The organism is Geodermatophilus sp. CPCC 206100, assembly GCF_048569675.1.
Lineage (GTDB): Bacteria > Actinomycetota > Actinomycetes > Mycobacteriales > Geodermatophilaceae > Geodermatophilus.
This window is the reverse complement of sequence record NZ_JAQISV010000001.1, coordinates 1-56,380: the sequence shown is the minus strand read 5'-3', so window position 1 is coordinate 56,380 and position 56,380 is coordinate 1. Positions and strand designations below refer to the sequence as shown.

53 protein-coding genes (1 of these 53 cut by a window edge) are annotated in these 56,380 nt (G+C 74.6%); 13 read left to right on the top strand and 40 right to left on the bottom strand.

Going from position 1 to position 56,380, the window contains the following annotated elements:
• The 7 genes in view from sufU to PGN05_RS00235 are tightly spaced (at most 10 nt apart) and all read right to left on the bottom strand, a layout consistent with a single transcriptional unit that may run on beyond the window.
• A protein-coding gene (gene sufU / locus PGN05_RS00265; RefSeq protein WP_419750141.1) for a Fe-S cluster assembly sulfur transfer protein SufU crosses the window boundary here: on the bottom strand, positions 1-244 show its 5' portion. The gene continues 230 nt to the left of window position 1, outside the view; only the first 244 of its 474 coding nucleotides appear in the window; the start codon lies at positions 242-244; its stop codon lies beyond the left edge, outside the window.
• Positions 244-1,575 (bottom strand): cysteine desulfurase, encoded by a 1,332-nt coding sequence (locus tag PGN05_RS00260; protein ID WP_419750140.1) that lies wholly within the window; start codon positions 1,573-1,575, stop codon positions 244-246. Before PGN05_RS00260 ends, sufU begins: the two co-directional genes overlap by 1 nt.
• On the bottom strand, positions 1,572-2,393 hold the full coding sequence (sufC, locus tag PGN05_RS00255) for a Fe-S cluster assembly ATPase SufC (RefSeq protein ID WP_419750139.1): 822 nt from the start codon (positions 2,391-2,393) through the stop codon (positions 1,572-1,574). The genes PGN05_RS00260 and sufC overlap by 4 nt, the downstream gene beginning before the upstream one ends.
• Before the next feature lie 10 nt (positions 2,394-2,403).
• Positions 2,404-2,748, bottom strand: coding sequence for a non-heme iron oxygenase ferredoxin subunit (locus tag PGN05_RS00250; RefSeq protein ID WP_419750137.1), 345 nt, complete (start codon positions 2,746-2,748; stop codon positions 2,404-2,406).
• Between the two features lie 2 nt (positions 2,749-2,750).
• Positions 2,751-4,073 (bottom strand): Fe-S cluster assembly protein SufD, encoded by a 1,323-nt coding sequence (gene sufD, locus PGN05_RS00245; protein ID WP_419750135.1) that lies wholly within the window; start codon positions 4,071-4,073, stop codon positions 2,751-2,753.
• Positions 4,073-5,515 (bottom strand): Fe-S cluster assembly protein SufB, encoded by a 1,443-nt coding sequence (gene sufB, locus PGN05_RS00240; RefSeq protein ID WP_419750134.1) that lies wholly within the window; start codon positions 5,513-5,515, stop codon positions 4,073-4,075. The genes sufD and sufB overlap by 1 nt, the downstream gene beginning before the upstream one ends.
• Positions 5,512-6,369: a helix-turn-helix transcriptional regulator gene (locus PGN05_RS00235; protein ID WP_419750133.1), complete on the bottom strand. Its 858-nt coding sequence runs from the start codon at positions 6,367-6,369 to the stop codon at positions 5,512-5,514. The genes sufB and PGN05_RS00235 overlap by 4 nt, the downstream gene beginning before the upstream one ends.
• A gap of 185 nt (positions 6,370-6,554) precedes the next feature.
• Here PGN05_RS00235 and PGN05_RS00230 point away from each other — a divergent pair, with 185 nt between their 5' ends.
• The gene (locus PGN05_RS00230) at positions 6,555-7,466 is read left to right on the top strand and encodes a COX15/CtaA family protein (RefSeq protein WP_419750131.1); all 912 of its coding nucleotides are present in this window, start codon (positions 6,555-6,557) and stop codon (positions 7,464-7,466) included.
• A gap of 101 nt (positions 7,467-7,567) precedes the next feature.
• Here PGN05_RS00230 and PGN05_RS00225 read toward each other — a convergent pair whose 3' ends face one another.
• Both PGN05_RS00225 and PGN05_RS00220 read right to left on the bottom strand, forming a co-directional pair.
• Positions 7,568-7,897 carry a hypothetical protein gene (locus PGN05_RS00225; RefSeq protein WP_419750129.1) on the bottom strand — a complete coding sequence of 110 codons (330 nt, stop codon included), beginning with the start codon at positions 7,895-7,897 and terminating at the stop codon, positions 7,568-7,570.
• A 281-nt stretch (positions 7,898-8,178) separates the two neighbouring features.
• Entirely contained in the window at positions 8,179-9,150 is a 972-nt protein-coding gene (locus PGN05_RS00220) for a heme o synthase (protein WP_419750127.1), read from the bottom strand.
• 311 nt (positions 9,151-9,461) lie between these two features.
• On the opposite strand from PGN05_RS00220, the gene tkt reads away from it, so the two are divergent.
• From tkt to PGN05_RS00185, 7 genes are all read left to right on the top strand, one after another.
• Positions 9,462-11,675: a transketolase gene (gene tkt / locus PGN05_RS00215; protein WP_419750126.1), complete on the top strand. Its 2,214-nt coding sequence runs from the start codon at positions 9,462-9,464 to the stop codon at positions 11,673-11,675.
• Between the two features lie 93 nt (positions 11,676-11,768).
• Positions 11,769-12,875: a transaldolase gene (tal, locus tag PGN05_RS00210; RefSeq protein ID WP_419750124.1), complete on the top strand. Its 1,107-nt coding sequence runs from the start codon at positions 11,769-11,771 to the stop codon at positions 12,873-12,875.
• A 10-nt stretch (positions 12,876-12,885) separates the two neighbouring features.
• Positions 12,886-14,478, top strand: a complete 1,593-nt coding sequence (locus tag PGN05_RS00205) for a glucose-6-phosphate isomerase (protein ID WP_419750123.1) — start codon at positions 12,886-12,888, stop codon at positions 14,476-14,478.
• A 107-nt stretch (positions 14,479-14,585) separates the two neighbouring features.
• Entirely contained in the window at positions 14,586-16,103 is a 1,518-nt protein-coding gene (gene zwf / locus PGN05_RS00200) for a glucose-6-phosphate dehydrogenase (RefSeq protein ID WP_419750121.1), read from the top strand.
• 97 nt (positions 16,104-16,200) lie between these two features.
• The gene (locus PGN05_RS00195; RefSeq protein WP_419750119.1) at positions 16,201-17,298 is read left to right on the top strand and encodes a glucose-6-phosphate dehydrogenase assembly protein OpcA; all 1,098 of its coding nucleotides are present in this window, start codon (positions 16,201-16,203) and stop codon (positions 17,296-17,298) included.
• Complete coding sequence (gene pgl, locus PGN05_RS00190; protein WP_419750118.1) at positions 17,295-18,110, top strand: 6-phosphogluconolactonase; 816 nt, start codon at positions 17,295-17,297, stop codon at positions 18,108-18,110. Before PGN05_RS00195 ends, pgl begins: the two co-directional genes overlap by 4 nt.
• 180 nt (positions 18,111-18,290) lie before the next feature.
• A complete protein-coding gene (locus PGN05_RS00185) occupies positions 18,291-18,455 on the top strand; it encodes a hypothetical protein (protein WP_419750116.1) in 165 nt (54 codons plus the stop codon).
• Between the two features lie 51 nt (positions 18,456-18,506).
• On the opposite strand, the gene PGN05_RS00180 is transcribed toward PGN05_RS00185, so the two are convergent.
• From PGN05_RS00180 to uvrC, 10 genes are all read right to left on the bottom strand, one after another.
• Positions 18,507-18,848 (bottom strand): RNA polymerase-binding protein RbpA, encoded by a 342-nt coding sequence (locus tag PGN05_RS00180; RefSeq protein WP_419750115.1) that lies wholly within the window; start codon positions 18,846-18,848, stop codon positions 18,507-18,509.
• Between the two features lie 129 nt (positions 18,849-18,977).
• On the bottom strand, positions 18,978-19,211 hold the full coding sequence (gene secG / locus PGN05_RS00175; RefSeq protein WP_419750113.1) for a preprotein translocase subunit SecG: 234 nt from the start codon (positions 19,209-19,211) through the stop codon (positions 18,978-18,980).
• 52 nt (positions 19,212-19,263) lie between these two features.
• A complete protein-coding gene (locus PGN05_RS00170; protein ID WP_419750112.1) occupies positions 19,264-21,045 on the bottom strand; it encodes an ABC transporter substrate-binding protein in 1,782 nt (593 codons plus the stop codon).
• A gap of 32 nt (positions 21,046-21,077) precedes the next feature.
• Positions 21,078-21,911, bottom strand: a complete 834-nt coding sequence (tpiA, locus tag PGN05_RS00165) for a triose-phosphate isomerase (RefSeq protein ID WP_419750111.1) — start codon at positions 21,909-21,911, stop codon at positions 21,078-21,080.
• Entirely contained in the window at positions 21,911-23,116 is a 1,206-nt protein-coding gene (locus PGN05_RS00160) for a phosphoglycerate kinase (protein ID WP_419750109.1), read from the bottom strand. Before PGN05_RS00160 ends, tpiA begins: the two co-directional genes overlap by 1 nt.
• A gap of 2 nt (positions 23,117-23,118) precedes the next feature.
• On the bottom strand, positions 23,119-24,123 hold the full coding sequence (gene gap / locus PGN05_RS00155; protein ID WP_419750107.1) for a type I glyceraldehyde-3-phosphate dehydrogenase: 1,005 nt from the start codon (positions 24,121-24,123) through the stop codon (positions 23,119-23,121).
• A 259-nt stretch (positions 24,124-24,382) separates the two neighbouring features.
• The gene (gene whiA, locus PGN05_RS00150; protein ID WP_419750106.1) at positions 24,383-25,363 is read right to left on the bottom strand and encodes a DNA-binding protein WhiA; all 981 of its coding nucleotides are present in this window, start codon (positions 25,361-25,363) and stop codon (positions 24,383-24,385) included.
• 119 nt (positions 25,364-25,482) lie between these two features.
• On the bottom strand, positions 25,483-26,415 hold the full coding sequence (locus PGN05_RS00145; RefSeq protein ID WP_419750104.1) for a gluconeogenesis factor YvcK family protein: 933 nt from the start codon (positions 26,413-26,415) through the stop codon (positions 25,483-25,485).
• A 53-nt stretch (positions 26,416-26,468) separates the two neighbouring features.
• On the bottom strand, positions 26,469-27,488 hold the full coding sequence (rapZ, locus tag PGN05_RS00140; protein ID WP_419750102.1) for an RNase adapter RapZ: 1,020 nt from the start codon (positions 27,486-27,488) through the stop codon (positions 26,469-26,471).
• Positions 27,485-29,530 (bottom strand): excinuclease ABC subunit UvrC, encoded by a 2,046-nt coding sequence (gene uvrC, locus PGN05_RS00135; protein ID WP_419750100.1) that lies wholly within the window; start codon positions 29,528-29,530, stop codon positions 27,485-27,487. The genes rapZ and uvrC overlap by 4 nt, the downstream gene beginning before the upstream one ends.
• Positions 29,531-29,672: 142 nt before the next feature.
• On the opposite strand from uvrC, the gene PGN05_RS00130 reads away from it, so the two are divergent.
• A complete protein-coding gene (locus PGN05_RS00130) occupies positions 29,673-30,548 on the top strand; it encodes an alpha/beta fold hydrolase (RefSeq protein WP_419750099.1) in 876 nt (291 codons plus the stop codon).
• A 70-nt stretch (positions 30,549-30,618) separates the two neighbouring features.
• Here PGN05_RS00130 and PGN05_RS00125 read toward each other — a convergent pair whose 3' ends face one another.
• The 7 genes from PGN05_RS00125 to PGN05_RS00095 all read right to left on the bottom strand — a co-directional run bounded on the left by PGN05_RS00125 (position 30,619) and on the right by PGN05_RS00095 (position 39,649).
• Positions 30,619-31,539 (bottom strand): alpha/beta fold hydrolase, encoded by a 921-nt coding sequence (locus PGN05_RS00125; RefSeq protein WP_419750097.1) that lies wholly within the window; start codon positions 31,537-31,539, stop codon positions 30,619-30,621.
• Positions 31,536-31,949 (bottom strand): universal stress protein, encoded by a 414-nt coding sequence (locus PGN05_RS00120; protein WP_419750096.1) that lies wholly within the window; start codon positions 31,947-31,949, stop codon positions 31,536-31,538. Before PGN05_RS00120 ends, PGN05_RS00125 begins: the two co-directional genes overlap by 4 nt.
• Positions 31,946-33,511, bottom strand: a complete 1,566-nt coding sequence (locus tag PGN05_RS00115; RefSeq protein WP_419750094.1) for a tripartite tricarboxylate transporter permease — start codon at positions 33,509-33,511, stop codon at positions 31,946-31,948. The genes PGN05_RS00120 and PGN05_RS00115 overlap by 4 nt, the downstream gene beginning before the upstream one ends.
• Positions 33,512-34,081 (bottom strand): tripartite tricarboxylate transporter TctB family protein, encoded by a 570-nt coding sequence (locus tag PGN05_RS00110; RefSeq protein ID WP_419750093.1) that lies wholly within the window; start codon positions 34,079-34,081, stop codon positions 33,512-33,514.
• Positions 34,078-35,058, bottom strand: a complete 981-nt coding sequence (locus tag PGN05_RS00105) for a Bug family tripartite tricarboxylate transporter substrate binding protein (protein WP_419750092.1) — start codon at positions 35,056-35,058, stop codon at positions 34,078-34,080. The genes PGN05_RS00110 and PGN05_RS00105 overlap by 4 nt, the downstream gene beginning before the upstream one ends.
• Before the next feature lie 114 nt (positions 35,059-35,172).
• Positions 35,173-38,064 carry an excinuclease ABC subunit UvrA gene (gene uvrA / locus PGN05_RS00100; protein WP_419750090.1) on the bottom strand — a complete coding sequence of 964 codons (2,892 nt, stop codon included), beginning with the start codon at positions 38,062-38,064 and terminating at the stop codon, positions 35,173-35,175.
• 166 nt (positions 38,065-38,230) lie between these two features.
• A complete protein-coding gene (locus PGN05_RS00095; RefSeq protein ID WP_419750088.1) occupies positions 38,231-39,649 on the bottom strand; it encodes an amidase in 1,419 nt (472 codons plus the stop codon).
• Positions 39,650-39,698: 49 nt separating this feature from the next.
• Between PGN05_RS00095 and PGN05_RS00090 the strand changes: the two genes are divergently transcribed.
• A complete protein-coding gene (locus tag PGN05_RS00090) occupies positions 39,699-40,367 on the top strand; it encodes an MBL fold metallo-hydrolase (protein WP_419750086.1) in 669 nt (222 codons plus the stop codon).
• Between the two features lie 54 nt (positions 40,368-40,421).
• Here PGN05_RS00090 and PGN05_RS00085 read toward each other — a convergent pair whose 3' ends face one another.
• The 5 genes from PGN05_RS00085 to PGN05_RS00065 form a co-directional block, all read right to left on the bottom strand.
• Complete coding sequence (locus PGN05_RS00085; protein ID WP_419750084.1) at positions 40,422-41,651, bottom strand: epoxide hydrolase family protein; 1,230 nt, start codon at positions 41,649-41,651, stop codon at positions 40,422-40,424.
• A 196-nt stretch (positions 41,652-41,847) separates the two neighbouring features.
• Positions 41,848-42,138, bottom strand: coding sequence for a hypothetical protein (locus PGN05_RS00080; protein WP_419750083.1), 291 nt, complete (start codon positions 42,136-42,138; stop codon positions 41,848-41,850).
• A gap of 11 nt (positions 42,139-42,149) precedes the next feature.
• Positions 42,150-42,911: an SDR family NAD(P)-dependent oxidoreductase gene (locus PGN05_RS00075; protein ID WP_419750082.1), complete on the bottom strand. Its 762-nt coding sequence runs from the start codon at positions 42,909-42,911 to the stop codon at positions 42,150-42,152.
• Positions 42,912-42,927: 16 nt separating this feature from the next.
• The gene (locus PGN05_RS00070) at positions 42,928-43,929 is read right to left on the bottom strand and encodes an acetamidase/formamidase family protein (protein WP_419750080.1); all 1,002 of its coding nucleotides are present in this window, start codon (positions 43,927-43,929) and stop codon (positions 42,928-42,930) included.
• Positions 43,930-43,952: 23 nt separating this feature from the next.
• A complete protein-coding gene (locus PGN05_RS00065; RefSeq protein WP_419750078.1) occupies positions 43,953-45,188 on the bottom strand; it encodes an alpha-hydroxy acid oxidase in 1,236 nt (411 codons plus the stop codon).
• A 166-nt stretch (positions 45,189-45,354) separates the two neighbouring features.
• On the opposite strand from PGN05_RS00065, the gene phaZ reads away from it, so the two are divergent.
• Positions 45,355-46,593, top strand: coding sequence for a polyhydroxyalkanoate depolymerase (gene phaZ, locus PGN05_RS00060; RefSeq protein WP_419750076.1), 1,239 nt, complete (start codon positions 45,355-45,357; stop codon positions 46,591-46,593).
• A gap of 88 nt (positions 46,594-46,681) precedes the next feature.
• On the top strand, positions 46,682-47,005 hold the full coding sequence (locus tag PGN05_RS00055; RefSeq protein ID WP_419750074.1) for a PspC domain-containing protein: 324 nt from the start codon (positions 46,682-46,684) through the stop codon (positions 47,003-47,005).
• Positions 47,006-47,044: 39 nt separating this feature from the next.
• Here PGN05_RS00055 and PGN05_RS00050 read toward each other — a convergent pair whose 3' ends face one another.
• The 9 genes from PGN05_RS00050 to PGN05_RS00010 all read right to left on the bottom strand — a co-directional run bounded on the left by PGN05_RS00050 (position 47,045) and on the right by PGN05_RS00010 (position 55,541).
• Entirely contained in the window at positions 47,045-47,197 is a 153-nt protein-coding gene (locus PGN05_RS00050; RefSeq protein ID WP_419750072.1) for a hypothetical protein, read from the bottom strand.
• A 3-nt stretch (positions 47,198-47,200) separates the two neighbouring features.
• Positions 47,201-48,133 carry a winged helix DNA-binding domain-containing protein gene (locus PGN05_RS00045; RefSeq protein ID WP_419750070.1) on the bottom strand — a complete coding sequence of 311 codons (933 nt, stop codon included), beginning with the start codon at positions 48,131-48,133 and terminating at the stop codon, positions 47,201-47,203.
• Positions 48,134-48,146: 13 nt separating this feature from the next.
• Complete coding sequence (locus PGN05_RS00040) at positions 48,147-48,917, bottom strand: TerD family protein (protein ID WP_419750068.1); 771 nt, start codon at positions 48,915-48,917, stop codon at positions 48,147-48,149.
• A 152-nt stretch (positions 48,918-49,069) separates the two neighbouring features.
• Positions 49,070-51,076 carry a prolyl oligopeptidase family serine peptidase gene (locus tag PGN05_RS00035; RefSeq protein WP_419750066.1) on the bottom strand — a complete coding sequence of 669 codons (2,007 nt, stop codon included), beginning with the start codon at positions 51,074-51,076 and terminating at the stop codon, positions 49,070-49,072.
• A 42-nt stretch (positions 51,077-51,118) separates the two neighbouring features.
• Entirely contained in the window at positions 51,119-52,108 is a 990-nt protein-coding gene (locus tag PGN05_RS00030) for a TerC family protein (protein WP_419750065.1), read from the bottom strand.
• A gap of 81 nt (positions 52,109-52,189) precedes the next feature.
• Positions 52,190-52,933 carry an AIM24 family protein gene (locus PGN05_RS00025; RefSeq protein ID WP_419750063.1) on the bottom strand — a complete coding sequence of 248 codons (744 nt, stop codon included), beginning with the start codon at positions 52,931-52,933 and terminating at the stop codon, positions 52,190-52,192.
• A 10-nt stretch (positions 52,934-52,943) separates the two neighbouring features.
• Positions 52,944-53,588 carry an AIM24 family protein gene (locus PGN05_RS00020; RefSeq protein WP_419750061.1) on the bottom strand — a complete coding sequence of 215 codons (645 nt, stop codon included), beginning with the start codon at positions 53,586-53,588 and terminating at the stop codon, positions 52,944-52,946.
• A gap of 3 nt (positions 53,589-53,591) precedes the next feature.
• Positions 53,592-54,209: an AIM24 family protein gene (locus PGN05_RS00015; RefSeq protein ID WP_419750060.1), complete on the bottom strand. Its 618-nt coding sequence runs from the start codon at positions 54,207-54,209 to the stop codon at positions 53,592-53,594.
• A 204-nt stretch (positions 54,210-54,413) separates the two neighbouring features.
• Complete coding sequence (locus PGN05_RS00010; protein WP_419750058.1) at positions 54,414-55,541, bottom strand: DUF475 domain-containing protein; 1,128 nt, start codon at positions 55,539-55,541, stop codon at positions 54,414-54,416.
• A 207-nt stretch (positions 55,542-55,748) separates the two neighbouring features.
• Here PGN05_RS00010 and PGN05_RS00005 point away from each other — a divergent pair.
• On the top strand, positions 55,749-56,380 hold a 632-nt coding region (locus tag PGN05_RS00005; protein ID WP_419750056.1), incomplete at its 3' end, for a hypothetical protein.

The following is a 56,380-nucleotide window of genomic DNA, read 5'->3' as shown; positions in this document are numbered from 1 at the left end:
CGCTCTTCCCGATGACCAGGTCGTACATCGCCGACACCGACGCCTGGCTGATCGAGCAGCCCATCCCCTCGTAGGAGACGTCGGCCAGGGTGTCGCCGTCCAGGTGCACCCGGAGGGTCACCTCGTCCCCGCAGGTGGGGTTGACGTGGTGCACCTCGGCCTCGAACGGCTCGCGCAGACCGCGGCCGTGCGGGTTCCGGTAGTGGTCCAGGATGATCTCCTGGTACATCGACTGCAGTTGCATCAGGCACCGACCTCCGACGGGAGAACGCCGAAGAACTCCTGGGCCTTCCGGATCGCGTCGGCCAGCGCGTCGATGTCGTCGTACCCGGTGTGCACGTAGAACGTCGCGCGGGTGGTGGCCGGGACGCCGTAGCGCCGCACCACCGGCCAGGCGCAGTGGTGGCCCACCCGGACCTCGACGCCGAGGTCGTCGAGGACCTGGCCGACGTCGTGCGGGTGGATGCCCTCGACGGTGAAGGAGATCGCGCCGCCGCGGGCCACGGTGTCGGGCGGGCCGATCACGGTGACGCCTGGGATCTCGGCCAGCTTCGCCAGCGCGTACCCGGTGAGCGCCTCCTCGTGCGCCTGCACCCGGTCCATGCCCAGCGCCTGCAGGTACTCGACGGCCGCGGCCAGCCCGATCACCTGCGCGGTCATCGGCACGCCGGCCTCGAACCGCTGCGGCGGCGGCATGAAGGTGCTGCCCTCCATGCGGACGACCTCGATCATCGAGCCGCCGGTGAGGAACGGCGGGAGGGCGTCGAGCACCTCGTACCGCCCCCACAGGACGCCGACGCCGGTGGGCCCGAGCATCTTGTGGCCGGAGAACACCAGGAAGTCCGCACCGAGCGTGGCGACGTCGACCGGCTGGTGCGGCACCGACTGCGCGCCGTCGACCAGCACCAGCGCGCCCACCTCGCGCGCGCGGGCGACGACGTCCTCCAGCGGGTTGATCGTGCCGAGGATGTTCGACTGCTGGGTGACCGCGACCAGCTTGGTGCGTTCGTTGACCACGGTCGACAGGTCCGAGAGGTCCAGCCGGCCGTCGTCGGTCAGCCCGAGCCAGCGCAGCGTGGCGCCGGTGCGCTCGCACAGCTGCTGCCAGGGCACCAGGTTGGCGTGGTGCTCCATCTCGGTCACGACGATCTCGTCGCCCTGGCCGACGGCGTACCGGCGGAACCCCGGCTCCTTGGCGGTGGCCGCGTTGGACAGCGCGTAGGCGACGAGGTTGATCCCCTCGGTGCTGTTGCGCGTGAAGACGATCTCCTCGGCCGGCGCGCCGATCAACGCACCGATGGTGGCGCGGGCCGCCTCGTAGCGGCCGGTGGCCTCCTCGGCCAGCTGGTGCGCGCCCCGGTGGGGCGCCGCGTTGCAGGTCTCGTAGAAGTCCCGCTCGGCGTCGAGGACGCTGCGCGGCTTCTGCGAGGTGGCCCCGGAGTCGAGGTAGACCAGCCGCTGCCCGTCGCGCACGGTGCGCGACAGGATCGGGAAGTCCGCCCGGATCGCCTCGACGTCCAGCGGCAGGGGCGGCTTGTGCGCCCCGGCAGCGGGACGCGAGGCGGTCTGGGTCATGACTGGAGGACCTCCGCAGCGGCCGACTCGGCGCTGGCCTGCTCGTTCGAGTCCTTGACGTAGGCGGCGTAGCCCTCGTTCTCGAGCTTCTCCGCCAGCTCCGGACCGCCCTCCTCGACGATCCTGCCGTTGACGAAGACGTGCACGAAGTCGGGCTGGATGTAGCGCAGGATCCGCGTGTAGTGGGTGATCAGCAGGACGCCGATCTCGCCCTCGGCGCGGGTGCGGTTGACGCCCTCGGAGACGATCCGCAGCGCGTCGACGTCGAGGCCGGAGTCGGTCTCGTCGAGGACGGCGATGCGCGGCTTGAGCAGGCGCATCTGCAGGATCTCGTGGCGCTTCTTCTCACCGCCGGAGAAGCCCTCGTTGACGTTGCGCTCGGCGAACGCCGGGTCCATCTCCAGGGCCGCCATCTCGGACTTGACGTCCTTGACCCAGGTGCGCAGCTTCGGCGCCTCGCCCTTGACCGCGGTCGCGGCGGTGCGCAGGAAGTTCGACACCGAGACCCCGGGGACCTCCACCGGGTACTGCATGGCGAGGAACAGCCCGGCGCGGGCCCGCTCGTCGACGCTCATCGCGAGGACGTCCTCGCCGTCGAGGGTCACCGTGCCGCCGGTGATCGTGTACTTCGGGTGCCCGGCGATGGAGTAGGCCAGGGTCGACTTGCCCGACCCGTTCGGGCCCATGATCGCGTGGGTCTCGCCCGCGCGGACGGTCAGGTCGACGCCGCGGAGGATCTCCTTGGCGTCGTCGCCCTCGCCCACGGTGACGTGCAGGTCGCGGATCTCCAGCACGCTGCCGTTCTGGGGGGTGGTCACTGCTCGCTCCTCAGTTGCTGGCCGCGGGGACCTCGGCGTCGACGTCGACCAGGACGTCGTCGCCGTCGACCCGGACCGGGTAGACGGACACCGGCTCGGTGGCCGGCAGGTTGGTGGGCTCGCCGGTGCGCAGGTCGAAGCACGACCCGTGCAGCCAGCACTCGATGGTCGGGGCGCCGCCGAACTCCTCGACGTCGCCCTCGCTCAGCGGGACCTCGGCGTGCGAGCAGAGGTCCTCGATGGCGTAGACCTCGCCCTCGAAGCGGACGACCGCGACGTCGACGTCCGCGAGCTCGACCCGGAGCGAGCCGTTGTCGGGGACCTCGCTCAGGCCGCAGACGCGCTCGAACGACATGCTCAGGCCTCCACCGGCTGCTCGTCGAGGCTGGGCAGCGCGCCCAGGCGGGCCTCGACGGAGCCCATGAGGCGGTCCTGCAGCTCGGGCAGCCCGATGTGCTGGACGACGTCGGCGAAGAAGCCGCGGACGACCAGGCGGCGGGCGGTCTCGGCGTCGATGCCGCGCGAGCAGAGGTAGAACAGCTGCTCGTCGTCGAACCGGCCGGTGGCGCTGGCGTGGCCGGCGCCGACGATCTCGCCGGTCTCGATCTCCAGGTTGGGCACCGAGTCGGCGCGGGCGCCGTCGGTGAGCACCAGGTTGCGGTTGAGCTCGTAGGTGTCGGTGCCGGTCGCCGCCGGGCGGATCCGGACGTCGCCGACCCACACGGTGCGCGCCTTCTCGCCCTGCAGCGCGCCCTTGTAGAGCACGTTGCTGGTGCAGTTGGGCACCGCGTGGTCGACCCACAGCCGGTGCTCCTGGTGCTGGGTCTCGTCGGCGAAGTACACGCCGAACAGCTCCGCCGTCCCGCCGGGGCCGGCGTACTGCACGTTGCTGACCAGCCGGACCAGGTCACCGCCGAGGGTGACCACCACCTGCTTGACCGTGGCGTCGCGGCCCACGACGGTGTCGAACTGGCCGCCGTGCACCGCGCCCGGCGCCCACTCCTGCACGGAGACGAGCGTGACCTGCGCGCCGTCCCCGGCGAGGACGGCGACGCCGCCGGAGTACCGCGCCAGGCCGTCGTGGTCGAGGACGACGGTCACCTCGGCGAACGCGCCCACCTCGACGACCAGCTGGCCCCACACGACCTCGTCCGACCCGGTGCCGGACAGCCGCAGGGTGACCGGGCGGTCCGGCTGCGCCTCGGCCGGCACGCGGACGACGGCCGCGCCGCCGCTGCGCTGGCGGGTGAGCGCGGCCAGCCGGTCGACCGGCTCGGGCAGCCCCTTGAGCAGCGGGTCGTCGGCCGGGACGCTGGTCAGCTCGACGCCCTCGGGGAGGTCGGTCTCCCACTGCAGGTGCGCGTCGGAGGGCGCGCCCTGCAGCAGCGGACGGATGCGGCGCATCGGGGTGAAGCGCCACTCCTCCTCGCGGCCGGTCGGCTCGCCGAAGGCCTCGGGGTCGGTCGAGGTGAAGCGCTCGGCCGGCGACCCGGTCGGGGCCGGACCCCCGTGCGAGTGCGCGCCGGGGGTGGCGCCGCCCGCCGTGGCGGTCGCCGACGCCGGGGTGGTCGGCGGCCCGGCCTGCGCACCCACGCCGGGCGCGAACAGCTCGCCGGCGAGGGTGGCCGGCGCGACCGCGACGTCCTCGGGAGTGGTGCTGGGGGTGTTCTGGTCCGGCATCAGCCGACGGCACCTTCCATCTGCAGCTCGATCAGGCGGTTCAGCTCGAGGGCGTACTCCATCGGCAGCTCCCGGGCGATCGGCTCGACGAAGCCGCGCACCACCATCGCCATGGCCTCGTCCTCGGACAGGCCGCGGCTCATCAGGTAGAAGAGCTGGTCGTCGCTGACGCGGGAGACGGTCGCCTCGTGCCCCATCGCGACGTCGTCCTCTCGGACGTCGACGTAGGGGTAGGTGTCCGACCGGCTGATCGTGTCGACCAGCAGCGCGTCGCACTTCACCGTCGACTTCGACCCGTAAGCGCCCTCGTCGATCTGGACCAGGCCGCGGTAGGAGGTCCGGCCGCCGCCGCGGGCCACCGACTTCGACACGATGGTCGAGGAGGTGTTCGGCGCCGCGTGCACCATCTTGGCGCCGGCGTCCTGGTGCTGGCCCTCACCGGCGAAGGCGATGGAGAGCACCTCGCCCTTGGCGTGCTCCCCGGTCATCCAGACCGCCGGGTACTTCATGGTGACCTTGGAGCCCAGGTTGCCGTCGACCCACTCCATGGTCGCGCCCTCGTGGGCGATCGCCCGCTTGGTGACCAGGTTGTAGACGTTGTTCGACCAGTTCTGGATGGTCGTGTACCGGCAGCGGGCGTTCTTCTTGACGATGATCTCGACGACCGCGGAGTGCAGCGAGTCCGACTTGTAGATCGGCGCGGTGCAGCCCTCGACGTAGTGCACGTAGGCGCCCTCGTCGACGATGATCAGCGTCCGCTCGAACTGGCCCATGTTCTCGGTGTTGATCCGGAAGTAGGCCTGCAGCGGGATCTCGACGTGCACGCCCTTCGGCACGTAGATGAAGGAGCCACCGGACCACACCGCGGTGTTCAGCGCGGCGAACTTGTTGTCCCCGGACGGGATCACCGAGCCGAAGTACTCCCGAAAGATGTCCTCGTGCTCCTTGAGGGCCGTGTCGGTGTCCAGGAAGACGACGCCCTGGTCCTCCAGCTCCTTCTGGATCTGGTGGTAGACGACCTCGGACTCGTACTGCGCGGCGACGCCCGCGACCAGCCGCTGCTTCTCGGCCTCCGGGATGCCCAGCCGGTCGTAGGTGTTCTTGATGTCGTCGGGCAGGTCCTCCCACGAGGCGGCCTGGGCCTCGGTGGAGCGGACGAAGTACTTGATGTTCTGGAAGTCGATGCCGGACAGGTCCGAGCCCCAGTCGGGCATCGGCTTCCGGTCGAAGAGCTTGAGGGCCTTGAGCCGCCGCTCGAGCATCCACTCGGGCTCGTTCTTGCGGGCCGAGATGTCCCGGACGACGTCCTCGCCCAGACCACGCTTGGCCGATGCTCCGGCGACGTCGGCGTCAGCCCAGCCGTACTGGTAGCGGCCGAGCTGGTCGATCTGCTCGTCCTGCGTCAGCGGCGTGCTGGTCACCGGCTGCTGGGTGCTGGTCATGCGGGCGTCCTCTCCCGGTTCTTCGTGGGGGTGGTGCTGGTGGACGGTGCGGTGCGCGGGCCTGGCCGCGCCGCTCGCTCACCTGGTACAGGGTGCGCGGGGGTCGATCTGTTCCCCCCGCGGGTGTGAGCAACGACCGGTCCGTCCCCGCCCCGGAACGGTCCGGGGATGTGGGTGGTGCAGACGCCGTCGCCGTGGGCGATCGTGGCCAGCCGCTGCACGTGGGTACCCACCAGCCGGCCGATCACCGCGGTCTCGGCCTCGCACAGCTGCGGGAACTCCGCCGCCACGTGCGCCACCGGGCAGTGGTGCTGGCAGAGCTGCCCGCCGCTGGAGATCGCCGAGGCCGAGGCAGCGTAGCCCTCGGCCGTCAGGGCCGCGGCGAGCACCTGGGCCCGGTCGACGGTGCCGGTGCCGGCCGCCTGCTCCACGGCCGTGGAGCAGCGCCGCTCGAGGCCGGCCAGCTGCGCCTCGGCCACGGCGCGGACCGCGTCCGGCCCGGCGGAGTCGGCGACGAACCGCAGCGCGGTCAGCGCCAGGTCGTCGTAGGCGTGCGGGAAGGCCTGGCGGCCGACGTCGGTGAGGTGGAACAGCCGCGCCGGCCGGCCGCGGCCCCGGGGGGTGCCGGGCGACCGGCGCTCCTCGACCCGGCCGGCGGCGACCAGGGCGTCGAGGTGCCGGCGGACGGCGGTCGACGAGACCCCGAGCCGGCCGGCGAGCTCGGTGGCCGTCTGCGGGCCGTGCTCGAGCAGCAGGGCGGTGACGCGGTGCCGCGTGCGGCCGTCGTCCGCGGTGGCCGACGACCGGACGGCGGGCGTCCCACCCCCGGCGACCTGCGTGCTCCGGCTTTCCACAACACAAGTGTTGCCTATTTCGGCGCGCTCGCAACCAAGGCTGGCCTTACCTCCCGACGAGGCCCACGGTGGAGCAGGCGATCCCCGCCGGCCGGTGTGGCGAAGGCCACTCCGCCCGGTCCACCGGCCCCCTCGCGCCGCCGTGCGCGCCGGGGGCCCGCTGCCCGACCGCCTAGCATCGGAGCGTGCCGGTCTCCCCTGCCGTCGTGTCCCGCTTCGCCCTGGCCAACGTCGTCGCCAACGGCGCCATCGTCGTCACCGGCGGCGCCGTCCGGCTGACCGGCTCGGGACTCGGCTGCCCCACCTGGCCGCGGTGCACCGACGACAGCTTCGTCGCCACCCCGGAGCTCGCCGGCCACGGCGTCATCGAGTTCGGCAACCGGCTGCTCACCTTCGTCCTCGCCGCGGTGGCCATCGCCACGGTCGTGGCGGTGTTCCGCTCCACCCGGCGCGACCTGCGGACCCTGGCCGTCGTCGCCTTCCTCGGCATCCCCGCGCAGGCGCTGCTCGGCGGCGTCACCGTGCTCACCGGCCTCAACCCGTGGACGGTGGCGGCGCACTTCCTGGTGTCCTCGGCGCTGGTCGCGGTCACGACCGTCCTCTGGCTGCGGTCCCGCGAACCGGGCGTCGGCCAGCTGCTGGTCCGCCGTCCGTTCGCGCTGCTGGTCACCGGGATCGCCGCGGCCACCGCCGCCGTCCTCGTGCTCGGCACCGTGGTCACCGGCAGCGGGCCGCACAGCGGGGACCCGGAGGCCGGCCGCACCGGCTTCGACCCCGAGCTGGTCAGCCAGTTGCACGCCGACTCGGTGTTCCTGCTCCTCGGGCTGACGGTCGCCCTGCTCGTCGCCCTGCACGCGACCGACTCCCCCGGCCGCGTCCGCCGGGCCGCCCGTGACCTGCTGGTCGCCCAGGTCGCGCAGGGCGTCGTCGGCTACGTGCAGTACTTCACCGATCTGCCGGTCGCGCTCGTGCTGCTGCACATGCTGGGCGCGGTGGTCATCACCGCGTTCACCGCCCGACTGGTGTGGTCGGTGCGCGGTCCGGCGTCCGAGCTGCCGCTGGACGCGCCCTCGGTCCCGGCCCCCGCCACCCGCTGACGCCGCCGTCCGGCACCGCCGGACCCGAGTGGCGAGCGGCCGTGGTCAAGCGGGTCCGGACAGGACGGCTGCTCGCCACTCGGTCCGGAGCTCTGACCGGTTCAGTGGTGCCAGAGCAGGACGACGAGGAGCGACCCGTCGACGCACTCCCACCTGCCGGCCGTCACCGATCCCTCTCGCCGCGGGTCCGGCGCCTCCGTCGTGAGCGACGTGCGGGCGTCCGCCCAGGCCGGCCATGCGTCGTCCTCGTCGTGCCAGACGAGCTGCCCGCCCGGGTGGTAGGTCACGACGGGACAGCCGGACTCGACCAGCGCGGCGACCTCGCGGCGCTCCATCCGCGTCGTCCGACGGGAGTACGACCTCGTGTCCGGACCGACCAGCCGCCCCATGCCGAGGGCGTCGAACTCCCCGTTCGACAGCTCACGGCGCACGCCCGGCACCGTAGCGGCCGGTGGCCCCGTCCCGGGTCCCGCCCTGAGCCTGCGAAGGGTGGGGAGAACGGGGTCCCGCCTCGGCTCCTGGCCCCGTCCAGGGGCCCGCCCTGAGCGTGCGAAGGGTGGGGAGGACGGGGTCCCGCCTCGGCTCCTGGCCCCGTCCAGGGGCCCGCCCTGAGCGTGCGAAGGGTGGGGAGGACGGGGTCCCGCCTCGGCTCCTGGCCCCGTCCAGGGGCCCGCCCTGAGCGTGCGAAGGGTGGGGAGGACGGGGTCCTTTCTCAGACCAGGACGTCGACGATGATCGCGACCGACAGCAGCGTCATGTACGTGATCGAGATGTGGAACAGCTGCATCGGCCGGGTCTCCGCGCCCGAGCGGATCCGGCGCAGCAGCCGGTGCGCCTCCACGGCGAACCACAGGCCCAGCCCCGCGGCGGCGGCGGTGTAGCCCCAGCCGATCCCGAACCCGTCGGCCACCGGCCAGAGCAGCAGCGAGACGGCGACGGTCAGCCAGGTCCAGACGACGGTCTGCCGGCCGACCGACAGGGGGGTGGCCACGACCGGCAGCATCGGGACGTCGGCCCGCGCGTAGTCGGCGCGGAACCGCATCGCCAGAGCCCAGAAGTGCGGCAGCTGCCAGCAGAAGACGACGCCGAAGAAGACCACCGCGGGCCAGGCCAGCGAGCCGGTGACCGCGGCCCAGCCGATCAGCACCGGCGCCGCCCCGGGCACCCCGCCGAACAGGGTCGAGTGCCGGGTGTGCCGCTTGAGCACCATCGTGTAGAGGACCGCGTAGTAGGCGATCGCGCCCAGCGCGAGGGCGGCGGCCAGCAGCGTCGTCGTGACCGCCAGCAGGACCACCGAGACCACGGTGAGGACCACGCCGAAGACCAGGGCCCCCCGCGGGCTGACCTCGCCCATCGGCAGCGGCCGGCGCTCGGTGCGGTGCATCAGCCGGTCGATGTCGCGGTCGTACCAGCAGTTGAAGACGTTCGCGGCCCCCGCGGCCAGCGTGCCGCCGACCATCGTCGCCAGCAGCAGCCGCCACGACGGCCAGCCGCCGGAGGCCAGCATCATCGCCGGCAGCGTGGTCACCAGCAGCAGCTCGATGATCCGCGGCTTGGTCAGCGCGACGTAGTTGCGGATGCTCGCGGAGGTGCGGCGGGCCTGCTGGGCGGCCGGGCGCTCGGACAGCGCGGTCACCGCGAGCTCGCCGGCTCGCAGGTGCGCGGGCAGGGCACCACCGGGCACCTGGACAGCACGGGGTCCCTTCCGACCGGGGACAGCAGAACGGGGTCCACTGTAGCCCGGGGCCGCCCCGCGGCCCGGCGGGCATGACCAGGGTCTCGTCCCGTGCGCGGCCGACTAGGGTCGGTCACGTTGGTGCTGCGCATGCAGCGGGTAGGGCCGACGTCGACGACGACGGTGCGTCCAGGTTCCGCGCGCCGGAGCGCGGACCACGCAGGCCGGTCGCTGGAGCTCCGCACCGTCGTCCGCCCGGGAGCCGTGGTCACCGGCCACCCCGGGCGGTCCCGCACAGGCCGACCCGAGGAGCACTCCCGATGGGAACCCAGAGCACCGCGTCCGAGGCCCCGGCCGAGGCCGCGACCGACGCCCCGACCGGCGACCCGCGCCAGCCCCGGCCGACCCTGCCGGAGGGCTTCGGGGACCTCGACCGCCGCGCGATCGACACCGTGCGCGTCCTGGCGATGGACGCCGTCCAGAAGGTCGGCAACGGCCACCCGGGGACGGCGATGAGCATGGCGCCCACCGCCTACCTGCTGTTCCACAAGTGGCTGCGGCACGACCCCAGCGACCCGAACTGGGTGGCCCGCGACCGGTTCGTGCTGTCGATGGGGCACTCGAGCCTGACCCTCTACATCCAGCTCTTCCTGTCCGGCTACGGCCTCGAGGTCGAGGACCTACAGGCGCTGCGCACCTGGGGTTCGAAGACCCCGGGCCACCCGGAGGTCAACCACACCCCCGGCGTGGAGACGACGACCGGCCCGCTGGGCCAGGGCGTGGGCAACGCGGTCGGCATGGCGATGGCCGCCCGCCGCGAGCGCGGGATGCTCGACCCCGACGCCCCCGAGGGCGAGAGCGTCTTCGACCACACCATCTGGGTGTTCGCCTCCGACGGCGACCTGGAGGAGGGCGTGAGTGGCGAGGCGTCGTCGCTGGCCGGCACCCAGCAGCTGGGCAACCTGGTGCTCGTCTACGACGACAACCGCATCTCCATCGAGGACGACACGAACGTCGCCTTCACCGAGGACGTCGGCAAGCGCTACGAGGCCTACGGCTGGCACGTGCAGCACGTGGACGACGGGGAGGACCTCGCCGCCGTCGACGCCGCGTTCGCCGCCGCCAAGGCCGAGACCTCCCGGCCCTCGATCGTCGTGCTCCGGACGATCATCGCCTGGCCGGCCCCCAACAAGCAGAACACCGGCGCCGCGCACGGCTCGGCGCTGGGCGAGGACGAGGTCCGGGCGACCAAGGAGGTGCTCGGCTTCGACCCGGAGCAGACCTTCGAGGTCGCCCCCGAGGTCCTCGAGCACGCCCGCGGCGTGGTCGAGCGAGGCCGGCAGGAGCACGCGGAGTGGCAGCAGCGCTTCGACGCCTGGGCGTCGGCCGACCCGGACGGCGCGGCGCTGCTGGAGCGCATGTCCACCCGCACCCTCCCCGACGGCTGGGCCGACCGACTGCCCAGCTGGGATGCCGACCCGAAGGGCGTGGCCACCCGCAAGGCCTCCGGCGAGGTGCTCGCCGCCCTCTACCCGGCGTTGCCGGAACTGTGGGGCGGCTCGGCCGACCTGGCCGAGAGCAACAACACCGCGGTCAAGGGCGAACCGTCGTTCCTGCCCGCCGACCGCCAGACGAAGATGTGGTCCGGTGGCCCGTACGGCCGCACGCTGCACTTCGGCGTCCGGGAGCACGCGATGGGCGCGATCATGAACGGCATCGCGCTGCACGGCGGCACCCGCGTCTACGGCGGCACGTTCCTCACCTTCTCCGACTACATGCGCGGGGCCGTGCGGCTGGCCGCGCTCATGCAGCTGCCCGTCACCTACGTGTGGACGCACGACTCGATCGGCCTCGGGGAGGACGGCCCCACCCACCAGCCGATCGAGCACTTCGCTGCGCTGCGGGCCATGCCGGGGCTGGACGTCGTCCGTCCGGCGGACGCCAACGAGGTCGCCGTCGCGTGGCGGACGATCCTCGAGAACAACGACCGGCCGGCCGGTCTGCTGCTGTCCCGGCAGAACCTGCCGGTGTTCGACCGGGCGGAGTTCGCCTCGGCCGAGGGCGCCGCGCGCGGCGCCTACGTCCTGGCCGACGCCTCGAACGGGCAGCCGGAGGTGATCCTGCTGGGCACCGGCTCCGAGGTGCAGATCGCCGTCGCCGCCCGGGAGCGGCTGGAGGCCGACGGCGTCCCGACCCGGGTCGTCTCCGTGCCGTGCGTCGAGTGGTTCGCCGACCAGGACCGGGCGTACAAGGACGAGGTGCTCCCGCCCACCGTCCGCGCCCGGGTCAGCGTCGAGGCCGGCGTGCCCATGGGCTGGCGGGAGTTCGTCGGCGACGCCGGCCGGATCGTGGGCCTCACGCACTACGGCGCCAGCGCCGCCTACTCGGTCCTGTACGAGGAGTTCGGCCTGACCGACGAGGCCGTCGTCGCCGCCGCCCGCGAGTCGCTCGAGGCCGCCCGCTCCGGCGCTGCCGTCCCCGCGGGCCCGGTCGCGGCCACCGGCGGCCTGCCCCACCCCACCGGGGACCGCTGAAGGTAGAAGGACCCCCCTTGCTCCCCACCACTCGCAGGCTCGCGGCGGGTCCCTGCAAGGGGGCCGAGCCCACACGTCCGGAAGGAACCTGACATGGCACAGAACGAGAAGCTGGCCGAGTTGTCGTCGGCGGGGGTCGCCATCTGGCTCGACGACCTCTCGCGCGACCGCATCCGCAGCGGCAACCTGCAGTCGCTGGTCGACGAGCACGGCGTCGTCGGCGTCACCACCAACCCGACCATCTTCGCCGCGGCGATCAGCGGGTCGGAGTCCTACGACGACCAGCTGCACGCCCTCGCGGTCCGGGACGTGTCGGTCGAGGAGGCGCTGCGCACCATCACCGCCGCCGACGTCCGGGACGCCTGCGACCTGCTCGCCCCGGTCGCCCAGCGGCAGCCCGGCGACGGCCGGGTCTCCCTGGAGGTCGCGCCCGGTCTCGCGCACGACACCGACGCCACGGCCGCCGAGGCCGCGCACCTGTGGTGGCTGGTCGACCGGCCCAACCTGTTCATCAAGATCCCGGCGACGGAGGCCGGCCTGCCGGCCATCACGACGTCCATCGCCCGCGGCATCAGTGTCAACGTCACCCTCATCTTCAGCCTCGAGCGCTACCGCGCGGTGATGGACGCCTACCTCAGCGGGCTGGAGCAGCGGCTGGCCGACGACCCGGCGGCCGACCTGTCCGGCATCGCCTCGGTGGCGTCGTTCTTCGTCTCCCGCGTGGACTCCGAGATCGACAAGCGGCTGGAGAAGGCCGGCGCCGACACCGCCCTCAAGGGCAAGGCCGCCCTGGCCAACGCCCAGCTGGCCTACCAGGCCTACGAGGAGGTGTTCTCCTCCGACCGCTGGAAGGCGCTGGAGGCCAAGGGCGCCCGCCCGCAGCGCCCGCTGTGGGCCTCGACCGGGGTCAAGAACCCCGACTACCCCGACACCCTCTACGTCAGCGAGCTCATCGCCCCCGGCACGGTCAACACCATGCCGGAGAAGACGCTCATGGCCTACGCCGACCACGGCAGCCCGGGCACCCTGGTGCAGAAGACCTACGACGAGGCCGCCTCGGTGATGCGGGCCATCGCCGACGCCGGCGTGGACCTCGACGACGTCTTCCGCGTCCTCGAGGAGGAGGGCGTGCAGAAGTTCGTCGACTCGTGGGACGAGCTGACCGACTCGGTGCGCAGCGAGCTGCAGGACAAGAAGTGACCGAGGGCCGGTGACGCTGCGCTTCGCCTGCGCGGGCCTGGACGTCCCACCGGCCGTCCGGGCCCAGGTCGCCGAGGACGACGTCGCCGCCCGCCTGGTGGCCGAGGACCCCACGCTGTGGGACCCGGACGCCGCCGACGGCACGGCGGCCCGGCTCGGCTGGCTCGACCTCCCGGCGACGTCGGGGGAGCTGGTGCCCCGGCTGACCGCGCTGCGCGCCGACCTGCAGGCCGAGGGCCTGGACCGGGTGGTGCTGTGCGGTTCGGGCGGCGCCGCACTGGCGGCGGCGGTGGCCTGCCGGGCGGCCGGCGTGCCGCTGGTCGTGCTGGACGGGACCGACCCGGGCCAGGTGGCGGCGGCCGCCGCCGAGCTGGAGCGCACCGTCGTCGTGGTGACCCCGTCCTCCGGCGACGACGGGACGACCGACGCGCACCGCCGCGCGCTGGTCACCGCGTTCGCCGCCGCCGGCCTCGACGAGGCGCGGATCGGCGCCCGCTTCGTGGTCGTCGCGGGCCCGGGCTCGCCGCTGGCCGACACCGCCGCCGCGATGGGCGCCCGCGCGGTCGTCCTGGCCGACGACCCGCAGGTCGGCGGCCGGTTCGGCGCCCTCTCGGCCTCGGCCCTGGTGCCCGCGGCACTGGCCGGTGCCGACGTCGCGGCACTGCTGGACGAGGCGGCGGAGCTGGCCGAGGAGCTGGGCAAGCCGGACAACGCCGCGCTGGAGCTCGGCGTCGCCCTGGGGGCCGGTTTCCGCACCGGCCGGGACAAGGTCGCCCTGGTCGACGGCGACGCCGCGCCGGCCGGCCTGGGGAGCTGGGTCGAGCAGCTGGTCGCCGGGTCCACCGGGTCCGGGGGCCGCGGCCTGCTCCCGGTCGTCCTGGAGTCGGTCGACGCGCCGGGGGCCGCCGGCGCCGACCGGCTGCTGGCCGTCCTCGGCGGGGAGCCGGTGCCGCCGGGCCCGTCGGTCGGGGTCACCGGCCCGCTGGGCGCGCAGTTCCTCGGCTGGGAGTACGCGACCGCGGTCGCCGGCCGGCTGCTCGGGATCGACCCGTTCGAGCCGCGAGACGTCGACGACGACGTCCGCGCCCTGCTGGAGGCGGGGCCGGTGGAGGAGCGCCCGGCCGCGACCATCGGCGCGGTGCAGCTGGCGGGGTCAGGCGGGGTGCTCGACGACGTGGACCTCTCCCAGCACGACGGCGTCGCGCTGGCCCTGGCCGCGCTGCTGGCCGCCGTCCCGCCGCGGGGCTCGCTGACGGTCACCGCCTACCTGGACCCGGTGCGCGACGCCGGCGCGGCCCGGCTGCGGGCCGCGCTCGCGGCGCACGGCTCGCTCGCGGTCACCTTCGGGTGGGGGCCGCAGGTGCGCCGGACCACCGCCCCGTACCACCGGGGTGGCCCGCAGACCGGCGTGTACCTGCAGCTCACCGGGGACGTCGCCGAGGACCTCCCGGTGCCCGACCGGCCCTGGTCCTTCGGCGCGCTGCAGGCGGCGCAGGCGGCCTCGGACCGGCAGGCCGCCGCCGCCCGGGGGCGCCCGCTGCTCCACCTGCACCTGACCGACCGCGCCGCCGGCGTCGACCAGTTGCTCGACGCGCTCAGCTGAGCCGTGTCCAGCAGGATCGACAGTCGAGACGTGTTCTGCGACCCACCCCGCCGTCCGGTCCACCGCCGCGCCGGACGCCGGGTCCCCGCCGACCTCGAGGACGGACGATGATCACCAACCCGCTGCGCGACCCGCGGGACCGGCGGCTGCCTCGGGTCCCGGAGCCCTGCGCCCTGGTCGTCTTCGGCATCACCGGCGACCTGGCCCGCAAGAAGCTGCTGCCCGCGGTCTACGACCTGGCCAACCGTGGCCTGCTCCCGACCAACTTCGCCCTGCTCGGGTTCGCCCGCCGGGACTGGGGCGACACCGACTTCGCCGAGCTGGCCCGCGACGCCGCCCGCAAGGCCGCCCGGACGCCGTGGCGCGAGGAGGTCTGGGAGCGGCTGGCCGGCAGTGTCCGGTTCGTCCAGGGCTCCTTCGACGACGACAACGCGTTCGACGAGCTGGCCGCCACGCTCGGCGAGCTGGAGGGGTCCCACGGCATCGGCGGCAACGCCGCGTTCTACCTCTCGATCCCGCCGGCGATGTTCCCGGTGGTGCTCAAGCAGATGCAGCGCACGGGCATGGCCGAGAGCACCCCCGACCGCTGGCGCCGGGTGGTCGTGGAGAAGCCCTTCGGCAACGACCTGGCCTCCAGCCGGGAGCTCAACGCGCTGGTGGACTCGGTGTTCAGCGCCGAGGACGTCTTCCGCATCGACCACTACCTGGGCAAGGAGACCGTCCAGAACCTGATGGCGCTGCGGTTCGCCAACACCCTGTTCGAGCCGATCTGGAACGGTCACAACGTCGACTCCGTGCAGATCACGATGGCCGAGGACGTCGGCATCGGCGGCCGGGCCGGGTTCTACGAGGAGACCGGAGCCGCCCGCGACGTCCTGCAGAACCACCTGCTACAGCTGCTGGCGCTGACCGCGATGGAGGAGCCGGTCGAGTTCTCCGCCGAGGAGATCCGCACCGAGAAGCTCAAGGTGCTGCGGGCCATCTCGCTGCCGGAGGACCTGTCCACCTTCGCCGTCCGGGGCCAGTACGAGCAGGGTTGGCTGGCCGGCCAGCGGGCCAGCGGCTACCGGCAGGAGGACGGCGTGGACCCCGGGTCGACGACCGAGACCTACGCCGCCGTCCGGCTGGGCGTGGAGACCCGCCGGTGGGCCGGCGTGCCGTTCTACCTGCGGACCGGCAAGCGGCTGCCGCGGCGGGTCACCGAGATCGCGCTGGTCTTCAAGCGGGCGCCGCACCTGCCCTTCGCCGACACCGACACCGAGGAGCTCGGCAACAACCAGCTGGTGGTGCGGGTGCAGCCGGACGAGGGGGTCACCCTCAAGTTCGGATCGAAGGTGCCCGGCAGCGTCATGGAGGTCCGCGACGTGTCGATGGACTTCCTCTACGGCGAGCAGTTCACCGAGGCCAGCCCCGAGGCCTACGAGCGGCTGCTGCTGGACGTGCTGCTCGGCGACGCCACCCTCTTCCCCCGCAACGCCGAGGTCGAGGCCTCGTGGTCGGTCATCGACCCGCTGGAGGAGTTCTGGGCCGGCACCACGCCGCACCCATACCGGGCCGGCGAGTGGGGCCCGCGGGCCGCCGACGAGATGCTGGCCGCCGAGGGACGCCGGTGGCGGCGACCGTGAACCCACCCCACGAGGACGCTCCGCTCCGCTCCCCGTCCCCGCGGGGACCCCGGCGGAGCTGCGTCCCCGCTACAGCCACCCGACGGGAGGAGACCCCATGACGACCCTGTGGGACACCACGGGATCCGCCGTGGTCAAGGAGCTGGCCGCCCAGCGGCGCACCGGCGGCGCGGTCCTGTCCGGGGTGGCGCTGACCCTGGTGGTCGTCGCCGACGAGGGGCGGGTGACCGAGGCCGAGGAGGCCGCCACCGCCGCCGCCGAGCAGCACCCCTGCCGGCTGCTCATCGTCGTCCGCCGGCAGATCGAGGCCCCCAGCCCGCGGCTGGACGCCGAGGTGCTCATCGGCGGCCGGCTCGGCCCCGGCGAGGCCGTCGTCATGCGGATGTACGGGCGGCTCGCGCTGCACGCGGAGTCGGTGGTGCTGCCGCTGCTGGCCGCCGACGCCCCGGTGGTCACCTGGTGGCACGGCACCCCGCCGGAGGGGCTGAGCACCGACGCGCTGGCGGTCATCGCCGACCGGCGGATCACCGACAGCTCGCTCGCCGACGACCAGCTGGCGGCGCTGCGCACCCGCGCCACCGATTACGCCCCCGGGGACACCGACCTCGCCTGGACCCGCAGCACGCCGTGGCGGGCGACCCTCACCTCGACGCTGGACTCGGTCTCGGGCCGCCGCGGGGACGCCGTCCGCGTGCGCGGCGGGCAGGTGGAGGGCGACCGGAACCACGCCACCGCCCTGCTGATGGCCGGATGGCTCAGCGCCCGCTGCGACACCACCATCCCCGTGGTGGAGGGCGAGCGGCGGCCCGGGCCCAGCGGCGTCTCCTCCGTCGTCCTGCAGCTGGACCAGGACGAGGAGGTGCGGGTCACCGCCGACCGCCGGGGCGGGGCGGTGATCGCCCAGCCCTACCGGCCCGAGGCGATGGTGGCCCTGCCGGACCGGCAGCTCGGCGACCTGGTCGGCGAGGAGCTGCGCCGGCTGGACCCCGACGAGCCCTTCGCCGAGGCGCTGGAGGCGACGACCGGCGTGACCGGCCTGGCCGCCCGGTCACCCGACCGCTCGCACGTCTGGTTCGACCCCGCGGCGGCCAGCGGTGGCGCGGGCGATCCGCTGCCCACGGTGCCCGCCGACTCCGAGGGCGCCGAGGAGGTCGCCGAGCACGGCGAGCACAACCGCGAGGAGGTGCGCCCGTGAGCCTCCCCCCGGGAGACCGCGTCGCCGGGGGGCTGGCGGAGGAGGGCGGTCGGGTCCCCGACGTGGTCATCGAGCCCGACGCCGACCGGCTCACCCGGGCGGTCGCGTCCGCGCTGGTCGCGCGGCTGGCGGCGGCGCAGGCCGTGCACGGGACGGCGACGGTCGTGCTCACCGGCGGCGGCATCGGCACCGCGGTGCTGGAGCGGGTGGCGGCGCTCGCCGCCGAGCCGGAGCGGGAGCGGGTCGACTGGACCGCGGTGGACGTCTGGTGGGGCGACGAGCGCTGGCTGCCCGCGGGGGACGCCGAGCGCAACGAGACCGGCGCCCGGCAGGCGCTGCTGGACGCGGTCGACGTCCCCGCCGCACGGGTGCACGCCATGCCCGCCGCGGACGCCGGGTTCGCCGAGCCCGAGGACGCCGCCGAGTGGTACGCCGGGCAACTGGCCGCCGCGGCGCCGGAGGGCGCACCACTGCCCCGCATCGACGTGCTGCTGCTGGGCATGGGCCCGGAGGGTCACGTGGCGTCGATCTTCCCGGACTCGCCGGCCGCGACCGACGAGCGGCTCGTGGTCGCCGTGCGCGACTGCCCCAAGCCGCCCCCCACCCGCATCAGCCTCGGCTTCGGCGCGATCAACGCCGCCGAGGAGATCTGGCTGCTGGTGGCCGGCGAGGGCAAGGCGCCGGCCGTGGCCCGCGCGCTGCGTGAGCGACCCGGGCCGGACGCGCTGCCCGCGGCGGGCGTGCACGGCCGCCGGGCGACCCGCTGGCTGTTGGACGCGGCCGCGGCGAGCGGGCTGGACGCCCCGGCCTGAGGGGTGGGGGCGCGGGTCCGCGGTCCGCGGGGCGGTGCACCGCGGCCCGGGGACCCTGGCCCGCGGAGCTCCGGCGGAGCACACTGCCGGACGCGACCGCGGCAAGCAGACCGCCGGCGGGCTTCCAGACGGCGGCGGCACAGCGACCGCACGCCGTCCCCACGCACTCCGGAGATCGCGATGACGCCCCTCTCACGAACCCGGTCCACGCAGCCCGAGGAGGCCGTCCGGCGGGCGGTCGCACCCCGGACCCCGCGCCGGCACGCCGGCTGCTACTGGGACCACGAGCAGGCAGCCTGGGTGGCCTTCACGCTCGTGCCGGTGCCCCGTCCGGCCCGGGACTGAGCGCAGCCCCCGGGCCCCGCCGCGAGCGCGCGGCGGGGGTGGGGGGCTCTCTCAGGCGCCCCGGCGGGACCGGAGCTTGGCGAGGGCCTCCTCGAGGAGGGCGTCGCCGTCGGCGTCGCTGCGCCGCTCGCGCACGTACGCCAGGTGGGTCTTGTACGGCTCGGTCCGGGGCGCCGGCGGCGGAGCCGTCTGGTCCTGCCCGGCGGGCAGCCCGCACCGGGGGCAGTCCCAGAACTCGGGGACCTCGGCGTCGGAGGCGAAGGCCACCCGCGTCTCGTGCCCCTGCGTGCACCAGTAGCCGATGCGCCGGCGCGGTGCGGTCTCGCCGCGCTCGGCCTCACCCATCGGCCCTGCGCCGACCCGCGTACCCCGGATCGCGTTCCCACCAGCCACGAGCGCCCCCTGTGCGTTGCCAGGTGATCGCGACCCGGGACGGGCCGCCCGGGCAGTCTAGGGCCTGGACAACGCGATCCTGGTCACGATTTGCACGCGGAACCCGTCCGGGGACGTCGGGGGCCGCGCTCAGACCTTGAGCAGGATGCCCAGGCCGACGACGCAGATGGCCCAGATGAGGGCGGTGAAGATTGTCAGGCGGTTGAGGTTCTTCTCGACCACGGACGAGCCGGCCAGCTGCGAGGACACCGCGCCGCCGAACATCGAGGACAGGCCCCCACCCTTGCCACGGTGCAGCAGGATCAGCACCACGAGGAGCGCGCTGGTGAGCACCAGCAGCACGTTGAGGACGAGCTCGATCATGCGTCGAGGGTAACCGACCGGTCGCGGGACCCGGCCGACGCGGCCAGGGGTGTCAGCGGACGCCGGCGGTGGCCAGGTCGTAGGACGTGTACGCCGACATCACCACGCCGTTGCGCAGCCGCTGACCGGCCAGCAGCTGGGCTCGGGTCTCCGTGAGGGGCACGTAGGCGCCCGCGGCGGTGGCGGCGGTGGCGACCTCGCCCCACGCCGACCGCGCCGCAGCGGGGTCGGCCGCGGCGCCGCGGGCCGCGTCGATCAGGTCGTTCACCGCCGGGTCGGCCAGGCGCGCGAAGTTGGTGTTCCCGACCGGGCTGATCGACCGCCCGTCCACCAGCGGGACGAGGAACGAGCCGGGCGTCGGGAAGTCCGCCGTCCAGGTGGCCAGGACGATGCCGAAGCCGTTGGCCGCCACGTTGTCCGGGTTGCCGACGTCGGTGGCGTAGAAGCCCGGCGCGGCCAGGGGGCGCACTTCGACCTCGATGCCGATCTCGCCCAGCTGGCCGGCGATCTCCTCGGCGACGGCCACGCTGCTGGCGGCGTCCGGCACGGCGAGCACCGTGCGGAAGCCGTCGGGCTGCCCGCACGCGGCGAGCGACTCCCGGGCCGCGGCGAGGTCCGGCTCGGGGTCGCCCTCGTCGGGGCCGCCGTCCAGGGCCCGCGGCCACAGCTGCGAGGTGCGGACGGCGTTGACCGCCCCGCCGAGCGTCTCCTGCACCGCCCGCCGGTCGATGGCCGCGGCGACCGCGGCGCGGCAGGCGGCGTTGTCCAGTGGGGCGACGTTGGTGGGGAGCGCGAGCAGCCGCACCACGCCGCTGGTCACCTCGTCCACCCGCTCGGTGACCGGGACCTCGCCCCCGGCGCCCTCGGCCAGCCGCGCGGTCGTCGCTGCCTGCACGCCGGTCCCGGAGACGTCGACGTCGGCGGACCCGGCGAGCAGCGCCTGGTCCCGCTCCACCCCGGTCATCCCGGTGCGGACCACGACCTGGTCGGGCAGCGCGGTCCGGACGTCGTCGGTGGCGGGGTCCCACTGGGGGTTGCGGTCGAGCACGATGCCGGTCACCGGGTCGACCGAGCTCACCGCGTACGGGCCGGAGGAGACCGGGTCGCGGCCGTAGTCGCCGGCGGTGTCGTTCTCGGCCGGCACCGGGCTGCTGGACGGCAGCGCCATCACGTAGGGGAAGTCCGGCTGCGGGGTGCGCAGCCGGAAGGTGATCGTCCGGTCGTCCGGGGTCTCGATCGCGGCCAGCCCGAGCCTGTCGGGCGCCTCGTCCTGGTAGGGCCCGGCGTAGGGGTTGGCCGGGTCGTCGAGCAGCTCGACGACGTGGGTGGGCCCGCCGACGACGACGTCGGAGGCGAAGGACCGCTCGATGCCGTACTTGACGTCGCGGGAGGTGATGGGCCGGCCGGTCTCGAACCGGGCGCCCTCCCGCAGCGTGAAGGTCCAGGTGGCGCCGCCGTCGGGCGTGCTGCCGAGGTCGGTGGCGAGGTCGGCCACGAGCTGGTCCGTGGCGCCGGGCTCGGTCGAGTAGGTGACCAGCGTGCGGGTGTAGAGCCGCATGAGGTTCCACACGCCGGGCAGGTAGGAGCGCTGCGGGTCCAGGCTGTCGACCTCGCCGGTCACCACCCGCAGCGTCCCGCCCGCGGTGTCGGACGGCGCGCGGGTCCCGGTCAGTCCGGCGTCCGGGCCACCGCCCTGGACGGGCACGCCGGGATCGCCGCCGCCGCTGCTGCAGCCGGTGGCGCCGACGACCGTGAGGACGGCCACGGCGATGCCGAGGACCCGGCCCCGGGTCCCGCGGGCCCCGGCCGGTCCCCGACTCTGCGTGCTGTCCACGTACCCGCTCCCCCGCCTGCCGGCGGCGGCGGTCAGCCGCCGTCGGCGGCTGTCCGACAGATCTGCGTGAACTCGTCGGCGTCCAGGCTGGCGCCGCCCACGAGTGCACCGTCGACGTCCGGCCCGGCCAGGATCCCGGCCGTGTTGGCGGCCTTCACCGACCCGCCGTAGAGGATACGGACGACGGCTGCCGTCTCCGGGCCGAAACGCTCGGCGAGCCGCGCCCGGAGCGCGCCGCAGACCTCCTGCGCGTCCTCGGGTGTGGCCACCTCGCCGGTCCCGATCGCCCAGACCGGCTCGTAGGCGATGACGACCCCGCCGCCGGAGCCGTCCGCGGTCCCCCGCACCTGCTCGGCCGACAGCCCCTCGAGCGCCGCGTCCAGCTGGGCCGTGCAGTGCGGGACGTGCCCGCCGGCCCGGCGGACGTCGAGCCCCTCCCCCACGCACAGGATCGGCACCAGGCCGTGCCGCAGGGCCGCCTGCACCTTGGTGGCCACCACGGCGTCGTCCTCACCGTGCAGGGCTCGCCGCTCCGAGTGGCCGACGGCGACGTAGGTGCAGGCCAGGGCGGCGAGCATCGCCCCGCTCACCTCGCCGGTGTAGGCCCCGGAGTCCTGCGCGGAGAGGTCCTGCGCCCCGAAGCCGATCTCCAGCTTGTCGCCGGTGACCAGCGTCTGCACGCTGCGCAGCGCGGTGAACGGCGGCAGGACGACGACCTCGGCGGCCTCGAGCTCGGGCTCCTTGAGGGAGAACGCGAGCTTCTGCACCAGGCCGATGGCCTCGAGGTGGGTGAGGTGCATCTTCCAGTTGCCGGCGATGAGCGGGCGGCGCCCCTCGCGGCGGACCGGTGCGCCCTTGCGCGCCATCAGGCGTCCCCTCCGTCGGCGAGCACCGCGAGGCCCGGGAGCTCCCGGCCCTCCAGGTACTCCAGCGACGCCCCGCCGCCGGTGCTGATGTGGCCGTAGGCGGCCTCGTCCAGGCCCAGCTGCCGCACCGCGGCCGCGGAGTCACCGCCACCGACGACCGACAGGCCGTCGACGGCCGAGACGGCCTCGGCCACGCCTCGGGTGCCGGCCTGGAAGGGCGCCAGCTCGAACACGCCCATGGGGCCGTTCCAGAAGACGGTGCGCGCTCCGCCGAGCTCCCGGCCGAACGCCTCGACGGTGCGCGGGCCGACGTCCAGGCCCATCTCCCCGTCGGGGATCTGCTCCACCGGCACCGTGGTCGTCGTGGTGTCCGCGCTGAACTCCGGCGCGCAGACGACGTCGAGCGGCAGCACGATCCGCTCCCCGGCCTCGGCCAGCAGCCGGCGGCAGGTGTCGACCTGGTCGGCCTCGAGCAGGGACTTCCCCACGCCGTGCCCCTGGGCGGCGAGGAAGGTGAAGCACATCCCCCCACCGACCAGCAGCCGGTCCACCTTGGGCAGCAGCGCCTCGATGACGGCGAGCTTGTCGCTGACCTTGGAGCCGCCGAGCACGACGACGTAGGGCCGGGCCGGGTCCTGCGTCAGCCGGGTGAGGACGTCGAGCTCCTGGGCGACCAGGCGGCCGGCCACGTGCGGCAGCCGTTGCGCCACGTCGAACACCGAGGCGTGCCTGCGGTGGACCGCGCCGAAGGCGTCGTCGACGTAGACGTCGGCCAGCGCGGCCAGCCGGTCGGCCAGCTCCCCGCGCTCGGCGTCGTCCTTGGCGGTCTCGGCGGCCTCGAAGCGCACGTTCTCCAGCAGCAGGACGTCGCCGTCCCCGAGCGCGGCGGCCCGGGCCTGCGCGTCCTCCCCGGCCACGTCGGCGGCCAGCGGGACGTCGGCACCGAGCAGCTCCCCGAGCCGCGCGGCGACCGGGGCCAGCGAGTACTGCGGGTCCGGTGCGCCCTTGGGCCGGCCGAGGTGGGCGGCGACGACGACGCGGGCGCCGGCGTCCCGGAGCGCCTGCAGCGTCGGCAGGCTGGCCCGGATCCGGCCGTCGTCGGTGATCGCGCGGGTGCTCTTGTCCAGGGGGACGTTCAGGTCGGCGCGCACCAGCACGCGCCGACCGGAGACGCCCTCGGCGAGCAGGTCGTCGAGGGAGCGCATCGTCAGAGGGACTTGCCCACCAGCGCGGTGAGGTCCACGAGGCGGTTCGAGTAACCCCACTCGTTGTCGTACCAGCCCAGCACCTTGACCATCGGGCCGAAGACCTTGGTGAGCTTGGCGTCGTAGATGCACGACGACGGGTCGGTGACGATGTCCGAGGAGACGATCGGCGCATCGGTGTAGCTCAGGTACTTGCCGAGCGGGCCGGCCGCGGCCTCGCGGTAGGCGGCGTCGATCTCCTCGGCGGAGGCCTCGCGGGTCACCTGGACGGTGAGGTCGGTCGCCGAGCCGGTCGGCACGGGGACCCGGATGGCGTAGCCGTCGAGCTTGCCCTTGAGCTCCGGCAGCACCAGGCCGATCGCCTTCGCGGCGCCGGTGGAGGTCGGCACCATGTTCAGGGCGGCAGCGCGGGCGCGGCGGAGGTCCTTGTGCGGGCCGTCCTGCAGGTTCTGGTCCGCGGTGTAGGCGTGGATGGTGGTCATCAGGCCGCGCTCGATGCCGAACGCGTCGTGCAGGACCTTGGCCAGCGGCGCCAGGCAGTTGGTGGTGCAGGAGGCGTTGCTGATGATCGTCTGGGAGCCGTCGTAGAGGTCGTCGTTGACGCCCATGACGATCGTGATGTCGTCGTCGGTGGCCGGCGCGGAGATGATGACCTTCTTCGCGCCGCCCTTGTCGACGTGCTTGCGCGCGTCGGCCGCCTTGGTGAAGAAGCCGGTGGACTCGACGACGACGTCGACGCCGAGGTCGCCCCACGGGAGGTTGGCCGGGTCGCGCTCGGAGAGCACCTGCACGGTGTTCCCGCCGATCTTGATGCTCTGGCCGTCCGCGGCGACGTCCTCGGAGAGCTTGCCCAGCACGCTGTCGTACTTGAGCAGGTGCGCCAGGACCTCGGGGCTGGTGAGGTCGTTCACCGCCACGATCTCGATGTCCTGGCCGCTGGCTGCGGCGGCCCGCCAGAAGTTGCGGCCGATCCGGCCGAATCCGTTGATGCCCACCCGCACGGTCACTGCAGACCTCCACAGTCGGTCGACGCTCGCGGCCGCGCGGTCGCGCGGCCTGGCTCTGCGACGACCCTAGCGGTCCGGTCGCGACGGGGCCCGGGCCGCCCGGGGAGGCGGGCCCGGGCCCGGTGACGTGCCGGCACGGCCCTCCTGCAGGGTCCCGCCCCGAGTTGCGAGGGGTGGGGGGAGGTGACGCGCTGGAACGGCCCTCCTGCAGGGTCCCGCCCCGAGCTTGCGAGGGGCGGGGGGCAGGAGGGTCCTTCTGCTACTGGGCGAGCATGTCCTCGGTGACGACGGACTCGGTGTCGGGGATGCCGAGGTCCTTGGCCCGCTTGTCGGCCATCGCCAGCAGGCGGCGGATCCGGCCGGCGACGGCGTCCTTGGTCATCGGCGGGTCGGCCCGCTGGCCCAGCTCCTCCAGCGAGGCCTGGCCGAACTCCAGCCGCAGCCGGCCGGCGACGAGCAGGTGCTCCGGCGCGTCGTCGGCGAGGATCTCCAGCGCCCGCTCCACCCGGGCACTGGCGGCCACGGCGGCGCGCGCCGAGCGGCGCAGGTTGGCGTCGTCGAAGTTGGCCAGCCGGTTGGCGGTCGCCCGGACCTCGCGGCGCATCCGCCGCTCCTCCCAGGCCAGCACCGCGTCGTGGGCGCCCATGCGGGTCAGCAGGGCGCTGATCGCGTCGCCGTCCCGGACGACCACGCGGTCGGCGCCGCGCACCTCGCGGGCCTTGGCGGCGATGCCCAGCCGGCGGGCCGCACCGACCAGTGCCATCGCGGCCTCCGGGCCGGGGCAGGTGACCTCGAGGGAGGACGAGCGGCCGGGCTCGGTCAGCGAGCCGTGGGCGAGGAAGGCGCCCCGCCAGGCGGCCTCGGCGTCGTTGATGCCGCCGGACACCACCGACGGGGGCAGGCCGCGCACCGGGCGCCCGCGCTGGTCGACCAGCCCGGTCTGCCGGGCCAGGCCCTCGCCGTGCTTGGCGATGCGGACGAGGTAGCGGACGCCGCGGCGGATGTTGCCGCCGGCCAGCACGCTGACACCGCTGGTGTAGCCGTACACCTCGCTGATGTCCCGGCGCAGCCGCCGGGCCACCGAGCCGGTGTCCAGCTCGGCCTCGATGACCACCCGGCCACCGACGATGTGCAGGCCGCCGCTGAACCGCAGCAGCGCGGTGACCTCCGCCTTGCGCTCGGAGGTCTTGGTGCACTCGACCCGCGACAGCTCGTCCTTCACCATGGCCGTCATCGCCATGCCGTCCACCCCCACGTTCCCCCGGGGTAACCAGGCCCCATGTGCGACGTCCCCTCTTCTTCCCCTCGTACCGGTACCGGTACTCGGCGTTGCCGTACCCGGCAGCTCCCTTCCATGCCCTACGACCCTCCGACGGCGGACCCTAGCGCTGCCGCCAGGCGGGCCGGGTCGTGCCGCGGAGCTCCGTCGAGCTCGGCGACGGGAGCCAGGACCAGCTCCGCGCCGCACTCTCGCACTGCTGACAGGAGACCACAGCGGTCAACCACCGAGTCGACATCCGCGATCACCGTGTGCAGCGCCACTCCGCCCAGGTGGGCGCGGAGCACCGCCAGGTGCTCCTCCGGGGAGAAGCCGTCGGTCTCCCCCGGCTGCGGTTCCAGGTTGAGGACGACGACCACGCGGGCGCGACTCGCGGCCAGCGCGGCCCGGAGGCGGGGCACCAGCAGGTGCGGCAGCACGGAGGTGTACCAGGAGCCGGGCCCGAGCGACACCACGTCGGCCACGGCGATCGCGTCGAGCACGGCGGTGCTGACCGGCGGGTCCGGCGGGGAGACGAGGATCTCGCGGACCCGGCCCGGGGTGCTCGCGATGGCCACCTGCCCCCGGATGGTGCGGGTCCGGGCGGGGTCGTCGGGGTCGGTGCTCTCCACCCGGGCGACCAGGTCGAGCGGGACGTCGGCCATGGGCAGGACCCGGCCCCGGGCGCCCAGCAGCCGGCACAGGTCGTCGAGCGCGGCGACGGCGTCCCCGCCGTGCAGCTCGGTGAGCCCGGTGAGCACCAGGTTGCCCACCGGGTGCCCGGCCAGCACGCCGGTGCCGCCGAACCGGTGCTGCAGCAGCGCGGCCAGCCGGCGGGTGTCCGTTCCGTCGCCGGCGAGCGCGGCCAGCGCCATGCGCAGGTCGCCGGGGGGCAGCACCGGCATCTCGCGCCGGATGCGGCCGGAGGAGCCGCCGTCGTCGGCCACGGTGACGACGGCGGTCAGCTCGGACGTGAGGCGCCGCCAGGCCGCCAGCGCGGCCGCCAGGCCGTGCCCGCCGCCGAAGGCGACCACGCGGGGCGGCCGCCCGGACGCCGGGACCTCCGGGGTCGGGGGTGCGGCGCCCACTACTCGCGGCCCAGGTCGCGGTGCTGGACGCCGGCCGCGACCCCGTCGGCCCGCAGCCGGCGGGCGAACTCCTCGGCGATCGCCACGCTGCGGTGCTTGCCGCCCGTGCAGCCCACGGCCAGGGTCAGGTAGCGCTTGCCCTCCCGCCGGTAGCCGGGGATGAGCAGCCGCAGCACGTCGGTGTAGCGGTCGAGGAACGGCGCGGCGGCCTCCTGGCCGAGGACGTAGTCGCGCACGTCCGCGTCCCGGCCGTTGTGCGGCCGCAGCTCGGGGAGCCAGTGCGGGTTGGGCAGGAAGCGGGCGTCGACCACGAGGTCGGCGTCCAGCGGCAGGCCGTACTTGAAGCCGAAGCTGAGCACGGTCGCGGTCAGCGGCGGGGTCTTCCCCTCCCGGGCGAAGGCGTTCTCCAGCGTCGCCCGCAGCTGGTGCACGTTGAGGTCGCTGGTGTCGACCCACAGGTCGGCCTCGCCGGCGATGCCGGTCAGCAGTGCCCGCTCGGCGGAGATGCCGTCGATCAGGGTGCCGCCGCCCTGCAGCGGGTGCTCGCGGCGGTTGGACTCGTACCGGCGGACGAGGACCTCGTCGCGGGCGTGCACGTAGACGATCCGCGGCCGGTGGCCTGCCTCGGCGAGCACCCGGATGGCCTCCTGCAGGTCGCTGGAGAACGCCCGGCTGCGGACGTCGACGACCGCGGCGAACCGGCGGACGTCGCCCCGCGCGCCCAGCTCCACCATGGGCAGCAGCAGCGCCGGCGGGAGGTTCTCGACGACGAACCAGCCGAGGTCCTCCAGCACCCGCCCGGCGGTGTTCTTGCCCGCGCCGGAGAGGCCGGTGACGACCACGACGTCCAGCGGCGGGACCTCGGTCGACGACGGGTCGATGGGCGGCGGGACGTCGGTGTGCGGGTGCCCCGGGGTGCCCGGCGGCGTGCCGAACGCCCCCGTTCCGCGGGCGACGCCGCCGTCCTGCTCCCCCGACGCGCTCGCCAGCTCGCTGCCCTGCTCCCCGCGTGAGCTCACGAGGCCACCAGCCCGACCTCGGCGGTCGCACCGGCGGCGGGCTGCCGGGTGCCGCGCTCGGCGGGGCCGGCCGGCGCGGTCGTCGACTCGACGACCTCCTGCGCCGGAGCCTCGCCCGCCCCGCCCGCCTCGGCCGGCTCGGCCACCGCCGCCTGCACCGCCTCGGCCGTCCGCCGGCCGATGCCGGGCACGGCCATGAGCTCCTCGACCGTGGCCGCGCGCAGCCGCTTGAGGGATCCGAACTCCTTCATCAACGCCTTCCGTCGCGTCTCCCCGAGGCCGGGGACGTCGTCCAACAGGGAGACCAGCATGCTGGTGGACCGCTTCTGCCGGTGGTAGGTGATCGCGAACCGGTGCGCCTCGTCGCGGACCCGCTGCAGCAGGTACAGCGCCTCGGAGGTGCGCGGCAGGATGACCGGGTCGGTCTCGCCGGGCAGCCACACCTCCTCCATCCGCTTGGCCAGCCCGCAGACGGCGACGTCGACGATGCCGAGCTCGTCGAGCGACCGGGCCGCCGCGGCCACCTGCGGAGCCCCGCCGTCCACGACCAGCAGGTTCGGCGGGTAGGCGAACCGGCGGGGCCGGCCCTCCTCGGCCGCGACCCCCTGCTCGTCCCTGCGGTCGGCCTCCTCCTTGAGGTGGCGGGCGAACCGCCGGCGGACGACCTCGGCCATCGCCGCGGTGTCGTCGGTTCCGTGGGTGACGCTGAACCGGCGGTAGTCGGACTTCTTCGCCAGGCCGTCCTCGAACACCACCATCGAGGCGACGACGTTGGTGCCCTGCACGTGCGAGATGTCGATGCACTCGATGCGCAGCGGCGCGTCGGTCAGCTCCAGGGCCTCCTGCAGCTCCGCCAGCGCCAGGGAGCGGGCGGTGAGGTCGCTGGCCCGCTTGACCCGGTGCCGGGCGAACGCCTCCTTCGCGTTGCGCTCGACGGTCTCCAGCAGGGCGCGCTTGTCGCCGCGCTGCGGAACGCGGAGCGAGACCCGGGACCCGCGCAGCTCGCTGAGCAGCTCCTCGTAGACGTCGGCGTCGTCGGGCAGCTCCGGGACCAGCACCTCCTTGGGCACCGTCTCCCCCGACTCCACGGTGCCGGTCTGGTCGTCGACCCCGCCGTAGACCTGCAGCAGGAACTGCTCGACCAGCTCGCCGGTGGTGACCGCCTCGACCTTGTCCACGATCCACCCGCGCTGGCCGCGCACCCGCCCGCCGCGGACGTGGAAGACCTGCACGGAGGCCTCCAGCTCGTCCTGGGCGAAGGCGACGACGTCGGCGTCGGTGCCGTCGCCGAGGACGACGGCCTGCTTCTCCATCGCCCGCCGCAGCGCCCCGAGGTCGTCGCGCAGCCGGGCGGCCTTCTCGTACTCCATCGCCTCGGCGGCCGCGGCCATCTCCCGCTCGAGCCGCCGGACCATCGACTCGGTGCGGCCGGCCATGAAGTCGCAGAAGTCGTCGACGATCGCGCGGTGCTCCTCGGCGGAGACGCGGCCCACGCAGGGCGCGCTGCACTTGCCGATGTAGCCGAGCAGGCAGGGCCGGCCGATCTGCCCGGCGCGCTTGAACACCCCGTTGGAGCAGGTGCGCGCCGGGAAGACGCGGGTGAGCGTGTCGAGCGTCTCCCGGATCGCCCAGGCGTGCGCGTAGGGCCCGAAGTAGCGGACGCCCTTCTTCTTCGGCCCGCGCATGACCTGCAGCCGCGGGAAGTCCTCGTTCAGCGTCACGGCCAGCGACGGGTAGCTCTTGTCGTCGCGGTAGCGGACGTTGAAGCGGGGGTCGAACTCCTTGATCCAGTTGTACTCGAGCTGGAGGGCCTCGACCTCGGTGCCGACGACGGTCCACTCGACGCTGGCCGCCGTCGTCACCATCTGGCGGGTGCGCGGGTGCAGGCCGGCGACGTCGGCGAAGTAGCTGTTCAGCCGCTGGCGCAGGCTCTTGGCCTTGCCGACGTAGATGACCCGGCCGTTGGGGTCGCGGAACCGGTAGACCCCCGGGTCCTCCGGGATGCTGCCGACCGCCGGTCGGTACGTGGAGGGGTCGGGCATGGCCCCAGGTTAGGTCGGGGGGACGACGGTCCGCCCACCCCGGGTCCCCGGAGATGACACCGGTGTGATTCCGGGCGGGACCTCCGCCCCTGGCCGCCCGGGTCCCCCCGGCCGAGCCTGACCCGCGGGGAGGAGGTCGCACATGGGTGGGCACATCCGCGCCGGGGACCTCGACGTCTGGGTCGAACAGGTCGGGACGGGGTCGGACGTCCTGCTGATCGGCGGCGCCGGGGACACGGTCGAGTCGTGGCAGTTCCAGCTCGACGGGCTGGCCGACCGCTACCGGCTGACCGCCTTCGACACCCGCGGGGCCGGGCGGACGGCGATGCCGGACGACGCCGTGACGGTGGAGGTGCTGGCCGGCGACGCGGCCGGGATCCTCGACGCCCTCGGCATCCCGTCGGCCCACGTGGCGGGGTTCTCCGGTGGCAGCATCGTGGCCCAGGAGCTCGCGGTCCGCCGTCCGGACCTGGTGCGCAGCCTCGTGCTGCAGAGCACGTGGGCGGTGCCGGACGTCTACCTCCGGACGTGGATGCGGTGCGTCCAGTGGCTGGCCGAGAGGGCGCCGAGCGAGCGGGCGTTCCTCGAGGGGTTCTTCCTGGACATCTACACGGCGCGGGCGCACGAGGACGGCACGGTCGCGGCCTTCGTCGACCAGGTGGTCGCCTTCCCGCACAAGCAGGCACCGCAGGACCTCCGGACCTACCTGGACGCCTTCGTCGACGACGACGTGCGCGACCGCCCCAGGCGGATCACCGCGCCGACACTGGTGCTGGCCGGTGGGGTGGACTCCGCCGCCCGCGCTCTCGGGCGGGCCGTGGCGGACGAGGTCTCGGGCGCGAGGTTCGAGCTCTGGGAGACGGAGTGCCACCAGCCGTTCCAGGAGGTACCCGACCGCTGGAACGCCCGGGTGGCCTCGTTCTGGCGGGAGGTCGAGGCGGGCCGGGCGGCAGCGCCGGTCCCGCGGGTCGCCGCGCACCGGCCGGCGCTGATCGGCGAGGAGGAGTGGGCGGACTGACCGGACGCCGCCGCAGCGGTCCCGCCGCCCGGTCCACCGGACACCGTGATGGCGAAGACGCGGCCCGCGGTCAGCCGCCCAGCCGGGCGTCCAGCCACGTCAGCAGGTCCGCGGTCACCTCGTCGCGGTTGGTCTCGTTGAGGACCTCGTGCCGGGCGTCCTCGTACACGTGCAGCTCCACCGGCAGGCCGCGGGCGGTGAGCAGGCCGGCCAGGGCGGTGACCTGCGCGGCGTCCACCCCGCCCACCGGGTCCCGCCGGCCCGCGAGCAGCAGCACCGGCAGGCCGGCGGGCAGCGCGGCGACCCCCTCCTCGCTCGCCGCCCGGACCGACAGCCCGAACACGCCGGCCGCGTAGGCGGTGGTCAGCGGCATGCGGTCGCCGCAGTACGGATCGGCGAGGTAGGCGTCGACCTCGGCGGGGTCCCGGGAGAGCCAGTCGAAGGGCGTGCGGGCCGGCTCGAACGGTTGGTTGAAGGCGCCGAGGGCGTCCAGGGAGGCGTCGCCGGCGCCGGCGGCGACGGAGGCCTCGAGCACGGCGACCGACTCCGCGAGGTGCGGCGCGACGCCGATCGGCCCGGTGAGGACCAGGCCGGCGAGGTCGCCACCGGACTCCTCGGCGGCCGCCAGCGCGACGACCGAGCCCATCGAGTGCCCCAGCAGGACCCGCGGGACGCCGGGGTGCTCGGCCGCCGCCACCTCCTGCAGGGCCCGGACGTCGGCGGTCAGCGCGGCTCCGCCGCCGGGTCCGAACCGGCCCGGGCCGGTCGCCTCCGCCGTCCGCCCGTGACCGCGCAGGTCCAGCGCGGCCACGGCGATCCCCCGCGCGGTCAGCGCGCCGGCCAGCCGGGCGTAGCGGCCGGAGTGCTCCGAGGCGCCGTGCACCACCTGAACGGTGCCGCGGACGGCGCCCTCGGGCAGCCACCGCCGGTACACCAGCCGCACGCCGTCGGCCGCCTCCAGCTGCCGCAGCTCCTCGGACCTCGTCGTCATCCGGTGCCCTCCGGGGGTGGGGTCTTCACGGCCAGGACCGGGCAGTCGACGTCCAGCAGGATGCGCTGGGCCGCGCTGCCCATGAGCAGCTTGCCGACCGCGGAGCGCCGCCGCAGCCCGATGACGAGCAGCTCGGCGCCGGTCTCCTCGACGGCGGCGGCGAGCTCCTCGGCGACGTCCCGGCCGATCGGCTGGCGCACCTCGAAGGACACCCCCGCCGCGGTCAGGTCGGCCTGCAGCTGCCGCAGCCGGTCGCCCTGCAGGTACTCCTCGTCGACGAGGGCGTCCCCCCGCGAGCTGTTGACCACGACCAGCCGCGCGTCGCGCCGCCGTGCCTCCACCACGGCGTGCTGCAGCGCCGCCTCCCCGCGCGGGTTGGGGACCACGCCCACGACCACGACCCCGGTCACCGGCCTCTTCCTCCCTCGGAGTCCAGTTCCGCGTCCCGGTGGCGCAGCTCGCCGGTCTCCTGCACCTCCTCGGGGGTGGCGCGGCGGCCGCGGACGACGCGCAGCACGATCGGCACGACCAGCGCCAGGAAGGAGAGCAGCAGCACGATCCGGCTGAACCAGGTGTCGACCAGGACGCCGAGGTCCCCGCCGCTGATGGCCAGGGCCCGCCGGAGGTTGGTCTCGGCGATCGGCCCGAGGATCAGGCCGATGACCGCCGGCGCCACCGGCCAGCCGTACCGCCTCATGACGAACCCGAGCCCGCCGAGCAGGAGCAGCAGCACGAGGTCGAGCGGGTCGGCGTTGACCGCGTAGGACCCGAGCGAGGCGAACAGCAGGATGCCGGCGTACAGGTAGGGCCGCGGGATGCGCAGCAGCTTCACCCACACGGCGGCCAGCGGCAGGTTGAGCACCAGCAGCATCGTGTTGCCGATGAACAGCGCCGCGATGAGGGTCCAGACCAGCGTGGACTCGGTGGTCAGCAGGGTCGGCCCCGGCTGGATGCCGTAGCCCTGGAACGCGGCCAGCAGGATGGCGGCCGTCGCGGACGTCGGCAGCCCGAGGGTGAGCAGGGGCACCAGGACGCCGGCGGCCGCGGCGTTGTTCGCCGCCTCGGGCCCGGCCACCCCCTCGATCGCGCCCTCGCCGAACTGCTCCGGGTGCCGGGTGAGCCGCCGCTCGGCGGCGTAGGAGAGGAACGTCGGGATCTCGGCGCCGCCGGCCGGCAGCGCACCGAACGGGAACCCGAGGGCGGTGCCGCGCAGCCACGGCTTCCAGGAGCGGCGGAGGTCCTCCCCGGTCATGTACCGGCCGGACGCCGCCATCACCTGCACGGGCCCGTGCCGCAGGCGGGAGGCGACGTAGAGCGCCTCCCCGACGGCGAACAGGGCCACCGCCACCACGACGACGTCGATGCCGTCGTTGAGCTGCGGGACGCCGAGGGTGAACCGCTCCTGGCCGGTGAGGACGTCGGTGCCCACCAGGCCCAGGTAGAGCCCGATGCCGAGGGAGGCCAGGCCGCGCAGCGGGGACGCCCCGAGCACCGTGGCCACCGCGACGAAGGCGAACACGGCGAGCGCGAAGTAGTCCGCCGCGGTGATCCCGATGGCCAGGTCGACGACGACGGGCGCCACCAGGGCCAGCAGCAGGGTCGCGATCGTGCCCGCCACGAAGGAGCCGATCGCCGCGGTCGCCAGGGCCGCGGCCCCACGGCCGGCCTTGGCCATCCTGTTGCCCTCGAGCGCGGTCATGATCGAGCTGGCCTCGCCGGGGGTGTTCAGCAGGATCGACGTCGTCGACCCGCCGTACATGCCGCCGTAGTAGATGCCGGCGAACATGATGAACGCGCTGGTCGGCTCGAGGACGTAGGTGACCGGCAGCAGCAGCGCCACCGTCATGGCCGGGCCGATGCCGGGGAGGACGCCGACCGCGGTCCCCAGCAGCACGCCGACGAAGGCGAACAGCAGGTTGACCGGGGTGAGCGCGTCGGCGAAGCCGCCGGCGAGGTCGGAGAGCGCGTCCATCTAGAACCAGCCCGTCGCCAGCTCGAGGAGCGTCCCTCCGGGCAGCGCCACGTCGAGCGCCTTGACGAAGACGATCCAGACGACGACCGAGGTGATCCCCCCGGCGAGCAGCGGCCGGACGATGCCCCGGGCACCGAGCGCCCAGGCGACCGTGCCGAACATCAGGGTGACCGCCAGCGGCCAGCCGATGACGTTGATGAGCAGGGCGTGGGCGAGGAAGGCGACGGCGATGATGCCGACCGCGCGCCAGTCCGTGCCGGCCGTCAGGTCGACGTCCTCGCTCTCGTCGGCCGGCCCGCGGTCGCCGCGGAACACCCGCACGCCCAGCGCCAGCGCGGTGGCGATGACCAGGCCGCCGACGAGGTAGGGGAAGAACCGCGGTCCGACGTTGCTGGCCGACCCGGGGACGGCGATGCTCCCGGCGTCCACGACGAGGTAGATGCCGAGCGCGCCCAGCAGGACGGTCATCGCCAGCTCGCCGTTGCTCCGACCGGTCTGCTCCGGCGCGGGCGTCGCGGGAGGTGGCTCGTCGCCGCCGGCCGGGGCGGGCGCCGACTCCCGCGCGCTCACTGCACCAGGCCGATCTGCACCAGGATCTCGCGCACCCGCGTCTCCTCCGCGGCGAGGAACTCGCCGTAGTCGTCCCCGGTGAGCAGCAGGTCGTCCCAGCCGTTGTTCTCCAGCGCCTCGGCCCACTCGTCGCTGTCGTGGGTGTCGACGACCAGCTCGATGAGGTCCTCGCGCGCGGAGTCGCTCATGTCGGGGCGGGCCATCACGCCGCGCCAGTTCGACACCTCGACGTCGAACCCCGACTCGATCAGCGTGGGGACGTCGGGGACCTGGTCGTTGCGCTCAGCCGTGGAGACCGCCAGCCCCTTGAGGTCGCCGGAGGCGACCTGCGGCCCGTAGTCGGCGGTGCCGGAGATGCCGGCCGTGACCTGGCCGCCGAGCAGCGCCGACAGCGACTCGCCCCCGCCGGAGTACGGGATGTAGTTGATCTGCGCGGGGTCGATGCCGGCGGCCACGGCGAGCAGGCCGGCGAGGATCTGGTCGGTGCCGCCGGCCGAGCCGCCGGCGATCGGCGTGCCGGCCGGGTCGGCCGCCCAGACCTCGACCAGGCCGGCGATGTCGTCGAACGGCGCATCGGCCGGGGCGACGATCAGCTCGGTCTCGCCGATCAGCCGGGCGATGGGCGTGACGTCGGTGAGCCGGGTGGACGAGTCGTTGGTGTCGACGGCGCCGACCATGACCAGCCCCATCATCATGAGCAGCGCGTCGTCGTCCTCCCGGCCGAGCTGGCCCAGGCCGATCACCCCACCGGCGCCCTCGACGTTGAACACCTGCACGTTGCGGGCCAGGCCGCTGCTCTGGATGACCCGCTGCATGACCCGGGCGGTGGTGTCCCACCCGCCGCCGGGGCTGGCCGGCGCCATGATCCGCAGCCGGGACAGGTCGCCGGGCTGGACGACGGTGCCCGCGCAGGCGCCCAGCGCGCCGAGGGCGGGCGCGGCGACGAGGCCGGCGAGGAAGGACCTGCGGGAGAGCACGGTGCCCACCTCTCGCCGGACGTGACGACGGTCACACCACCCTAGCGAGGGCAGGACGCCCGCGGGGGGCCCAGCGGCCGGAGCCGCCCCGGGCGGGGGCGGCTCCGGCGGCGGTCAGCTGGCCTTCTTGCGCGGCCGCTTGCGGGGCGCGGCGGCCGCGGCGACGGCCTGCGGGTCGAGGATCCGCGCCAGGTACCGGCCGGTGTGGCTCTCGGGGACGCCGGCAACGAACTCCGGCGGCCCCTCGGCGACCACCGTGCCGCCGCGGAACCCGCCCTCCGGGCCCATGTCGATGAGCCAGTCGGCGCTCTTGATGACGTCGAGGTTGTGCTCGATCACCACGACCGAGTTGCCCTTGTCGACCAGCCCCTGCAGGACCATCAGCAGCTTGCGGATGTCCTCGAAGTGCAGGCCGGTGGTCGGCTCGTCGAGCACGTAGATGCTGCGGCCGTTGCTGCGCTTCTGCAGCTCGCTGGCCAGCTTCACGCGCTGCGCCTCACCGCCGGAGAGGGTGGTCGCCGGCTGGCCCAGCCGCACGTAGCCGAGGCCGACGTCGGTGAGCGTCCGCAGGTACCGGGCGATGGCCGGGATGGCCGCGAAGAAGTCCGCGGCCTCCTCGATCGGCATGTCGAGGACCTCGGCGACGGTCCTGCCCTTGTAGTGCACCTCGAGGGTCTCCCGGTTGAACCGGGCGCCCTTGCACACCTCGCACGGCACGTAGACGTCCGGCAGGAAGTTCATCTCGATCTTCAGCGTGCCGTCGCCGGAGCACGCCTCGCAGCGGCCGCCCTTGACGTTGAAGGAGAACCGCCCGGGCAGGTAGCCGCGGACCTTCGCCTCGGTGGTGCTGGCGAACAGCTTGCGGACGTGGTCCCACACCCCGGTGTAGGTGGCGGGGTTCGACCGCGGGGTGCGGCCGATCGGCGACTGGTCGACGTGCACGACCTTGTCGAGCTGGTCGAGGCCGGTGATGGTCCGGTGCCGGCCGGGCACCAGCCGCGCCCGGTTCAGCTCGTTGGCCAGGGTCGTGTAGAGGATGTCGTTGACCAGGCTGGACTTGCCCGACCCCGAGACGCCGGTGACCGCGACCAGGCAGCCGAGCGGGAACGTCACGTCGACGCCCTTGAGGTTGTGCTCGCGGGCCCCCTTGACGACCAGCTCCCGCCCGGGCGTCAGCTGGCGGCGCACCTGCGGGATGGCGATCTGCTTGCGGCCGGAGAGGTACTGGCCGGTCAGCGAGCGCTCGCTGGCCAGCAGGTCCTCGACGGTGCCGCTGACCACCACCTCGCCGCCGTGCTCGCCGGCGCCCGGGCCGATGTCGACGACCCAGTCGGCGGTCTTGATGGTGTCCTCGTCGTGCTCGACGACGATGAGCGTGTTCCCCATGTCGCGCAGCCGGACGAGGGTCTCGATCAGCCGGGTGTTGTCCCGCTGGTGCAGCCCGATGGAGGGCTCGTCGAGCACGTACAGGACGCCGACCAGCCCGGACCCGATCTGGGTGGCCAGCCGGATCCGCTGCGCCTCCCCGCCGGCGAGGGTGGCCGCCGGGCGGTCGAGGGAGAGGTAGTCGAGACCGACGTCCACGAGGAACGACAGCCGGGCCTGGATCTCCCGCAGCACCCGGTCGGCGATCGCCCGCTCCCGCTCCCCCAGCTCCAGCGCGCCGAGCCACTCCGAGGCCTCGCCGATGGAGAGGTTGGTGACCTCGGCGATCGAGCGGCCGCTGAGCTTGACGGCGAGGATCTCCGGCTTGAGCCGGGTGCCGTGACAGACGGGGCACGGCACGTCGCGCATGTAGCCCTCGTACTTGTCCCGCATGTAGTCGCTGTCGGTGTCGTCGTGCCGGCGCTCGAGGAACGGCAGCACGCCCTCGAAGGCGGCGTAGTAGCTGCGCTCGCGGCCGTAGCGGTTCTTGTAGCGGACGTGCACCTGGTCCGGCGAGCCGTGCAGGACCGCCTTCTGGACCTTGGCCGGCAGCCGCTCCCACGGCTCGTCCATGGAGAAGCCGAGCTGCTGGGACAGGCCGGTGAGCAGCCGGGTGAAGTACTCGTTGCTCATCGACGTCGACCACGGCGCGATCGCGCCCTCGGCCAGGCTCTTCTCCGGGTCGGGGACGACCAGCTCCGGGTCGACCTCCTTGCGGGTGCCGATGCCGGTGCACTCGGGACAGGCGCCGAACGGGGAGTTGAACGAGAACGACCGGGGCTCGAGGGCCTCGAAGGACAGGCCGTCGTCGACGCAGGCGAGGTGCTCGGAGAAGGTCCGCTCGCGGTACGGGTCGCCCTCCGGCAGGTCGACGAAGTCGAGGACGACGAGCCCCCCGGCCAGCCCGAGGGCGGTCTCCACCGAGTCGGTCAGCCGTCGCTTGGCGCTGTCCTTGACGGTGAGCCGGTCGATGATGACCTCGATGGTGTGCTTCTCCTGCTTCTTGAGCTTCGGCGGCTCGGTCAGCGGGTGCACGGTGCCGTCGACGCGGACGCGGGAGAAGCCCTGGGTCTGCAGGGAGCTGAACAGGTCGACGTACTCGCCCTTGCGGGCCCGGACGACGGGGGCGAGGACCTGGAAGCGGGTGCCCTCCTCCATGTCGAGCACCTGGTCGACGATCTGCTGCGGCGTCTGCCGGGAGATCGGCTTGCCGCAGTTGGGGCAGTGCGGCTGGCCGGCGCGCGCGTAGAGCAGCCGGAGGTAGTCGTAGACCTCGGTGATGGTGCCGACGGTCGACCGGGGGTTGCGGTTGGTCGACTTCTGGTCGATGGAGACCGCGGGGCTCAGCCCCTCGATGAAGTCGACGTCGGGCTTGTCCATCTGGCCCAGGAACTGCCGAGCGTAGGCCGACAGCGACTCCACGTACCGGCGCTGGCCCTCGGCGAAGATCGTGTCGAAGGCCAGGCTGGACTTGCCGGAGCCGGAGAGGCCCGTGAACACGATCATCGCGTCGCGGGGCAGGTCGAGGTGGACGTCCTTGAGGTTGTGCTCGCGGGCGCCGCGGACGACGAGGCGGTCCATGTGATCCCTGTCGGTCGCTGGAGCGTGGATTGCGGTGTGCGCGGCGCCGTCGGTACCCGGTGCCGATGTCCCTACGGAGACAAGCCGTCGCGCTGTGTGCCTGTTCCCCCGGCGGGGCCGCGGCCGGCGTGATGCCGGTCAACCACCCGTGCCGGGACGGGGCAGGTCAGCCGGGTGCCGCGACCGCGGGTTCGGTGGGGTCGAAGACCGGCGCGTACCGGCGCCACGGCTGCCGCCGCTCCAGCTCTCCGGCGATCCAGAGTAGTCGTGTCTCGGCACCCGGCGGACCGGCGAGCTGGACCGCCAGCGGGTGCCCCTCGGGGCGGGTGCCGGCCGGCAGGACGAGCGCCGGGAGGCCGGCCAGGTTCCACGGCGGCGCCCACGGTGCCCACCGCGCGTTGGCCGCGATGTTGGCGGCGAACGACCGCTCGTGCCACGGCCGGGCCGGCAGCGGCGGGCCCGTGGTGATCGGGGTGAGCAGGAGGTCGACGTCCTCGAAGAACGCGGTCATCCGCTCGCGGAACCGCTCGGCGGTGGCCGGCCGCACCAGCCCCGCGCGCCGCACCAGCCGGCCGATCCGCGCGTGCGTCCGGCTGCGCGGCTGCAGCGCCTGCCGGTCGACGGCCAGGGCGTCGGCGGCCTCGTCGGCGCCGGCCATCCAGCGCGCGAGGGCGCCGGCCGCCGCTCCGGGCGGCACGACCAGCGGCCGCCGGACCACCGTGTGCCCGGCGGCGGCGAGCAGCCCGGCGACGGCGTCGACCGCCGCCTTCGCCGGGCCGTCGGTGGGGACGCCGGGCACCAGGGCCCGCGTGGAGACCGCGATCCGCAGCGGCCGGCCGGGGTCGGCGGGGGGCTCGGGCGCTAGGCCGGCCAGCACGGCGTGCGCGAGGGCGAGGTCGGCGACGGTGGTGGCCAGGGCGCCGTTCTCCACCATGCCGAACCAGTCGCCCGCCAGCGTGGGGACGACGCCCCGCCCGGGCTTGAGGGTGACCAGCCCGCACGCGGCGGCCGGCAGCCGCAGCGAGCCCATCCCGTCGTTGCCGAGGGCGAGCGGGACGCTGCCCGAGGCGACCGCCGCGGCACTGCCCCCGGAGCTGCCGGCCGGGGACCGGGCGGTGTCCCAGGGGTTCCGGCAGACGGCGCCCTGCACGTCGGTGGAGGCGTAGAGGCCGAGCTCGGGCATCCGGGTGATGCCGACGACCACCGCCCCGGCCGCGCGCGCCCGGGCCACGACGGGGTGGTCCTCCGCCGCGGGGGCCGAGGGGCAGGCCGGGGAGCCCTCGGTGCAGGTCTCCCCCGCGACCGGGACGTTGTCCTTCACCGCGATGGGCACACCGGCCAGGGGCAGGGAGCCGCGGTCCGGCGCGGCGTCGACCGCGGCGGCCTCGGCGAGCGCGGCCGCCCGCCGGACGACCCGGAAGGCGCCGATGCGGGGCTCGACCTCGTCGAGGTGGGCCAGGTGCGCGCGGACCACGTCGACGGCGGAGAGCTCCCCGGATCGCACCCGGGCGGCCAGCTCCGTGGCGGGCAGGCCCACCACCGTCCCGCCCCCGGCACCGACCGGCAGACCTCCGCTAGCGTCCATGCCTGGACCGTAACCGCGGTCGCCGACACTTCTCGAACGGAGTCCGGAGATGACCTCGGGGACCTACACCGGCGACGTCGAGGTCGGCGGGCCCGCCGACGTCCGGCAGCTGCCGGGCCTCACCATCAGCAAGGTCGCGGTGAGCGAGATGGCCAACAACGCCTACCTCCTGCGGGACACCGAGACCGGCGAGGCGCTGCTCGTCGACGCGGCCGCGGAGCCGGAGACGCTGCGCGCGCTCATCGGGGACGCGGACGTGCGCACCGTCGTCACCACCCACGGGCACTGGGACCACCACCGGGCCCTGCCCGAGGTCGTGGCGGCCACCGGGGCGACGACCGTGGCCCATCCCGCGGACGCCGGCGACCTGCCCGTCCCGGTCCAGCGGCCGGTCGAGCACGGCGACACGGTGACCGTCGGCCGGCAGACCCTCGAGGTGGTGCACCTGCGCGGGCACACGCCGGGCAGCATCGCGCTGGTGTGGCGCGGCCCGGAGGACGCCGGCACCCACGTCTTCACCGGCGACTCGCTGTTCCCGGGCGGGGTCGGCAACACCCAGCAGGACCCGGAGCGGTTCGCCCGCCTCATCGACGACGTGGAGCAGCGGCTGTTCGGCGCGCTCCCCGACGACACCTGGGTCTATCCCGGGCACGGCAAGGACACGACGATCGGCGCCGAGCGCCCGCACCTCGGGGGGTGGCGCGAGCGCGGCTGGTAGCGGCCCCCGCGGGCGCCAGGGACACCCCGTGCCCCCGGCGCCGCGGGACAGCGGTCAGCCGCGGGGTCCGGGGATCTGCGGCGAGCGCAGCGGGCGGAACGCCGCGCGGATCTCGGTGGCGAACAGCTCGGGTTCCTCCCACGCGGCGAAGTGGCCGCCCCGGTCGACCTCGTTGAAGTAGCCGAGGGTGGGGTAGGACTGCTCGGCCCAGCTGCGCGGCGTCCGCCAGATCTCGCCGGGGAACGTGGTGAAGCCGACGGGGACCGCGACCTCCGGAGGCGTCCGCCCCGCCCGGGCCTGGACCGCGGCGACCCCGAAGTCCTCCCAGTACGACCGGGCCGCCGAGGCCCCGGTGCCGGTGAGCCAGTACAGCGTGGCGTTGTCGACGATCTGGTCCCGGGTGAGGTTGCCCGCCGGCTGCCCGTGGACGAACGCGCCGGCGATCTTCTCGTAGCTGTCGGTGTCGTGGTCGAGGAGCCAGGCCGCCAGGGCGACGGGCGAGTCCAGCAGCGCGTAGCCGATCGTCTGCGGCCGCGTGGCCATCTCGAGGAAGTAGCCGAAGCCGCTCGCCTGGAACGTCGCGATCGCGGCGGCCGCCGCGCGTTCCTCCTCGGTGTCCGTCGGGAGCTGCGGGCCGCCCAGCGCGGTCACGAGCAGGTTGATGTGGATCCCGAGCAGCCCCTCGGGTGCCATCCGGCCCATGGCGTCGGTGACCGCGGCGCCGACGTCGCCGCCCTGGGCGACGTAGCGGGGGTAGCCGAGGCGGCGCATCAGCTCGGCCCAGGCCCGCGCGACCCGACCGACGTCCCAGCCGAGCTCGGCCGGCTCGCTCGAGAACCCGTAGCCGGGCAGGGAGGGGAGCACGAGGTCGAACGCGTCCTCGGCGCGTCCGCCGTGCGCGGGCGGATCGGTCAGCGGGCCGATGGAGTCCAGCAGCTCGACGACCGAGCCCGGCCAGCCGTGGGTCGTGATCAGCGGCATCGCGTCCGGATGCGGCGACCGCACGTGGAGGAAGTGGACGTCGACCCCGTCGATCTCGGCCACGAACTGCGGCAGGGCGTTCAGCCGCGCCTCGCACCGGCGCCAGTCGTGCTCGGTCGCCCAGTAGCGGCACAGCGCCTCCATCGTCGCCAGCTGCACGCCCTGGGACCGGTCGGCGACGAGCTCCCGGGAGGGCCAGCGGGTGGCGGCGAGGCGGCGGCGCAGGTCGGTGAGCGCCTCCTCCGGGACCTCCACGCGGAACGGGCGGATGGCACTGCCGGCCTGTTGTGCGACTGCGGTCATCGTCGGGCCCACCTCTGGATCGGGAGTCGGTGGAAGTCCCGAACCGGGGAGGACGCAGGAGCCCCGTGTCAGCGCCTCCGGCACGGTCGGTGCTTCCGGGGCACCGGCGACGCTTCTCGGGTCCCGGAGGCGCGCCAGGGTCGCAGGGCCCTGCCCGCCGCCCGGCGGGACGCTCCGTGTCGGGCCCGTCGGCGCGCTACTCCTCCTCGCCGTCCTCGAACAGGGCGATCAGCTCGTCGACGGTGCCGGCCACGTGCAGCGGCACGATCGACACCGTCCACCCCGGCCGGCGGTCGTCCATGCCGAGCGCGAGGTCCCAGGCCGCGCGGGCGGTGAGCGGACCGAAGCACGCATCGTCCCCGTCGTCGCTGACCGCCACCTCGACCAGCCAGTTGTCGGAGAGGTCGGCGGCCAGCTCGGCGAAGTCGGGCAGGGTGCCGTCCTCCGGCTCGGGCGAGTCGGCCTGGACGGGGTAGATGAGTGCCATGAGGCACCCTCTCAGAGCTGGATGCCGCGCGTCAGTGCGCCGTCCACCACGAGGTTGGTGCCGGTCGTGAAGCTGGAGACCGGGCTGGACAGGAAGACGACGGCCTTGGCCATCTCCTCCGGCGTCCCCATCCGGCCGGTGGGGTTGAGGCCGAGGGCCATCGTGAAGAGATCGGGGCTGCCCGTCTCCGCGCCCTGCCAGAAACCGTTCTCGAAGTAGGTGTTGCCCGGCGAGACCACGTTGGCGCGGACCCCGCGCGGAGCCAGCTGCAGGGCGAGTCCGCTGAGGTAGCCGACGAGCGCGGTCTTCATCGTCCCGTAGGGGCCCGAGGCGAAGTCCGCCTCCCGGCCGGAGACGCTCGAGATGGCGACGATCGAGCCCCGGCCGCTCGCCTCCAGGTGCGGCAGCGCGCTCCGGACCAACCGCACCGTGTGCATGAGGTCGACCTCGAAGGACGTGTACCAGTTCTCCTCGGTGTCCGGGACGGCGATGGCGCTGACGTTGGCGACGACGGCGTCCAGCCCGCCGAGCCGGCCGGCGGCCTCCTCCACCCAGCCGGTCAGCGCCGGCCCGTCCCGGACGTCGAGCCGGACGCCGCTCGCCCGGCCGGCGCGCGCGGCGAGCCCCTTCTCGGTCTCCTCGATCTCGCCGGCGTCGCGGGCGCAGAACTCGACGACGGCGCCCTCGTCGACGAAGGCCTCGACGATCGCGCGGCCGATACCGCGGGTGCCACCGGTGACGAGCACGCGGGAGCCGGTCAGCTGCAGGTCCACGTGGTTCCTCCTGGGGTCAGAGCAGGGTCGCCGCGCGGCGGCGCAGGTCGTCGTGCAGCCCGCCGTAGGCCGTGGCCGGCGGGACGAGGGACTTGCGGGCCTTCACCACGGCGCTGTAGTTGGCGTCGACGACGTTGGCGATCGGCACCTCGGTGAGCTGGGACAGCAGCTGGTAGGCGTCCATCGGGTGCAGCCCGTACAGCTCGCCGAACCAGCGCACCAGCTCCACCTGGCCGATCCGCCAGGCGTCCTCCAGCGGCCGGCTGGAGCCGACGGTCATCCAGTGGGTGTCGTCCTCGAGCCGGGGCCAGGCCGGGGCGCCCCCCTTGACCAGCTCGACGATCAGGGTGGTGGTCATCGCGCCCTCGACGGCGGTGCCGCAGGCCTCGCCCTCGCCCTGCCGGTAGTGCCCGTCGCCGACCGAGAACAGCGCCCCCTCCACGTTGACCCCGAGGAAGCAGGTCGTCCCCGGCCGCATCTGCGGGGTGTCCATGTTGCCGCCGAACCGCTCGGGCACCAGCGAGCTGCGGACCTCCCCGCCGGGCGGGGCGACGCCGACCGTGCCGAGCATCGGCTCGACCGGCAGGGCGACCTGCAGGTCGGTGTGCCGCGCGGCGAAGGTGACGGTGTTGGCCGCGCGGTCCAGCTCGTAGATCCAGGTGGTGTCCGGCAGCGGGTCCTGGAGGGTGGCCGTCCGGTCGGTGCTGGTCAGGCCGCCGAAGAACGGGATCGCCGCCGACGCGCCCCAGTCCCGGGCCGGCTCCATCGCCACGAAGTGCAGCGCCAGGGTGTCGCCGGGCTCGGCGCCCTCGACGAAGAACGGGCCGGTCTGCGGGTTCACGAAGCGCAGGTCGACCTTCTCGGTCGACAGGTCGGTGGCCTTCTGCAGCCGGCCGCAGAAGGCGTCGTCGGACCACACCCGCAGCGCCGTGCCCGGGGCGATCCGGCGCAGCGGGGCGACCCCGCCGAAGGTGAACGCGTACTGCTCGAACGTGGGCACGACCTCGACGACGTCCATGACGCACCCTAGGAAGCCGCTGGTCAGCTCGGCAACGGGCGTGCAACGTCGCGCAAACGCACCCGGTCCGGGGTCAGCTCGGCGACCGAGGGGACGCCGAGCAGCTGCAGCGTCCGGGTGATCTCGCGGGTCAGGATGTCGGTGGCCCGCTGCACGCCGCGCTCGCCGCCGGCCATGAGCCCGAACAGGTAGGCCCGTCCGACCAGGCACGCGCGGGCGCCCAGCGCGACGGCGGCGACGACGTCGGCGCCGTCGAGGATGCCGCCGTCCAGGTAGACCTCGGCCCGGTCCCCCACCGCCGCCACCACGGCAGGCAGCTCCTCCAGCGGCGTGGGCGCGCGGTCCAGCTGCCGGCCGCCGTGGTTGGAGACGACGACCGCGTCCGCGCCGGCGTCCACCACCGCCCGGGCGTCGTCCGCGGTCTGCACGCCCTTGACCACCAGCGCGCCGGACCACCGGCGGCGCAGGTCCGCGACGTCGGCCAGCGTCGCGGCCGGCTCGAAGACCCGGTCGGCCAGCTCCGCGACGGTGCCGCCCCACGAGCGCAGCGAGGCGAACTCCAGCGGCTCGGTGGTGAGCAGGTCGACCCACCAGCGCGGGTGGACGGCGGCGTTGGCCATCGTCCGCAGGGTCAGGGTGGGCGGGATGGTGAAGCCGTGGCGGACGTCGCGCAGCCGCGGCCCGGCGACCGGGGTGTCGACGGTCAGCACCAGCGCCTCGTAGCCGGCCGCGGCGGCACGCTCGACGAGGGCCTCGCTCGCCTCCCGGTCACGCCACAGGTACAGCTGGAACCACCGGCGGGCGCCGGGCGCCGCGGCGGCGAGCGCCTCGATCGTGGTCGTCCCCATGGTGGACAGCGCGTGCGGGATCCCGACCCGCTCGGCCACCCGGCCGACCGCGACCTCGCCCTCGGTGTGCATCAGCCGGGTGAAGCCGGTGGGCGCGAACACCAGCGGCAGGGCCGAGGGGCGGCCGAGCACGGTCGTCGACGGGTCGACGACGGAGACGTCGCGCAGCACGCTCGGCCGGAACTCGAGGCGGGCGAAGGCCTCGCGGGAGCGCCGGAGGCTGATCTCCGCCCCGGCCGCGCCGTCGGTGTAGTCGAACACCGCCCGGGGCACCCGTCGGCGGGCGATCGCCCGCAGGTCCCCCACGGTGACTGCCGCGGCCAGGCGCCGATCGGTCGCGTCCCCGGGCAGCCGGCGCGGCCGGACCAGTTCGCGCAGCTCGTCCCAGCGGGGCACCCGGCGCTGCACCACACGGTCCTCCTCGGCTCGGTCCCCCCACCCTGCCAGCACCGGCGGGGCGGGCGGTACGGGTGGGACGACGCGACCCCCGCCCGTCGCGCGCCGGGGGCGAACGGCGGTTAACGTCCCGATGGGCGTGACGCCGGTCACGCCGCTCCTCGCAGACAGGCAGGTCCCGATGCTCTACACCGCGTACGAGGTCAACCGCCGGGCCGGCGCGCCCGTCGTGGCGGCGTCCGGGCTCACCGCCCGCGCGCTGTCCGCGCTGCCGCCCCGGCTGGGTGGCGCGGCGGGGGTGCGGCACCTGCGGGCGGCCTGCGACATCGTCGCCAAGGCCCGGCCGACCCACGACCGCCCGGCGTACGGGATCGACACCGTCGTCGTCGGTGGCCGGCCGGTATCGGTGACCGAGGAGCCGCTGGCCTCCACGCCGTTCGCCACGCTGCTGCACTTCCGCAAGGAGGCGGTGACCGGCCACCCGCCGGTGCTCGTCGTGGGGCCGATGTCCGGGCACTTCACGACCCTGATCCGGCCGACCATCCGCACGCTGCTGGCCGACCACGACGTCTCCGTCCTGGACTGGCACAACGCGCGCGACGTCCCCGTCGAGCACGGCCGCTTCGGCCTCGACGAGTACATCGAGCACGTGGTGGAGGCGCTGCGCCGGCTCGGGCCGGGCGCCCACGTCGTGGCCGTCTGCCAGCCCGCCGTCCCGGTGCTGGCCGCGGTCGCCCTGCTGGCCGCCGCGGACGACGACGCCCAGCCCGACAGCGTGACGCTCATGGCCGGGCCGGTCGACACGCGGGTCAACCCCAACCGGATCAACGCCGCCGCGGAGAAGCGCCCGCTGTCGGCCTACGAGCGCCGGCTGATCACCTCGGTCCCGCCGTGGTACCCGGGGGCCGGGCGGCGGGTCTACCCCGGCGTCGTCCAGCTGACCGCGTTCATGTCCATGAACCCGCGGCGGCACTGGGGCGCCCACCTGCAGCTGTACCGCGACCTCGTGGCCGGCAACGCCGACCGGGCCGCGGCCACCCAGGCCTTCTACGACGAGTACGGCGCGGTGATGGACGTACCCGCCGAGTTCTACCTGGAGACGGTCGGGCGGATCTTCCAGGAGCACCACCTGGCCACCGGCCGGTTCACCTGGCGGGGGCAGCACGTCGACCCGGGCGCGATCCGGCGGACCGCGCTGCTGACCGTCGAGGGCGCCCGCGACGACATCTGCTCCCCCGGTCAGACGGAGGCCGCGCACGCGCTGTGCACCGGCATCCCCGACGAGCGCAAGCGGCACCACCTGCAGCCGGGGGTCGGGCACTACGGCGTGTTCAGCGGGTCGCGCTGGGAGAGCGAGGTCTACCCGGTGCTGCGCGACTTCGTCGCCGACTCCACCCGCGGGCGGGCCGAGGCCGGCTGAGCCGGGGATCCCCCGGAGGCGCAGGACCAGGGACTGGTCCGGGCGTTCCCGGATGGTCCGGGGCGCTCCCGCTCGCGAGGCTCTGTCCATGACGAACGCAGCTCCCTCCACCGGCTCCCCGACCTGGCCGCAGCTCCCGGCCCGCCCGCAGCTGCGCCGCAGCGGCACCGACAAGATGCTGGGCGGGGTCTGCGGCGGGCTGGCCGAGTACAGCGGCATCGACGCGCTGATCTGGCGGGTCGGCTTCCTGGTCCTCGCCTTCTCCGGGATCGGCCTGGTCGCCTACCTCGCCCTGTGGGTGCTCGCGCCGCCGGCCCCGGCCGGCCCGGACACCCGCACGAACCTGGCCGACCGGTACGTCGAGCGCCTGCACGCGGCGCTCACCGGCAACCGGACCCCGGCCGGCCAGTGACCGGAGGCCCCGGCGTCCTCTCCCGGACGCCGGGGCGGGTCACTCCGGCGCCCACCGGAGCGCGGGGTCCCGGCCGGGGGCGAGGAAGCCCAGCAGCCGGGCACCCTCCTCCTCGACCTCGGCGCAGGCGGCCGCCGGCAGCGGCAGGGACGGCCGCACGGTGAGCACCCCGTCCCGGCGGACCGCCCACATGGCCTACACCCGCCCGTCGACCAGGACCGACCCGGTCCAGCCACCCGGGCCGCCCGGCAGGGGCACGTGGTCGGCGTCGGCCACCACCCGCGAGCGGTCGGCGTGGGACAGCGTCACGTTGTCGTACTCGGCGAGGAACCGCACCGGCGCCGGGGTGTCCGGGTCGGGCAGCGGCCCGTCGGGCACGTCGAGCACCTCGCCGCCGTCGGTGGTGGGCAGCCGCCGCAGCCGGGACCCGAGGCGGTCGGCGGCCTCGCGCAGCCGGGTCAGCCCGCACCACACCTGGGCGTCCCGGACGGTGGCCGGGCCGAACGCCCGCAGGTACCGCACCAGCAGGTCCTCCGGGGTGGCCGGCGGGACGGCGCGGCCGCCCAGCCAGGCGTCGACGGTCGTCATGACCGCCGCCCGGCTCGCCGCCCACAGCCCGCGCGGGGTCGGCTGCACCCACGGCACCGAGTAGGACACGCAGGAGGCCACCGCCTCGGCGTCCAGACCGGGATGGCGGCGGGCGAGCTCGCGCTGCAGCTCCGCCCGGCCCATCGGCCGCTCGCCCAGCAGGCCGGCCGCCTCGGCCACGACCGCGCCGACGTCCTGTCCGCGCAGCCGCTGGCCCCACGCGGTGCTCGCGAACGTGCGGTCGAGCACCGGCTGCAGCAGCGGGCGGAGGGCCAGGGCGTCGTCGGCGGGAACGGTGTGGATGGTCGTCCGCATCAGCGGCGTCCGGACCACCTGCCGGGACGTCATGAGGGCGTCGAGCTCCGCCGGGTCGTAGCCGGCCACCCGGTCCCACAGCGCCAGGTGCGGCACCCGCGGCACCTGCGCCTGCAGGCCGACCAGGTCCCCGACGACGCCGAGCACCGGCCGGGCCACCCGCTCCAGCAGCAGCTGCCGGGCGAGGGTCGCCCGGCCGAGCGCCCGCGGCGTCAGCGGCGGCACGGCCGGCGGCCGGTCACTTGCGGCCGCGTGCCCAGTCCATGCCCCAGCCGTACTCGCGGTCCAGCACGTCCTGACCGCCGTGGACGTAGCGCACCTCGCGGTGGACGACGAGCTGCCCGCCTTGGTTCTCCAGCAGCGCGATCGCACACATCCGGGCCCGGGGATCGTGCTCGTCCAGGCGCACCTCGATCTGCGGCCCGGCCGCCGGGATGAGCGTGACCACGGCGTCGGCGGCGCCCCAGTTCGGCGTTCCCTCGTAGATGAAGGCGAAGACGACGATCCGGCGGATGTGCGCGGTGTGCTGGAGGTCGACGATCAGGTTCTCCCCGCCGCTGCTGCGCCCGGACCGGTCGTCGCCGTCCAGCCAGGCCACCAGCCCGCCGTCGGGGAGGGTGTGCTGGCCGCGGAAGGCGTTGCCCAGCGCCTGGATGACGCCCTTCGACCCGTCCGCGTACTCGTAGAGGCAGCCGAGGTCCAGGTCGATCGCGCCCGAGGCCGCGCCGGCCAGCCGCTTGAGGAAGCCGCCGCCGGGCTGGCCGGCCGGGCGGGCGTTCCAGTTGAGGTTCACCCGCAGCAGGCCGGTGGTGCCGGCGGTCTTGGTCAGCGACACCGACGGGGCGCTCTTGGTCAGCGTCACCTTGCTGAGCGACACCGACGGGGGCGCCGCAGCGGCCGGCGGGGTGGCGGCCGGCGGGGTGGCGGCCGGCGGGGTGGCGGACGGCGCGGGCGGGGTGGCCGGCGGCTGGGCCGCCGGCGGCTTCGGGCGCTTCGTGTAGTCGACCATCGGACCTCCTCGGATCGCCCCGGCGCCTGGCGGCCGGGCGCTGGACTGGCCCCGACCCTAGAGCCCGCCGCACTCCCGGCCCCGCGCGGTGATGGAAGCCATGCCTGCGTCAGGCGGGCCCTGACGCGGGTGGAGCTTCCCGTACCTCGGGGTCAGCCCAGCCGGGTCGCCCGCACGGCGAGCGGCGGCCGGCCCTCCCCGTCCACCGCCGGGGAGTCGTCCGCCACGACCTCCGCGGCCGGCTCGTCCGGTGGAGGCCCCGGCGGCAGCCAGCGCGCCCACCAGCGCAGCAGGTGCTGCAGCCGCGCCAGCCGGGACCGCGGGCGGGCCATGCCCCGGCGCCCGCCGGGGAAGAGCAGCAGCTCGGACGGCACGCCGCGGCGCTTGAGCGACGTGTAGAGCCGCAGCGACTGCTCGACCGGGCAGCGCCAGTCGTCCTCCGCCGCGACGACCAGCGTGGGCGTCGTGATGCCGCCGGCGTGCGCGAGCGGGCTCTGGGCGGCCAGCCGGTCGGGATCGGTGCCCAGGTGCTGGTCGACGAACCACCAGCCGACGTCCGAGGAGCCGGCGAAGCCGACCGGGTCGGTGAGCGCCCGCTCGACGACGGCCGCGGCGAAGCGCGTCGTCCGGCCGAGGAGCAGCGCGGCCAGCGAGCCGCCGCCCGCGGTGCCCGCGATCCCGACCCGGTCGGCGTCGAGCGCGGGGTCCTCGAGCGCCGCGTCCAGGAAGGCGAGGACGTCGGCGCCGTCGCGGTCCCCCCAGGCGCCGCGGACCGCGCGGCCGTGCTCCTCCCCGTAGCCGGCGGACCCCCGCGGGTTGCACTGCACCACGGCGTAGCCGGCCGACACGAGGACCTGGGTGTCCTCGTCCAGGGCCCACCCGGTCTGCCGCTGCGGCCCGGCGGCGAGCGCGAGCACGACGGGGTGCGGCCCCGGCGCGTCCGGCACGGTGACCCAGCCGTGCACGGGGTGGCCGTCGGGGGCCGGCACGGTGCGCTCGGCCATCCGGCGCAGCCGCCCCGTGGCGCCGAGGGCGCGGCCGAAGCCGGTGAGCAGCCGGCGCCGGCCCGGGGTGATGGCGATCAGCTCGCCGGCCGACCGGTCGTGCGCGACCGTGGCGACGACGACCCCGCCGCCCGCGGCGACCCCGCGCACGGTGAACGGCCCGTCGACCAGCGCCTCCGCCGGCCGACCGTCCAGCGGCACCCGCAGCAGCTCGACCGCCCCCCGCCGGCGCACGCCGAGGAGGGCCGCGCCGCCGGCCAGCACGGTCGCCGGCGTCTCGTCGCCGCGGTCGGTGCCGGCAGGGTCGAGCAGCGCCTCCAGCGCGCCGCCGGCGGCCGGCACGCGGCACAGCGTGGCGCCGCGGCCGACCACGTCCAGGCCGTCGGGACCGAGGTCGGGCCGGGCGGTGCAGTACAGCTCCGCGCCGTCGGGGCCGTAGGCCGGCCGCGAGCAGCGCCCCCGGCCGTCGGTCACCCGGCGCGGCGTCCCGCCCGTCGCGGGCACGGCGTAGACGTCGCGGACCAGGTCCCGGTCGGCGCGCCGGTGCCGCGCCGACACGAACGCCAGCTCCGCGCCGTCCGGGCGCCACGCGACGTCGGTGTCGTCCCCGACCCCGTCGGTGAGCTGCACCGGCCGCGGGAGCGGCGCGGCGTCGTCCGCCCCGTCGGGCGGGAGGTCGAGGACGAACACCGCACTCGGGCGGTCGGCGAGGTAGCCGACCCCGTCCCGGCGGTGGCTCAGGGTGGTGACGACCCGCAGCCCGGACGGGTCCGCCGACGGGACGCGCGCGGTGTAGGCCAGCCGCCGGGAGTCCGGCGCCCACACCGGCGCGTCCGTGCCGAGCGGGGCGTCGGTCAGCCGCCGCGGCGCTCCGCCCGCGGTGGGCAGCAGGTGCACCTGGGCCGGCTCGCCGGGCGCGGCGCCCAGGTAGGCCAGCCAGCGGCCGTCCGGGGAGAACGCCGGCGCGGTGTCCCGCACGCCGGCGGTCAGCGGCCGGGCCGGAGCCGACCCGTCGGTGGGCACCGCCCACAGCTGGCTGCGCTCGGCGTCGCCGTCCAGGTCCGGGCGGCCGACCGCCACCACCGCGATCCGGCCGTCCGGCGAGACGGCCGGGACCCCCGGCGTCCGCAGCAGGGCGAGGTCGTCGGGGCGCACGCCGCCGACGCTAGCCGAGCGCGGACCGGGGCCCGGAACGGCTCAGCCGGAGGTGCGGGCGGCGGTCCCGCGGCTCGAGCGCAGGCTGGTGACGGTGGTGACCAGCAGGGTGACCAGGATGACCACCAGCGACAGCCAGGTCGGGATGAGCGGAACGGCGGTGACCGGCTCGCCGCCGTTGACGAACGGCAGCTCGTTGCTGTGCAGCGCCTCGATGACGAGCTTGACGCCGATCAGCCCGAGGATCACCGCCAGCCCGTAGCCGAGGTGGACCAGCCGGTCGAGCAGGCCGCCGAGCAGGAAGTACAGCTGCCGGAGGCCCAGCAGCGAGAAGGCGTTGACGGTGAAGACCAGGTAGGTCTCCTTCGTCAGCCCGAAGACGGCGGGGATCGAGTCGACGGCGAACAGGATGTCGGCGCTGCCGATCGCCACCAGGGCGATCACGAGCGGCGTCACCAGGCGCCGGCCGCCCTGCCGCACCGTCAGCCGGTCGCCCTCGTAGCCCTCGGTCGTGGGCAGCACCCGCCGGGCGGCCCGCAGCAGCACGTTCTCCTCGTACTCCTCCCGCTCCCCGCGGGCGGCCTCCCGGGCCTGGTTCACCGCCGTCCAGAGCAGGAAGGCACCGAAGAGGTAGAAGACCCAGCTGAAGGTCTCGATCACCGCGGCGCCGACGAGGATGAACGCCGTCCGCAGGACCAGGGCGAACACGATGCCGTACAGCAGCACCTTGGGCTGCAGCTCCTTGGGCACCGCGAAGCTGCCCATGATGAGGACGAAGACGAAGAGGTTGTCGACCGACAGGCTCTTCTCGGTCACGTACCCGGCGAAGTACTCCCCGCCGAAGGTGGGCCCGGCGACCACGAGCACGCCGACGCCGAACAGCAGCGCCACCCCCACGTAGGCGGCCGACCAGGCCGCCGACTCCCGCAGCCCCGGGGCGTGCGGGGTGCGCACGTGCAGGACGAGGTCCACGGCGAGCATGGCCAGGATCAGGGCGACCGTGGCGGCCCACACCCAGACGGGGACGTTCACGAGGGGACCTCCCGCCGTCGGGCGCCGGCGACCACCGGCCCTCCGCGTCCCTTCCCCCCGGCGGCGCCGGCTACCCGTGTCTCAGGACTGCTGCTGCGCCCGCGCGACCAGGCGCTGGCCGAGGCTGCCCGCCTGGCTGTTGGTGAGCAGCTGGGTCTGGGACTCGATCAGCCGCAGCACCGCCGGGTCCTCGCGGGCGATCTCGGAGGACTGCAGCAGGACCGTGCCCTGGCCGGTGAAGTCGTACTGCCGCTCCTCGCCGGAGACGCGGCCCATGAGGCCCTGCACCATGCCGGCCATCGAGGCCGCCATCCACTCGGTGTCGTGGTGCACCGAGGGCGACGGGCAGTCGGCCCAGCCGAGCAGCGCGTCGGGGTCGGCGCGGAACGGCGGCTCGACGAAGATCACCGGCCCGTTGGACGAGGCGATGAACTTGCCGGTCCCGAGCAGGGTCACGAAGCCGGGCACGATCGACTGCTTGAGCTCCAGCCGCGGGTCGAAGGCCAGCAGGTTGCCAGCCTTGATCGTCAGGTTGCCGTCGTCGAGGTCGTAGGCGTTGAGGTCGAAGCCGCGGTCGCCCAGGAGCACCCTGCCGGAGCCGGTGGCGACCACCCAGTCCTGCACGTACACCGGGCTGGAGAACCGCGCCGCCACCCACCCCTGCACCGAGGAGTAGGCGGTGACCGCCTCGAAGCGGACGTCGCCGTAGTAGGCGAGCATCGCGCCCTTGCTCATGAACCACTCGCCGGAGAGGGCGACGCAGAAGACGTAGGGGTTGACGTTGTCGTCGACCGGCAGGGTCGCCGCGTTCCAGGTGGATGGCACGTCGCGCTCCTCAGAACTTCGTCTCGCTGGCCTGCACGTACACGGTCCCGGAGCCGGAGAGCCGCAGCTGGAACGCCTCGCCCGAGCCCCGGCCGACGACGTCGCGCAGCCCCACCTTGGCGGCGAGGTCGACCTTCACCTGGCCGACGTGGCCGACGTAGGCCTGCGGGTCGACGCCGACCGTCGTCCCGTTGAGCTGCAGCGGAAAGGCGCCGCCGTGCGACAGCAGCGCCACCGCCCCGCGGCCGTGCACGTTCGTGGTGAACAACCCCTGGCCCGTCATCGCCCCGCTGACCGCCTGCCGCAGCCCGCCGGAGCCGAGGAACTGCACGCTGGTCTGCAGGGTCGCGTCGTGGGCGAGCAGCCGGTCGGCCTCGCAGACCAGCGGCGCGCTGCCGTCGAGGTCGAGGACGGTGGTGTGCAGGCCCTTGTAGCCGTACAGCACCTCGCCCTGCCCCTCGGTGGCCATCATCGGGTTGGACTCCCCGGACAGCGCGGCGCCGACGAACCCGCCGACCCCCCGGCCCTGCCCGCGCACCGGACGGAAGGAGATCCGGCCGGAGTAGCCGAGCATGGCCCCGCGCCGGGCGAGCACCGGCGCCTGCGGGCTGACCCGGGCGCGCACGACCTTGCTGTTGACCGACTCGAACGGCACCGCTCAGCCCTCCGAGGACTGGACGAGGACCAGGCCGTGCCCGGAGAACCGCAGCGAGAAGGGCTCCCCGGAGCCCTCCCCCACCAGCGCCTTCCACGACACCCCGGACACGAGGTTCATCTGCAACTGACCCCGCGAGCCCACGTAGGCGTCGGGGTCGACGGTGAGGTCCTGCCCGGGCGCGACCTCCAGGGCCATCACCGGGCCCTTCGACACCAGGGCCACCTGGCCCGAGCCGGTCACCGTGGTCGTCGCCAGCCCCTGGCCGCTGGTCATGCCGCGCAGCCCGGCGAACTGGACGTCGAGCCGGAGCCCGTCGGTGTGGGCGAGGATGTGCTCGCTCTCGGCGGTGAGCGTGTCCCCGCCGAGGTCGACGACGAGCACGTCCATCGCGTCCTTCGCCAGGTACGCGCGGCCGGACCCGGTGCAGTCCATCAGCGAGAGGCTCTCGCCGGCGACCGCCCGCTTGAGCGCGGCGCGCATCCCGCCACCGCCGCCCATGCCCGCGTTCTTGAACTCGATGTCGCCCTCGAAGGCGACCATCGAGCCGCTGGCGGCGCGGATCCGGTCACCGTGCAGGTCGGCGCGGAGCACGCGCTTGTCGGCGATGAGCTGGGCCACGGGGTCCTTCCTGGAGAGCACGAGCGGGTTCGGCGCCGGACGGTAACGGCCCCGGCCCGGACGGCGACAGGCCCCGCGCCGTCCGATGACCAGGTTCCTGGTCGTCCCGGCTCCTCCCTCCCCAGCCGGTGGGAGGGAGGAGCCGGAACGGGGAGCCCCCTGATCGTCGGGGACGGGGGCCACCGGGGGTCGTCGGGGACGCGGTCAGCGCCGCCCGGCGCCGACCTCCTCGGGGGCCTCCCCGCGGGCGGCGAGCCGGGCGTGCTCCCGCCGCTGCACGACCACGCTGCTGATGACGGCGGCGATGATGAACCCGAGGCCGGACAGGCCGGTCACGTACTCGCTGATGTGCCAGCGCAGCTCGAGGATCATGATCGCGGCCAGGACGCCGATCGCCCACATCGCGCCGTGCTCCAGGTAGCGGTACTGCTCGAGGGTGCCCTTGTCGACCATGTAGATGGTCAGCGACCGCACCCAGAAGGCCCCGATGCCCAGGCCCAGCGCGATGATCAGGATGTCGCTGCTGATCGCGAACGCGCCGATGACGCCGTCGAAGGAGAACGACGCGTCGAGCACCTCGAGGTAGAGGAACGCCGCGGCGCCGGCGCCGGCGACGGCCTTCGCGCCGGTGCTGACGCCGTCCTTGGTCGCCTTGCGGGTGGAGCGGCCGTCGGGCATCACGTCCGGCTCGTCGTCCTCGTCCTCGTCCCGCTGCTCCATGACCTCGTTGAGACCGCCGATGAGCAGGTAGGTGAACAGGCCGGCGAGGCCGGCGGCGAGGACGGTGGCGTACTTGTCGTCGTCGGCGATCTGCGAGCCGGTGTAGATGACGGCCAGCGCGATGACGATCGCCAGGTAGGGCAGGACGCCGGCCTTCGCCAGCGGGCGCTCGAGCCAGGCCAGCCAGTGGATGTCCCGCTCCTCGTCGAAGAGGAAGTTCAGGAAGATCATCAGCAGGAAGATCCCGCCGAAGGTGTAGATCGCCTCGGCGGCGGCCTCCACGTTGCTGGCGTAGGCCTCCTGGTCGCTGAGCGCGAGGTCCCACACCTCCGCGATCGAGAGCCCCGCGGTGATCGAGACCAGCACGATCGGCAGGAGCAGCCGCATGCCGAAGACCGCGATGAAGATGCCGACGTAGAGGAAGAGCTTGCGCCACAGCGGGCTCATCCGGCGGAGCACCTTGGCGTTGACGACGGCGTTGTCGAAGGAGAGGCACACCTCGAGGACGCCGAGCACCGCGACGGCGAGCAGGGCAGCCGGACCACCGAAGACGACGGCGGTGACGAGGGCTGCAACGGTCAGGCCGACCGAGAAGCCGAAGTAGCGGAGCATGGGTTCCCTTCCTGGGGCGCCCGCAGGGTGCGGTCGCCGACGTCTCTGACGAACGGGGCCGGACGGCCGTTCCGGAGCCGGTCGTGCTCCTCAGCACACCGGGTCGGACGGGCCACCGGTCCGACCGGCCGGCGGTCCGACGTGGTAGGCATCGGCGCACGGGGCGCCGGTCGGCACCTCACGGGGGATGGAGGGTGGACGGGCGGCATGAGCGGGCAGACGGGGGGTCCCGCGTCCCGCTGGTGGCGTCGCGGCCGCGATGCCGCCCTGCAGGACGCCCTCCGGGATGCGCAGCAGGCCCGCGAGGCCGCCGCGGCGGCCATGCTGGAACTCGACGCCGAGCTCAGCGGACTGTCCGTGGACGTTGCTACCCACGAGGACGCCGGGAGCGCCCGAGGTGCCGCGCACCACTCACCCGCCCCCGACCCGCTCGTGCAGAACTGGCGTGACCTCTCCTTCCGCACAGATGCGGTCATTGGACACTATCTGTCCGCGCTTTCCAACCACGATCCCGCCTTCCTCGACGACCCCGCGCGGGCTCACCAGGCGCGGGTGGAGCTGGACCAGGCGGCCGCGGCGCTGCGGGACGTGCTGCCGGCGGTCCGCCGCTTCAAGCAGCAGTTCGAGCGGCCCCTCGGGGTCGCCCGCGGCGCCCGGACCCTCGCCCCCCGCCGCCTCGCCGAGGCCTCCGCGGCGGTCGCGCGGGCCCGCGAGGCGGTGGGCGCGGCGGGGACCCAGGTCACCGACCCCGGGCTGGCCGGCGCGCTCGACGAGGCGGTGCGGGCCGTCGAGGCGGCCCAGCGGGCCCAGGCGGAGGGGCGGCCGGCGGCGGCCGGGAC

What these genes read in the sequence shown, in the direction of transcription:
- PGN05_RS00010 (WP_419750058.1), bottom strand. Translation starts at nt 55,541, where the DNA reads ATGCTCCGCTACTTCGGCTTCTCGGTCGGCCTGACCGTTGCAGCCCTC.
- PGN05_RS00195 (WP_419750119.1), top strand. Translation starts at nt 16,201, where the DNA reads ATGACGACCCTGTGGGACACCACGGGATCCGCCGTGGTCAAGGAGCTG.
- PGN05_RS00085 (WP_419750084.1), bottom strand. Translation starts at nt 41,651, where the DNA reads ATGACCGCAGTCGCACAACAGGCCGGCAGTGCCATCCGCCCGTTCCGC.
- sufD (WP_419750135.1), bottom strand. Translation starts at nt 4,073, where the DNA reads ATGCCGGACCAGAACACCCCCAGCACCACTCCCGAGGACGTCGCGGTC.
- PGN05_RS00070 (WP_419750080.1), bottom strand. Translation starts at nt 43,929, where the DNA reads ATGGACGTCGTCGAGGTCGTGCCCACGTTCGAGCAGTACGCGTTCACC.
- tal (WP_419750124.1), top strand. Translation starts at nt 11,769, where the DNA reads ATGGCACAGAACGAGAAGCTGGCCGAGTTGTCGTCGGCGGGGGTCGCC.
- PGN05_RS00095 (WP_419750088.1), bottom strand. Translation starts at nt 39,649, where the DNA reads ATGGACGCTAGCGGAGGTCTGCCGGTCGGTGCCGGGGGCGGGACGGTG.
- secG (WP_419750113.1), bottom strand. Translation starts at nt 19,211, where the DNA reads ATGATCGAGCTCGTCCTCAACGTGCTGCTGGTGCTCACCAGCGCGCTC.
- PGN05_RS00040 (WP_419750068.1), bottom strand. Translation starts at nt 48,917, where the DNA reads ATGGTCGACTACACGAAGCGCCCGAAGCCGCCGGCGGCCCAGCCGCCG.
- uvrA (WP_419750090.1), bottom strand. Translation starts at nt 38,064, where the DNA reads ATGGACCGCCTCGTCGTCCGCGGCGCCCGCGAGCACAACCTCAAGGAC.
- sufB (WP_419750134.1), bottom strand. Translation starts at nt 5,515, where the DNA reads ATGACCAGCACCCAGCAGCCGGTGACCAGCACGCCGCTGACGCAGGAC.
- uvrC (WP_419750100.1), bottom strand. Translation starts at nt 29,530, where the DNA reads ATGCCCGACCCCTCCACGTACCGACCGGCGGTCGGCAGCATCCCGGAG.
- tkt (WP_419750126.1), top strand. Translation starts at nt 9,462, where the DNA reads ATGGGAACCCAGAGCACCGCGTCCGAGGCCCCGGCCGAGGCCGCGACC.
- PGN05_RS00125 (WP_419750097.1), bottom strand. Translation starts at nt 31,539, where the DNA reads ATGACGACGAGGTCCGAGGAGCTGCGGCAGCTGGAGGCGGCCGACGGC.
- zwf (WP_419750121.1), top strand. Translation starts at nt 14,586, where the DNA reads ATGATCACCAACCCGCTGCGCGACCCGCGGGACCGGCGGCTGCCTCGG.
- PGN05_RS00185 (WP_419750116.1), top strand. Translation starts at nt 18,291, where the DNA reads ATGACGCCCCTCTCACGAACCCGGTCCACGCAGCCCGAGGAGGCCGTC.
- PGN05_RS00250 (WP_419750137.1), bottom strand. Translation starts at nt 2,748, where the DNA reads ATGTCGTTCGAGCGCGTCTGCGGCCTGAGCGAGGTCCCCGACAACGGC.
- tpiA (WP_419750111.1), bottom strand. Translation starts at nt 21,911, where the DNA reads ATGGCGCGCAAGGGCGCACCGGTCCGCCGCGAGGGGCGCCGCCCGCTC.
- PGN05_RS00260 (WP_419750140.1), bottom strand. Translation starts at nt 1,575, where the DNA reads ATGACCCAGACCGCCTCGCGTCCCGCTGCCGGGGCGCACAAGCCGCCC.
- whiA (WP_419750106.1), bottom strand. Translation starts at nt 25,363, where the DNA reads ATGGCGATGACGGCCATGGTGAAGGACGAGCTGTCGCGGGTCGAGTGC.
- PGN05_RS00080 (WP_419750083.1), bottom strand. Translation starts at nt 42,138, where the DNA reads ATGGCACTCATCTACCCCGTCCAGGCCGACTCGCCCGAGCCGGAGGAC.
- PGN05_RS00115 (WP_419750094.1), bottom strand. Translation starts at nt 33,511, where the DNA reads ATGGACGCGCTCTCCGACCTCGCCGGCGGCTTCGCCGACGCGCTCACC.
- PGN05_RS00090 (WP_419750086.1), top strand. Translation starts at nt 39,699, where the DNA reads ATGACCTCGGGGACCTACACCGGCGACGTCGAGGTCGGCGGGCCCGCC.
- PGN05_RS00055 (WP_419750074.1), top strand. Translation starts at nt 46,682, where the DNA reads ATGACGAACGCAGCTCCCTCCACCGGCTCCCCGACCTGGCCGCAGCTC.
- PGN05_RS00160 (WP_419750109.1), bottom strand. Translation starts at nt 23,116, where the DNA reads ATGCGCTCCCTCGACGACCTGCTCGCCGAGGGCGTCTCCGGTCGGCGC.
- phaZ (WP_419750076.1), top strand. Translation starts at nt 45,355, where the DNA reads ATGCTCTACACCGCGTACGAGGTCAACCGCCGGGCCGGCGCGCCCGTC.
- PGN05_RS00130 (WP_419750099.1), top strand. Translation starts at nt 29,673, where the DNA reads ATGGGTGGGCACATCCGCGCCGGGGACCTCGACGTCTGGGTCGAACAG.
- PGN05_RS00050 (WP_419750072.1), bottom strand. Translation starts at nt 47,197, where the DNA reads ATGTGGGCGGTCCGCCGGGACGGGGTGCTCACCGTGCGGCCGTCCCTG.